General features: G+C 36.1%; 41 protein-coding genes and 2 tRNA genes. 12 read left to right on the top strand and 31 right to left on the bottom strand.

Going from position 1 to position 49,406, the window contains the following annotated elements; genetic code table 11:
* Positions 1-216: 216 nt before the first annotated feature.
* From queG to B0A80_RS07940, 16 genes are all read right to left on the bottom strand, one after another.
* A complete protein-coding gene (gene queG, locus B0A80_RS08015) occupies positions 217-1,143 on the bottom strand; it encodes a tRNA epoxyqueuosine(34) reductase QueG (RefSeq protein ID WP_017498169.1) in 927 nt (308 codons plus the stop codon).
* Entirely contained in the window at positions 1,140-2,486 is a 1,347-nt protein-coding gene (locus B0A80_RS08010; RefSeq protein ID WP_089076945.1) for a cytochrome P450, read from the bottom strand. Before B0A80_RS08010 ends, queG begins: the two co-directional genes overlap by 4 nt.
* Positions 2,487-2,497: 11 nt before the next feature.
* Entirely contained in the window at positions 2,498-3,520 is a 1,023-nt protein-coding gene (gene ruvB / locus B0A80_RS08005) for a Holliday junction branch migration DNA helicase RuvB (RefSeq protein ID WP_017498167.1), read from the bottom strand.
* A gap of 194 nt (positions 3,521-3,714) precedes the next feature.
* A complete protein-coding gene (locus tag B0A80_RS08000; protein ID WP_089076944.1) occupies positions 3,715-4,284 on the bottom strand; it encodes a hypothetical protein in 570 nt (189 codons plus the stop codon).
* Positions 4,271-4,765, bottom strand: a complete 495-nt coding sequence (locus tag B0A80_RS07995; RefSeq protein WP_070905778.1) for an RNA polymerase sigma factor — start codon at positions 4,763-4,765, stop codon at positions 4,271-4,273. The genes B0A80_RS08000 and B0A80_RS07995 overlap by 14 nt, the downstream gene beginning before the upstream one ends.
* A gap of 1 nt (position 4,766) precedes the next feature.
* Positions 4,767-5,603, bottom strand: coding sequence for an alpha/beta fold hydrolase (locus B0A80_RS07990; RefSeq protein ID WP_089076943.1), 837 nt, complete (start codon positions 5,601-5,603; stop codon positions 4,767-4,769).
* Positions 5,604-5,759: 156 nt separating this feature from the next.
* Positions 5,760-7,190, bottom strand: a complete 1,431-nt coding sequence (locus B0A80_RS07985) for an AcvB/VirJ family lysyl-phosphatidylglycerol hydrolase (RefSeq protein ID WP_089076942.1) — start codon at positions 7,188-7,190, stop codon at positions 5,760-5,762.
* 33 nt (positions 7,191-7,223) lie between these two features.
* Positions 7,224-9,851, bottom strand: a complete 2,628-nt coding sequence (gene mprF, locus B0A80_RS07980; protein ID WP_089076941.1) for a bifunctional lysylphosphatidylglycerol flippase/synthetase MprF — start codon at positions 9,849-9,851, stop codon at positions 7,224-7,226.
* A 595-nt stretch (positions 9,852-10,446) separates the two neighbouring features.
* The gene (locus B0A80_RS07975) at positions 10,447-12,249 is read right to left on the bottom strand and encodes a cytochrome c oxidase subunit I (protein ID WP_017498159.1); all 1,803 of its coding nucleotides are present in this window, start codon (positions 12,247-12,249) and stop codon (positions 10,447-10,449) included.
* Between the two features lie 31 nt (positions 12,250-12,280).
* Positions 12,281-13,477 carry a cytochrome c oxidase subunit II gene (locus B0A80_RS07970; RefSeq protein ID WP_089076940.1) on the bottom strand — a complete coding sequence of 399 codons (1,197 nt, stop codon included), beginning with the start codon at positions 13,475-13,477 and terminating at the stop codon, positions 12,281-12,283.
* Between the two features lie 19 nt (positions 13,478-13,496).
* On the bottom strand, positions 13,497-15,017 hold the full coding sequence (locus tag B0A80_RS07965; RefSeq protein WP_026110156.1) for a hypothetical protein: 1,521 nt from the start codon (positions 15,015-15,017) through the stop codon (positions 13,497-13,499).
* Positions 15,018-15,044: 27 nt separating this feature from the next.
* Positions 15,045-15,590, bottom strand: coding sequence for a c-type cytochrome (locus B0A80_RS07960; RefSeq protein WP_026110155.1), 546 nt, complete (start codon positions 15,588-15,590; stop codon positions 15,045-15,047).
* Positions 15,591-15,598: 8 nt separating this feature from the next.
* Positions 15,599-16,123 carry a DUF3341 domain-containing protein gene (locus tag B0A80_RS07955; protein ID WP_017498155.1) on the bottom strand — a complete coding sequence of 175 codons (525 nt, stop codon included), beginning with the start codon at positions 16,121-16,123 and terminating at the stop codon, positions 15,599-15,601.
* Positions 16,116-17,519, bottom strand: coding sequence for an NrfD/PsrC family molybdoenzyme membrane anchor subunit (gene nrfD, locus B0A80_RS07950; protein ID WP_017498154.1), 1,404 nt, complete (start codon positions 17,517-17,519; stop codon positions 16,116-16,118). Before nrfD ends, B0A80_RS07955 begins: the two co-directional genes overlap by 8 nt.
* Before the next feature lie 33 nt (positions 17,520-17,552).
* Entirely contained in the window at positions 17,553-20,612 is a 3,060-nt protein-coding gene (locus B0A80_RS07945; protein ID WP_089076939.1) for a TAT-variant-translocated molybdopterin oxidoreductase, read from the bottom strand.
* 32 nt (positions 20,613-20,644) lie between these two features.
* Complete coding sequence (locus tag B0A80_RS07940) at positions 20,645-21,979, bottom strand: c-type cytochrome (protein WP_070905783.1); 1,335 nt, start codon at positions 21,977-21,979, stop codon at positions 20,645-20,647.
* A gap of 219 nt (positions 21,980-22,198) precedes the next feature.
* On the opposite strand from B0A80_RS07940, the gene B0A80_RS07935 reads away from it, so the two are divergent.
* The gene (locus B0A80_RS07935; RefSeq protein WP_026110154.1) at positions 22,199-22,588 is read left to right on the top strand and encodes an SPOR domain-containing protein; all 390 of its coding nucleotides are present in this window, start codon (positions 22,199-22,201) and stop codon (positions 22,586-22,588) included.
* A 707-nt stretch (positions 22,589-23,295) separates the two neighbouring features.
* On the opposite strand, the gene B0A80_RS07930 is transcribed toward B0A80_RS07935, so the two are convergent.
* The 4 genes from B0A80_RS07930 to rimP form a co-directional block, all read right to left on the bottom strand.
* On the bottom strand, positions 23,296-23,805 hold the full coding sequence (locus tag B0A80_RS07930) for a DUF4920 domain-containing protein (protein WP_089076960.1): 510 nt from the start codon (positions 23,803-23,805) through the stop codon (positions 23,296-23,298).
* 160 nt (positions 23,806-23,965) lie between these two features.
* Positions 23,966-26,845: a translation initiation factor IF-2 gene (infB, locus tag B0A80_RS07925; RefSeq protein WP_070905784.1), complete on the bottom strand. Its 2,880-nt coding sequence runs from the start codon at positions 26,843-26,845 to the stop codon at positions 23,966-23,968.
* Between the two features lie 48 nt (positions 26,846-26,893).
* A complete protein-coding gene (gene nusA / locus B0A80_RS07920) occupies positions 26,894-28,147 on the bottom strand; it encodes a transcription termination factor NusA (RefSeq protein WP_017498147.1) in 1,254 nt (417 codons plus the stop codon).
* Positions 28,148-28,160: 13 nt separating this feature from the next.
* Positions 28,161-28,625 (bottom strand): ribosome assembly cofactor RimP, encoded by a 465-nt coding sequence (gene rimP / locus B0A80_RS07915; RefSeq protein ID WP_165769229.1) that lies wholly within the window; start codon positions 28,623-28,625, stop codon positions 28,161-28,163.
* A 177-nt stretch (positions 28,626-28,802) separates the two neighbouring features.
* Here rimP and B0A80_RS07910 point away from each other — a divergent pair, with 177 nt between their 5' ends.
* The gene (locus tag B0A80_RS07910) at positions 28,803-29,627 is read left to right on the top strand and encodes a universal stress protein (RefSeq protein ID WP_089076937.1); all 825 of its coding nucleotides are present in this window, start codon (positions 28,803-28,805) and stop codon (positions 29,625-29,627) included.
* Between the two features lie 48 nt (positions 29,628-29,675).
* Here B0A80_RS07910 and B0A80_RS07905 read toward each other — a convergent pair.
* The 3 genes from B0A80_RS07905 to B0A80_RS07895 all read right to left on the bottom strand — a co-directional run bounded on the left by B0A80_RS07905 (position 29,676) and on the right by B0A80_RS07895 (position 30,761).
* Positions 29,676-29,746: transfer RNA gene (locus tag B0A80_RS07905), tRNA-Gln, on the bottom strand.
* A gap of 516 nt (positions 29,747-30,262) precedes the next feature.
* On the bottom strand, positions 30,263-30,439 hold the full coding sequence (locus tag B0A80_RS20755) for a hypothetical protein (RefSeq protein WP_017498143.1): 177 nt from the start codon (positions 30,437-30,439) through the stop codon (positions 30,263-30,265).
* A 251-nt stretch (positions 30,440-30,690) separates the two neighbouring features.
* A tRNA-Gln gene (locus B0A80_RS07895) sits at positions 30,691-30,761 on the bottom strand.
* 245 nt (positions 30,762-31,006) lie between these two features.
* Here B0A80_RS07895 and B0A80_RS07890 point away from each other — a divergent pair.
* Both B0A80_RS07890 and B0A80_RS07885 read left to right on the top strand, forming a co-directional pair.
* Positions 31,007-34,285 carry a glycosyltransferase family 117 protein gene (locus tag B0A80_RS07890; protein ID WP_089076935.1) on the top strand — a complete coding sequence of 1,093 codons (3,279 nt, stop codon included), beginning with the start codon at positions 31,007-31,009 and terminating at the stop codon, positions 34,283-34,285.
* Between the two features lie 95 nt (positions 34,286-34,380).
* On the top strand, positions 34,381-35,016 hold the full coding sequence (locus B0A80_RS07885) for a polysaccharide deacetylase family protein (protein WP_017498140.1): 636 nt from the start codon (positions 34,381-34,383) through the stop codon (positions 35,014-35,016).
* A 24-nt stretch (positions 35,017-35,040) separates the two neighbouring features.
* Here B0A80_RS07885 and B0A80_RS07880 read toward each other — a convergent pair whose 3' ends face one another.
* The 7 genes from B0A80_RS07880 to B0A80_RS07850 form a co-directional block, all read right to left on the bottom strand.
* On the bottom strand, positions 35,041-35,343 hold the full coding sequence (locus B0A80_RS07880) for a thioredoxin family protein (protein ID WP_017498139.1): 303 nt from the start codon (positions 35,341-35,343) through the stop codon (positions 35,041-35,043).
* 74 nt (positions 35,344-35,417) lie between these two features.
* Positions 35,418-36,653 carry a metallophosphoesterase gene (locus B0A80_RS07875; protein WP_089076934.1) on the bottom strand — a complete coding sequence of 412 codons (1,236 nt, stop codon included), beginning with the start codon at positions 36,651-36,653 and terminating at the stop codon, positions 35,418-35,420.
* A gap of 178 nt (positions 36,654-36,831) precedes the next feature.
* Positions 36,832-37,017, bottom strand: coding sequence for a hypothetical protein (locus B0A80_RS07870; protein ID WP_026110152.1), 186 nt, complete (start codon positions 37,015-37,017; stop codon positions 36,832-36,834).
* A gap of 106 nt (positions 37,018-37,123) precedes the next feature.
* Complete coding sequence (locus tag B0A80_RS07865; RefSeq protein ID WP_233430726.1) at positions 37,124-38,461, bottom strand: sensor histidine kinase; 1,338 nt, start codon at positions 38,459-38,461, stop codon at positions 37,124-37,126.
* Positions 38,462-38,473: 12 nt separating this feature from the next.
* The gene (locus B0A80_RS07860; protein WP_017498134.1) at positions 38,474-39,148 is read right to left on the bottom strand and encodes a response regulator transcription factor; all 675 of its coding nucleotides are present in this window, start codon (positions 39,146-39,148) and stop codon (positions 38,474-38,476) included.
* Between the two features lie 190 nt (positions 39,149-39,338).
* Positions 39,339-39,530: a hypothetical protein gene (locus B0A80_RS07855; RefSeq protein ID WP_089076932.1), complete on the bottom strand. Its 192-nt coding sequence runs from the start codon at positions 39,528-39,530 to the stop codon at positions 39,339-39,341.
* A 45-nt stretch (positions 39,531-39,575) separates the two neighbouring features.
* The gene (locus B0A80_RS07850) at positions 39,576-39,773 is read right to left on the bottom strand and encodes a hypothetical protein (protein ID WP_089076931.1); all 198 of its coding nucleotides are present in this window, start codon (positions 39,771-39,773) and stop codon (positions 39,576-39,578) included.
* A gap of 322 nt (positions 39,774-40,095) precedes the next feature.
* On the opposite strand from B0A80_RS07850, the gene polA reads away from it, so the two are divergent.
* The gene (gene polA / locus B0A80_RS07845) at positions 40,096-42,939 is read left to right on the top strand and encodes a DNA polymerase I (protein ID WP_089076930.1); all 2,844 of its coding nucleotides are present in this window, start codon (positions 40,096-40,098) and stop codon (positions 42,937-42,939) included.
* 15 nt (positions 42,940-42,954) lie between these two features.
* Positions 42,955-43,332: a hypothetical protein gene (locus B0A80_RS07840; RefSeq protein WP_089076929.1), complete on the top strand. Its 378-nt coding sequence runs from the start codon at positions 42,955-42,957 to the stop codon at positions 43,330-43,332.
* 41 nt (positions 43,333-43,373) lie between these two features.
* On the opposite strand, the gene B0A80_RS07835 is transcribed toward B0A80_RS07840, so the two are convergent.
* Positions 43,374-44,402, bottom strand: coding sequence for a LacI family DNA-binding transcriptional regulator (locus B0A80_RS07835; protein ID WP_017497943.1), 1,029 nt, complete (start codon positions 44,400-44,402; stop codon positions 43,374-43,376).
* Positions 44,403-44,586: 184 nt separating this feature from the next.
* Here B0A80_RS07835 and B0A80_RS07830 point away from each other — a divergent pair, with 184 nt between their 5' ends.
* The 6 genes from B0A80_RS07830 to tsf all read left to right on the top strand — a co-directional run bounded on the left by B0A80_RS07830 (position 44,587) and on the right by tsf (position 49,319).
* Positions 44,587-45,333 carry a ferritin-like domain-containing protein gene (locus B0A80_RS07830; RefSeq protein ID WP_017497944.1) on the top strand — a complete coding sequence of 249 codons (747 nt, stop codon included), beginning with the start codon at positions 44,587-44,589 and terminating at the stop codon, positions 45,331-45,333.
* 26 nt (positions 45,334-45,359) lie between these two features.
* Positions 45,360-46,172, top strand: a complete 813-nt coding sequence (locus tag B0A80_RS07825; protein WP_089076928.1) for a ferritin-like domain-containing protein — start codon at positions 45,360-45,362, stop codon at positions 46,170-46,172.
* 195 nt (positions 46,173-46,367) lie between these two features.
* Complete coding sequence (gene rplM, locus B0A80_RS07820) at positions 46,368-46,823, top strand: 50S ribosomal protein L13 (RefSeq protein WP_017497946.1); 456 nt, start codon at positions 46,368-46,370, stop codon at positions 46,821-46,823.
* Complete coding sequence (gene rpsI / locus B0A80_RS07815) at positions 46,823-47,209, top strand: 30S ribosomal protein S9 (protein ID WP_017497947.1); 387 nt, start codon at positions 46,823-46,825, stop codon at positions 47,207-47,209. Before rplM ends, rpsI begins: the two co-directional genes overlap by 1 nt.
* A gap of 241 nt (positions 47,210-47,450) precedes the next feature.
* Entirely contained in the window at positions 47,451-48,218 is a 768-nt protein-coding gene (rpsB, locus tag B0A80_RS07810) for a 30S ribosomal protein S2 (RefSeq protein ID WP_017497948.1), read from the top strand.
* Positions 48,219-48,356: 138 nt separating this feature from the next.
* Positions 48,357-49,319: a translation elongation factor Ts gene (tsf, locus tag B0A80_RS07805; RefSeq protein WP_017497950.1), complete on the top strand. Its 963-nt coding sequence runs from the start codon at positions 48,357-48,359 to the stop codon at positions 49,317-49,319.
* Positions 49,320-49,406 lie beyond the last annotated feature (87 nt).

Raw genomic sequence — 49,406 nt, 5'->3', positions numbered from 1 at the left:
ACTTAACACAAATTTAATAAAAAAAAGCTTATCAAGTCAATAAATGCGTTGATTATTAAGTAGTTACAAAATAAAAGCAATTAAAAAACACAACTTACTGATTATCAATAAATTACATGCGTTTAAGGATTTTATTTGTATGAAAAAATTAAATTAGAGCTCCTAAAATCATTAAAAAAACAAAAAAACAAGACAAAATACATCCTGTTTTTAGTTTTATTCAAGAAAGAGAATATTGCGTTTTAAGCCATCAAATTTGGTTCTTTTGATAGGGGAATTTTTAAAAACTAACCGAAAAGTTTCCTCGGTAATTTCGATCCAATCCTTTTTAGAAAAGGAAAGTAATTCCGGATTGGGATTGAATAAAGGTTCGGAATGCGGCTTTGAGAATCGATTCCACGGACAAACATCCTGACAGGTATCACAGCCAAACATCCATTCATCAAACTTTCCCTTCATTTCATGAGGTATGTTTTCTTTGAGTTCGATAGTGTAATACGAAATGCATTTGCTGCCGTCGACTACATGAGGGGCCACTATTGCCTGTGTGGGACAGGCATCAATACAAGCAGTACACGACCCACAATGATCTGTTGTAGCGTGATCGTACTCTAAATCTAAATCCAGAATAAGTTCGGCAATGAAATAAAAAGATCCTACTTTTTGAGTCAGCAGGTTACCGCTTTTACCAATCCAGCCCAGTCCGCTTTTTGCTGCCCAGGCTCGATCTAAAACGGGTGCCGAATCTACAAAAGCACGGCCTGATACTTCTCCTATATTTTCCTGAATCGAGTGTAAAAATTCTTTTAATTTTTCTTTAATCACAAAATGATAATCCTGACCGTAGGCATATTTCGAAATTTTAAAGCTTTCGTCGGTCTGGGTTTCTGTTGGGTAGTAATTTAATAAAAGTGACACTACACTCTTGGCATCATCTACTAATAAAGTAGGATCCAGACGTTTGTCAAAATAATTCTCCATATACCCCATCTGCCCATGATGGTTGTTGTTTAACCATTTTTCAAGACGCGGTGCCTCCTCTTCCAGAAATCCCGCTTTGGATATTCCGCAAGAAAGAAAACCGAGCCTTTTGGCTTCAGCTTTTATAAATTTTGAATAGGTCTCTTTAGAATTGATTGTCATCTTTTAGAGAATAAAACTTCTATTCCAACAGGTTTTAAAGTAATTAACGGATTGAATTGAACAATATCAGTCTCCGATTTAATTACGTATTTTTTTACAACATGAGCCACAGTAAGGCACATTTCATAGATCGCAAATCCCGCTCCGATACACATTCTTGGTCCGGCTCCGAAAGGATAAAAATATTGCATCGAGTGTTTCTTTTGTTCCCCAAGAAAACGCTCCGGGATAAACTCTTCGGGATTTTCCCAGTATTTAGGATTTCGATGCAACTCATAAAAAGAAACTCCAATTAAAGTTCCTTTTTTTAAATGATACGGTCCAATAGTATCGTCTTCAACATTTTGCCGGTCTGTAATCCAGGCTGGCGGATACAGGCGCATCGCTTCATTGATAACGGCATTCAAATAGGTCATCTTTTGCAATTGTTCTGTTACATTCTCTGTTTGTGCTTCGATTTCCAGAATTTCATCCAACACTTTCTGCTGTATCTCCGGATTTCTTCCCAAAAGGTATAGTGTAAAAGTTAAGGCGTTGGCACTAGTTTCATGTCCGGCAATAAAAAGAATTTTAATTTCATCGATCAGTTGTTTAACTGACATTCCTTCACCGGTATCTTCGTAACGTGTTTCTAAAAGCAGCTGAAGCAAATCGTTTACGGGCTCTCCAGAAGTGGTTCGCTCGTCGATAATTTCCTGAATGATTCGGTTGTTCTCTTCGGCCAGTTCCAAATGTTTTGCCACCTGACCACTCACCGAAAACCACCATGCTTTATGGGGAAGCCGAATTTCTTTGATCAAAAAATTCTGAACTTCTTCGATGATGTATTTGATCCGATTTAATTTCTCTTCCGAAATCGAAAGATGAAACAGTGACTTCGCCACTACATTAAATGCGAGCTGACTCATAACCGGAAAGAGATCAATTCGCTTTTCTTCCTCCAATTCCTTTAATTCTGAAACGATTGTCTCATTCATATTCTCAACCAGCTGATTCATTTTCTGTTTATGAAACGCGGGCTGAATGAGTCGTCTTTGTTTCAGCCAAAAATCACCGTCAACGGTCAAAAGTCCTTTTCCCAAGTATTTTGAAAGATAAACGGACTGAAATTTAGATTTGTGATAGTTCCTTTGATTTTTCTGCAAAATATGCTGGGCAATCTCATTATCACGCGATAAAATCAAGTGTTTCGAACGTCCTATCTGAAGTGAAAAAGAATCCCCAAACTGATCAAAATATCTTTTATGATAAGGAATAGGGTTTCTGCGCACTCCTTCGGCATCTAAAAAGAACCTTACGATCGAAAGCTTGTTCGGGTACTTGTATTTTTTATTTTCAGACATGTTTAACAGGATTAAAACAATCCGCCCTGAATGTTGGTGTTTATTTTTCCTAAATGTTTGTAGGCCTTATCCGTAACCTCACGTCCGCGTGGTGTACGCATAATAAAACCTTCCTGAATCAAAAAGGGTTCGTAGACTTCTTCAATGGTTTCACTGCTTTCTGATACAGCAGTTGCCAAAGTCGAAAGTCCTACGGGGCCACCTTTGAATTTATTAATAATGGTCAGTAAAATTTTATTATCCATTTCATCCAGTCCATGCGCGTCTACATTTAGTGCTTTTAAGGCATAACGCGCAATTTCGATGTCGATGGTTCCATTTCCTTTTATTTGTGCAAAATCGCGAACTCTTCTCAATAATGCATTGGCAATACGAGGTGTTCCACGGCTTCTACCGGCTATTTCGATAGCGGCATCCAATGAAATTGGCATTTTAAGTATAGAAGAACTTCTTTCTACAATGGTGGTCAAAAGTTCAGTAGTGTAGTATTGCAAACGGGATGAGATTCCAAAACGAGCTCTCATCGGAGCTGTCAGTAATCCGGAACGTGTTGTAGCTCCTATCAGCGTAAAAGGATTCAGATTGATTTGTACCGTTCTGGCATTTGGTCCGGATTCAATCATAATATCGATTTTGAAATCCTCCATAGCCGAGTACAAATATTCTTCGACAATAGGGCTCAAACGGTGAATCTCATCAATGAATAAAACGTCTCTTTCGTCAAGATTGGTCAATAAACCTGCCAAATCTCCCGGTTTATCCAAAACAGGGCCTGAAGTAATTTTGATCCCCACTTCAAGCTCATTGGCCAGAATGTTCGCCAAAGTAGTTTTACCCAATCCCGGAGGCCCGTGAAAAAGAGCGTGATCAAGTGCTTCACCACGCTGATTAGCGGCAGCAACGAAAATCTTTAGGTTCTCTAAAACCTGATCTTGTCCTGCAAAATCATCAAATGACAGTGGACGCAATCTTTTTTCAAGATCTAATTCTTCCGGATTGTACCCTTTTGTAGTGGGATCTAAGTTTTCATTCATTTTACAAAGATAGACAAAGAAATTAGTTTGTAAAACAGTTCTATTTCAAATAACAAATTCCAAGTTTCAAGTTTCAAGTTTCAAGTTTCAGGTTTCAGGTTTCAGGTTTCAAGTTTCAAGTTCTAAATCATTCCTTTGCCGGACTAATGACGAACACCTCTTCGTTATCCGCCATTTGAATTCCGATACTCTTTTTAGGAAATGTTTTTTAAGAAGTCTAAGAGCTTTACTTCCCTCTTAATGATTCTTACCAGCATTACTCCAAAAAACAGTAAAAAACCAAATCCGCTGACAAGGATATATAGATAAAACCCTTTGGAGAAATTTTCTTTAAAAACGGGCAAAAGCAAGATAAATCCGGCGATATAAGTCAGGTAAATTATGGGCGTAAAAATGTAATGTATTTTTTTTCTCCATTGATAAAACCGTTGAGCCTGCTTGCTGTATTCGATTAAGGGAACGTCTGTTTTTAAATTCTCAAATTTTCTTGCGCTACTCCACTCCAGAGCGATACGAACCATCAGCATGGTAATCATAATTCCCAATCCGAAACTGAATACAGTTTGTTTATAGGCTCCTACCCAAATGTAATAGGCGATGAGTATGATTGCCGTCAGACTCAGAATTATTCTGGTCCAAAGATGATTGCGTTTTATTTTTTTAGTATGTGCTTCGGCCTTTTCAATGACATCGTTGGCGGCTGGTTTTATATTAGATGCTGCTTGCTGATCCCAAATGTTTTGTAAATCTTCAAATGTTTTCATTTTGTACACATTGCGTTAAACTTTTTTTAATTCGATGAATTCTAACCCGAAGTGTTTCTTCAGTGATTCCGATTACTTCTGATATTTCGGGATATTCGATACCATCTAAGATCATCAGAATGATCATTTTATTGGTTTCTTCGAGCTTTTGTATGCACTGATACATTTGCTGAAGCTGTTCTTCTTTTTCATCCGAATAAGTTTCCGAAGCAACCTTAGGCAGTATATCAGTTCGAACTTCTTTTCTTGCGGATGATTTTCGCAAATAAAGAAGACAGGTATTAACGGTGATCCTGTAAATCCAGGTACTGATGCTTGATTCATTCCGAAAGGTATCTAAATGCTCCCAAACCTTGATGAAAACTTCCTGAGCTGCATCAGAAGCCAATGCAATATCTCCACAAAAATAACCTTTGCACAAACGAAACACTTTATTATAATGTTTGTTATAGATCTCGTTAAATTGTTCTTTTTTATTCACCTTAACGTATTTCTGATTTTACTTTTTCCATGAACCACTCCGGTTGATCGTACATTACAAAATGTGCCGAATTTGCTGCATAATAAATTTTAACCGACGGCATATTTTCATATTGTGCTTTATAGGTATTTTGTACGGTAGCAAGATCGGGATTTGTGGCCGCTAAAATTACTACCGGGATTTTAATTTTGGCAATTTCTTTACGCAAATCTAAATTAAGCATATCGATATAACCGTACACATAAGTTTTCCTGTCGGCCACACTCATCCATTCGTTGATTGTTTTTTGCTTTTCTTTGTTGAGACACATGTAAGACGTTGCCTGAGAATTCATCGCATTGAAAGCTTTTTGATCCATTCCCAACATCATTTTGCTTTGCGGATTGTCATAAGGAATGACTTCTCCTTTGTAGTTCGGAATCATTAAAGCAGCACTTGCTGGTAAAGCATCAACGATGATTACTTTTTTGAACAGATTAGTTTCTTCGGCAGCCAGCCACAAACTTAGAGTTCCTCCTAAACTGTGCCCCATTAATGTGGCTTTCTTTAGTTTTTTGGTCTTTACATAAGAGACAACCTGATTTTTTATTGTAGACAACCAAGGGCCTTCAATTGGAGGAACATTTCCAAACCCGGCAAAAGTAAAAATGTGGCATTCGTAATTTTTAGAAAGTTCGGCTACAGTTTCGTTCCAAACTTCTCCTGTACAGCCAAAACCCGGAAATAATAAAACAGGTGCTCCTTTTCCTTTTACGTCGACCTTAAAAGCGGTTTGCGAAAAAACAGATTTTGAGATAAGAAGCATTAATGCGATCAGTAAAATTGATTTAGTTTTCATAATGTTATTTTTTAAAGTTTCTCTTTTGATGCAGTGCTATACTATTTGTTACCTCAAAAAATACTTTTTTTTAAAAATAAATTAGAATCCCATAATCTGCGGTACTTCACGCGTGCTTTTGTTGCGTAAAAAAACGGAACAATGCAGCTATTTTAGTTATTTAATCTCTTTCAGAATACTCTCGGCTATTTTATTATAGTCATTGTTGTAATGATGTGACCCGGGCAAAGCAATAGTTTTGATTCCGGCTTCTGAGAAACGATTGCGGGTTGCGGCGTCTTCTTCATCTCCAAAAAAACAAATTGGATTATAGGACTTGATTTTTTTTATTTCGGAAATCACATCAAAAGTGTCCTTCGAACTTTCCATACTCAGCATGTCTGCAATATGAATTTCAAAATCAGCTTTTACATCCGGAGACAACAAATACAATCCTTTTAATTTTTCTTTTAGGGGTGCCGGAAAATTACCTGCTACAAACGGAATTACAGAAGCACCAAATGAATAACCGGCAAGTATGAATGTTTTTCGATTCCATTGCTGTAAATAATGTTCAACTGCTTTAGCAATTGCATTCGAAGTCTCGACAGGAGTTTTTGCATTCCAAAAATATTTCTGCGAATCCAATCCTATTACGGCAATTCCTTTCTCTGCCAAAGTTTCCCCGACAGATTGATCAAAACTGGTCCATCCTCCATCACCTGAAATTAAAAAAGCGACAGGCAAAGATTCCTCTTTACTTTTTGTCGGAATTAAGATTAAAGGCATTTCAAAAGGCAAAGGTGCAAGGTGCTGTTCTTTCAGCAAAAGGTTTTGTTCTGATTTCTGCTGACTATAATTTGGGGTATTCAAAATCTCCCTGAAGGCAGCTGTGAATTGTGGCAGCCAGTTTTTAGTAACCGAAAAACCATGTCCCACTTTGGGCAGTGTGATTAGTTTTCCCTGCTTCATGCCTTCCATGTATTTTTTGGTGTTGGCATAATTACAAACCTGATCGGTGATTCCTTGCAAGACGATAAAAGGAGCCGATAATTTTTCGGTTTTTTCCAGAAAATAAGCTTTTCCTTCTTTCAGGACATGTGAAGTCAGTCCGGAACCATCACATAAAGTCCTGTCAGTTTCTATATCGGGACAAAACCCTAAAGCAATGGCTCCGCTAAAAGTATTCGCGGGAGCCTGAGCCAGCATACCGTAGATCAAGGTTGCTCCCGAAGAATATCCAGCCAATATTGGCTTTAGATATTGCTTCATCTTTATCTTTTTTTGCAACATCAGACTAAGCTCTTCAAAGTCTCCGGCAGGATAATAACATTTGGATTTTTCTTTTTTGATTTCCTTAAAATAATGCTGAATATCAATCCCCGCAACCACAGCTCCCTGGTCAACAATGTTTTTAGCCATATCGACGACACCGCTGTTCCATCCGCCATCACCTGACACAAACAAAACAACCGCTGTTGGTGTTATTTTAGGCTTGTATATCATAATTTTTCCAAATGCTCCAACCCTTAAAGTATCCGTTGTTTCGGCATAAACATTAGTCCCAAAAATAAAAACCGACAGAAGAAGTGTTATAATTTTGTTCATCTTGATTGTTTTTTAACATTACGAAATCTTAAATTATGGTTTTACTACTTTATTTAAAACTAACGGTGCCTGTAGTAAATCGTAATCATGCGTGTACACTAAGTATTTGTTGTACCAAACTGGAGAGAATTTTTCTTTAAAATCACGCAATCCTTTATAATGTGAAAAATACTTAATTCTTTCATACGCAAACTTCATTGACTTTTCCGGAAAGGTGTCCGGGTCTTCAATTCCACTCATAGCAGCTAATCCTAAATTGACTGACGTACAGCCCTGAGTTTTCAAATAAGCAAAAAGTTCCAAAAGGATAAAATCGATGATCCCATTTGGTGCATCATTGGTTTTCCGAATCAAATCGTATGTTCCTTCTCCTTTAGCATAATCCGGAATCACATTTAAAAAAGCCACAATTTTCTCTTCAGCATTTTCAACTGTTATGATGGTTTGCTGCTTGAGTTCTTCCCAATCAAATTTACCTTGCGAAAAAACGATTTCAGTTCTTCCGGTACCTGCAAGCCATTCATCACTTACCGCTTTAACTTTTTGCAGTAATCCATCCTTAACCGGTGCCGTATGAATGGTAGTCTTAAAACCCTTTTCTTTGACTTTGCTTATCGCATTACGCAATGATTTTTTGGCACCTCCTTCCATCGTAAATACCGATAAATCCACAACAGCTTCCTGTCCTATAAACAGATTCTTTTTGTGTAATGAGGCAAAGAGTTCTAAATTTTCTTCAGGAACACGATAATAAATACTTCGCAAGCCATTCTCATAACAATACTCGTCAAACTCGACAATACACTGTTTAAATTCATCCTCCGACGCTGCTACGGGGTTTTCTAAAACCACCGCAAAACTATCCGCTACACGATAAGCTAAAAAAGACTTTTTACTTTTTGCTATAAAAATATTTTTATCGTCATACGTTTTAAAATAGTCTAAAGCAGAAGTTCCATACAGACTCCGAAGATCTTTAGCAGATAAAAAATCATCTTCTATTGCTTCCTTTTTTATGGTATAGGGACGGATTAAGGCAAAAATCAAAAAGCCGATGGATAAAAAACCACTAATGTTGATGGAAAGTAAAAAGCGCCTTGCAAATCTGTCAAGAGGAACCAAATCAGAACTCCCTACCAAAAAGTAATTCTGAAAGCCATATCTAATAGATTGTTGCCAATGAAAATCGATACCAAAATGTTTCTTATCCAAAAAGTAGAATCCCAGAATGCTGTATATTAAAACAGCTGCCATAGTGATTAAAACTGTTTTTAATCCGATACTCTGCAGGTGCGCATTACTCTTAATATAATATTCTTTTCTGGTAATAATTAAACTGATAAAAACAACCAAAGCGATTACTGCTTCTTCATAATCAATCGCCTTTGTAAGGTGTCCAATTACAGAAATACCACTTAAGAAAATGGCAGACCACCACGCATTTCGCAAACCTTTGAGCATAAATGTCGCATTTACTAACATGAATAAACCTGCGGTTATCACAAAATCATTTGATGCTTTAATCGCCGACACGGGAATAATGTTTCTCAGGATGTGCAATCGTTCTGAAATCGCCGGGGTTAGTACAGACACTATATTTATTAACCCCAAAACAAAAAGTAAAAATGAAGGCACAACCCGCATCAATAAGGTATTCGCATTAAACAAAAAGAGGAATGCCCCTGCAACTAATGGAATCCAAAATTCGAAGAAACGATACAAAAAAGTGATGGCGATAGCACTAACATTATCAAACCCGAATTGTATTAATATAAAACTCATTGAGATTTCTATAGCTCCTAACCCCCGCAAAAAAGGAGAAACGATTAAAAAAATAACCGAAACAATATACCCTATTATAGCGGCAGGCAATGACGGCTCAAATCCCAAAGCGATCATCGCAATATACAAATGTGCTATTCCCGCAAACTCGATGAGCACGGAATAAAAAACAACTTGCAGAAAATTCTTTTTTAAGATTCTGTTTTGCTGTAAATCATCCAAAAAGACAACTGCAGAAGGAAGAAGTTTTATAATGAGACGGTACAGAGGCCCTTTTTTTACTATCGAATCATAAATCAGAAAAAGAAATAGAGCCAAGATCACAACCGCTCCCAAGGCATATCCTTCACCAGATCCCGCAGTTCCCTCCAATAAAGAGTAAATTAACGCCGGTATTGCCACAATAATAACCGAGAGTATCCCGACAAAACCATAAACTACGGAAGCAAAATGAATTTGAGTTGGTTTTACACCACTCTTTTCGATGGATTTTGTAAAAAAAGCTAAAGAAGAAATTCCACCCGCCGGCAAAAAAACGCTTACAAAATTTCGTTTGAGAAATAAAATAATGGCCTGTTTAAAAGATATCCCGCTTTGAACAGCTTTAAAAGAGGCAAAATACATTAACGCCTGAAGTGATACATACAAGAAAGCAAGAGCTATTCCACACGAAACCCAAAAAAAGCTGGCATTGGTAATTACAGTATTAACTTCTACTAATTCCGAACGTTCGTGTTTGATAAACCAGATTCCGATTCCGATAAAAAAAATAGTAAATACAAACTGCCTGATAATTTTATCATTCTCACGTAAATAAGAGACTCCCTTTCTGTCTTTAAAAAAACTAAAAATTGTATTGGAAATCACTTGTGTCTTCATATTATCACCGAATAATTTACTTATGAAAAATGAAACCTGTTTCTATATAAATATACAATAATTATCTATCTGTCAATTATTTAATTTGCTGTTTTTCTCACTTTTACAAACCATACTCAACTAAGGGTAATTATAACTACAGCCAATTAACTTTTTCGGATCAGGAACAAAAGTTGGGGAGAAAAAAGCTGAAAGCCAGAAACGCACGATCATAATACAAAGGGCTATAATTTAGATTAAGGTGTAGAATTGCCCTGAATGGGCAAAAGCAATTTTCAACTCCAACAAATCCCGATAAAAAAATGACATTCATAGAGAGTCTCACACAAAATATGCCGGATGCTTTTCTTTGCGATCGGACTTTTGTCATTTCAGGGCATAACCCACAATTGCCATCATCATTCCTAGTCCTACGCGCCATGCTTTTGCCATAGCCCTTCAAAGCAAATCCGGATTTCAATAGTGATCCTGTCACAATTGAATTCCGGATTCAAATATTTTCCTACGCAAATGAAATAATCAGATCCGCACTCTAAACGCATAGCTTATAAAAACAAAAAAGACTGTCTTTGCAGACAGTCTTTTAAAGTATTTTTTAGTGGTGTAAAACTTCTTCACCTTCTTTCATCGGTACATTTTGCGGTACAAAATCTACATCGTGATTCGGGTTACTGTAGTCATACGGCCAACGGTATACGTGAGGAATTTCACCTGGCCAGTTACCGTGGATATGTTCTACAGGAGTAGTCCACTCTAATGTTGTTGATTTCCATGGATTCTGAACCGCTTTCTTACCGTAGAAAATACTAACGAAGAAGTTGTATAAGAATACTAATTGGAACGCACCTCCTACAAGAGCGAATGTTGTAATTAAAACATTCACATTTTGTAAATCATCAAATAATGGGAAGTTTGTGTTTGTATAATAACGTCTTGGTAAACCAGCTAATCCGATAAAGTGCATTGGGAAGAATACTCCGTAAGCACAAACTGCTGTTACCCAAAAGTGAATGTAACCTAAGTTTTTATTTAACATTCTTCCGTACATTTTAGGGAACCAGTGGTAAATACCAGCAAACATTCCGTAAAGTGCAGAGATACCCATTACTAAGTGAAAGTGAGCAATTACGAAATAAGTATCGTGAACGTTAATATCTAAAGTACTGTCTCCTAAAATGATTCCTGTTAAACCTCCAGTGATGAAAGTAGAAACCATTCCGATAGAGAATAACATTGCAGGGTTGAATTGTAAGTTACCTTTCCATAAAGTCGTGATCCAGTTGAACGCTTTTACAGCAGATGGAATTGCAATCAATAAGGTAGTGAAGGTAAATACAGATCCTAAGAAAGGATTCATACCTGAAATAAACATATGGTGCCCCCAAACAATTGTAGATAAGAATGCAATTGCAAGAACTGACATAATCATCGCTCTGTAACCAAAGATTGGTTTACGAGAGTTTGTAGCCATAATTTCAGACACAAGACCCATCGCTGGTAAGATTACGATATAAACCTCAGGGTGTCCTAAAAACCAGAATAAGTGTTCGAACAATACAGGAGAACCACCTTGGTAGTGTAAAACCTCTCCGGCAATATAGATATCAGATAAGAAGAATGAAGTACCAAAACTTCTGTCAAAGATCAATAATAAAGCAGCTGACAATAATACAGGGAACGAAATAACACCAATGATAGCTGTTACGAAAAATGTCCAGATTGTCAATGGAAGTCTTGTCATAGACATTCCTTTTGTTCTAAGGTTGATAACCGTTACAATGTAGTTCAAAGATCCCATTAAAGAAGATGCAATAAAGATAGCCATTGAAACTAACCATAAAGTCATACCTGTTCCTGAACCTGGGATTGCTTGTGGTAAAGCACTTAATGGTGGGTAAATTGTCCAACCTGCAGATGCTGGTCCAGCTTCAACAAATAAGGAACATAACATTACTACAGCAGATAAGAAGAACAACCAGTATGAAATCATATTCATAAATCCGGAAGCCATATCTCGCGCTCCAATTTGAAGTGGAATCAATAAGTTACTAAAGGTTCCGCTCAAACCGGCCGTCAGTACAAAGAATACCATGATGGTACCGTGAATGGTAACCAAAGCCAGATAAATATCATTTGCCATTACACCATCAGGTGCAAATTTATCTCCTAATAAAACATTAAAAATTTTAAAAGACTCTTCTGGCCAAGCCAATTGCATTCTGAAAAGCAACGACATTGCAATACCAATTACTCCCATTACAATACCTGTAAGTAAGTATTGCTTAGCAATCATTTTGTGATCAATACTAAAGATATATTTAGTAATGAACGTGTCTTTATGATGATGTTCGTGCTCGTGATCGTGTCCGTGATCGTGACCGTGCGCTTCTGCTGACATATATGTGTACTTTAAATTTTCTTAATAAATATTATCTCATAGCCACTTTAGCTACAACTGCCTTAACTGTATCGATAACTGCTTTCACACTATCTTTAGCAGTGCTATCTGTGCTCGCTTTTGCTTCTTCACCAGCCTTCTTTTCAGCATCTGCAGCAGCGGCAGCTTTAATATCCTGAGCTAATGTAGTTTTTTCGCTTAACCATTTTTTATAATCTTCCGGAGTGTCAACAACTACTTTCATTTGCATGTTGTAGTGAGAAGCTCCACAAATTTTATTACATAATAATAAATAGTCAAATGTATAAGGATCTAAAGCTGTTCCACCTTTAGCCACTAACTCAACGCTTTTTTCAGCTCTAAGTTTGTTAATGTGTGCAACTTTCTCCACCATAAACGGTAACTCTCTATATTCAGAAGTTGTATAAGTTGGAATAAAAGCAAATTCAGTAACCATTCCAGGAACGCAGTTCATCTGTGCTCTAAAGTGAGGCATGTAAGCTGAGTGTAATACGTCTTGAGAACGCATTTTGAAATGTACTTTTTTACCTTTTGGAATATGCAATTCACTAACTACGATATCATCCTGAGCATTAGGATCAGACATGTCTACTCCTAAAGTATTTACACCTTCAATTAAACGAACGTTTGCTTTTCCTAAAACATTGTCCTGACCAGCATATCTTGCCGTCCATTTAAATTGTTGAGCGTATAATTCAATTTCTATTACGTCTTCGTCTTTATCAACAAACATAATGTTGTTCCAAGCGTACAATCCGTAAAGGATTAAACAAGCTAAAACTACAGATGGAATAATACTCCAAATTGCTTCTAATTTATTACTATCAGCAAAGAATAAAGCTTTTTTATCTTTATGTCCTCTGTTTTTAAAAGAGAACCAGTATAATAATCCTTGTGTAATAACCTGAACTGTGAATATTAATACCCATGTAATGTTCATTAAGTTATCTACTAAAAGCCCGTGCTCTGAAGCCGGTGTATGAAGTGCTAAATTACCCCATTTCAATAAACCGTAAATCGTAAAGATATAAATGAAAGCTAAGAAGCCAAACATGATATACCCCTGAACATTATTATCATTATCGGATGCCACTTGCGAATCGTCCGAAGAAGCGGATCCCACTTGCGTAAGATCGAATATCTTGGTCAATTGCCACAATGCAACTGCTAATAAAACTAAAACTATAATTACCAACAAACTTGTCATCTGTTTACTTCTTTAAATATTAATAATGAAAATGTTTACTTTCTTCAATGAAAGGATTTCTTTTTGCTAACAAAGGAGCTTTAGTTAATGCAGTAAATACAACAAAAATAAATAAACCTAAGAAGAAAAGAATAGATGCAATTTCAGAAACTCCAATAAACCATTTATCTCCAACTGTAGCAGGCATAATCATATTAAAGAAATCAACATAGTGTCCTAACAAGATCACTACACCAGCCATTACAATAACCCAGTTAAGACGTTTGAAGTCTGTATTGATCAATATTAATAATGGGAACAAAAAGTTCATAACTACAGCTCCAAAAAATGGTAAGTTGTATAATTGAATTCTAGTTACGAAATAAGTAACCTCTTCCGGAATGTTTGCGTACCAGATCAACATGAATTGTGAGAACCATAAGTATGTCCAGAATACACTGATACCAAACATAAATTTAGCTAAATCGTGAATGTGACTTGTATTTACATATTCTAAATATCCTTTAGATTTTAAGTAAATAGTAACCAATGCTATTGTAGTAATACCGCTTACAAAGAAAGAAGCAAAAACATACCATGCAAATAAAGTACTGAACCAGTGTGGGTCAAATGACATAATCCAATCCCACGCCATGATAGACTCAGAAACAATAAAGAATACTAAGAATCCCGCAGAGATTTTGAAGTTCTTTTTGTAGTAAAGATCATCATTAGCTTCGTCTTGAGCTAAACAATTCTTTCTGGAATAGTGACGGTAAATGTTCCATCCTAATAAAAAGATTGCTGCTCTAACGATCCAGAAAGGAAAGTTTAAATAACCTGATTTTCCAGCAATGATTGCATCGTAGTTTGCATGTTTTGGATCTGTAACTCCTTCTCCTAACCATACAAATATGTGATTAAAATGCAATCCGCAAAGTACCAGAATAATAAAGAATATTACAGAACCAGCTGGTAAGTAAGCTGTGATTCCCTGCATTACTCTGAATAAAACCGGAGACCATCCTGCCTGAGCCACTTGTTGAATAGCATAAAAAGCTAATACTCCCATAGAAAGCAACAAGAAGAAAATGGAGGCAACATATAATGCTGACCAAGGCTTGTTTTGCAATTGGTGTAATACGTGTTCTAAATGTTTTTCATGTTCACCTGCGGCATCAACTTTCGCATGCTCACCACCTTCGTGTGAATCATGTGAAACTTTTGCAGCTTCATGAGAAACTGCTGGAGTTTCTGCGTGCGCTGCACCTTTAAGTGAATCATGTGAAGCTTCTGCTGTATCATGAGAAGCTGCCGGAGCTTCTGCATGTGCAGCACCTTCATGTGAAGCTTCTGTAGCTTCATGACCTGCAGTTTCATGAGAAGCCTCTGCAGCTTCACCATGTGCAGCTCCATGAGAACCATGAGCATCTGCAGCTAGTATTTTTTCAACTTCTTGAATATCTTTAGGTGCATTTAAAAAACCATACCCAATCCCTAATAGGCCAAGAACCATTAGGACGATAGAAAAAGTTTTTAATTTACTTGAAAATGTATACATATCTATTACGATCAGTTTGTTCAACAATTATAATTGGCTTTTTAGTTTTAGAACATAGTCAGCAACTAACCAACGTTCGTGGGCACTTAATTGATTTGCATGTGAACCCATTGCATTTAAACCATAAGTCTCAACGTGAAAGATACTTCCTTCAGTGATAACTCTGTCTTTATAGCTAGGTACTCCAAGAAATTTTTCTCTTTCAACCAATTTACCTTTACCGTTTCCAGTTGCACCATGGCAGCTGATACAGTAAATTTCGAAAAGTTCTTTTCCTTTTTCAGAACTTTTTTCAGCTTCAGTCAAAGGTGATTTTAAATTTGCTTTCGCTAATTCATAACCAGCCGTTGAATTCTCATACTCATAAGGTTCAAAACCTCTATTGATAGTTCCTTCTACAGGAAGCTGTCCTTCTTTTCCTCCTTTAAATATTTTTGCTTCTGTATATGGCTCGTAAGCAACAGATTCATACATATTTGGGAAATACTGATAGTTTGGTGCCGAATTATTGTGGCAAGATGAAACTAAAATAGTTATACCAACTAAAAGTGTTATTTTATATATCCTTTTCATAGCTACAATTAATTCTTTTCGATTACTTTAACTTCAACAGCTCCTGTTCCTTCGAAAAAAGAAACTAATTCTGCTTCGTTATCATTTACAGCAACTTCCATTAAGAAATGGTCGTCTGTTGTTCTTACATCAGGATTTTCAGCTTGTTTGAATGGCCACAATCTACTTCTCATGTAAAAAGTGATCACCATTAAGTGGGCAGCAAAAAATACAGTCATCTCAAACATAATTGGCACAAAAGAAGGCATATTCTGAATGAAACTAAAACTTGGTTTTCCACCAATATCCTGAGGCCAGTCATGAATCATGATATAACTCATCATGAATGTTGCAACAGAAATACCAACACATCCGTATAAAAATGCACAAATTGCTAATCTTGTTGGTGCTAAGCCCATAGCTTTATCCAATCCGTGAACTGGGAATGGAGTAAAAACCTCTTCAATATGATGATGAGCAGCTCTGGTTTTCTTTACTGCATCCATCAAAATATCATCGTCATTATAAATGGCGTATATTACTTTATTACTCATGGTGTGAATCTTTATTTGCTGCTCTTTCTCTAATATAATTATCTCCTGTTCCTTTCAAAATTGTTTTCACCTCCGCCTGAGCAATTACAGGGAATGTTCTGGAGTATAATAAAAACAATACGAAGAAGAAACCAATTGTTCCGATGAAAATTCCAATATCAACGAATGTTGGTGAGAACATTGTCCAAGAAGATGGAAGGTAATCTCTATGTAAAGAAGTAACAATAATTACGAATCTTTCAAACCACATTCCGATGTTTACTACAATCGAAATAATGAAGGAGAACATGATACTTGTTCTTAGTTTTTTGAACCACATGAACTGTGGAGAGAAAACGTTACAAGTCATCATCGACCAATATGCCCACCAGTAAGGTCCGGTAGCTCTGTTTAAGAACGCATATTGCTCATACTCTACACCTGAATACCAAGCTACGAATAACTCCGTGATGTAAGCAACACCTACGATAGAACCCGTGATCATGATAATGATGTTCATCAACTCGATATGTTGTAGTGTAATGTAAGCTTCAAGGTTAGAAACTTTTCTCATAACGATCAACAAGGTGTTAACCATTGCAAATCCTGAGAATACCGCTCCTGCAACGAAGTAAGGAGGGAAAATCGTGGTATGCCATCCTGGTATTACAGAGGTAGCAAAGTCCATCGATACAATGGTGTGTACAGAAAGTACAAGTGGAGTAGCTAAACCTGCAAGTACTAAAGATACTTCTTCAAAACGCTGCCAGTCTTTTGCTCTACCGCTCCATCCAAAACTTAGGATAGAATATACTCTTTTATTGAAAGGTGTTATTGCTCTATCACGTAGCATTGCAAAGTCAGGCAATAAACCAGTCCACCAGAAAACTAATGATACTGAAAGATACGTTGAAATTGCAAATACGTCCCAAAGTAATGGCGAGTTAAAGTTTACCCATAAAGATCCAAATTGATTTGGAATAGGTAAAACCCAATAAGCCAACCATGGACGACCCATGTGAATAATTGGAAATAAACCTGCCTGAACTACTGAGAAGATAGTCATCGCTTCAGCAGAACGGTTAATAGCCATTCTCCAACGTTGACGGAAAAGTAATAATACCGCAGAAATTAATGTTCCGGCGTGACCAATACCAACCCACCAAACGAAGTTCGTGATATCCCAAGCCCAACCAACTGTTTTATTTAATCCCCATGTTCCGATACCTGTAGATACAGTGTAAATTATACAACCTAATCCCCAAAGGAAGGCTATTAATGCGATTGAAAATACAATCCACCATTGTTTGTTTGCAGGCCCCTCAACAGGTGCAGCTACATCTACTGTTACATCGTGATAAGATTTATCACCTATAACTAAAGGTTTTCTAATGGGTGCTTCGTAGTGAGACGACATAATCCTTTATATTGTTTCTAATTAATAATTTTACTAAGTATTTCTAACTTTTACATGATAGAAAACGTTCGGTTTTGTACCAACATGCTCTAATAAATGATACATTCTTTCGCTTTCTGCTAACTTAGCAACTTCGCTTTCTTTATCATTTACATCTCCAAACACCATAGCTCCAGAAGAACAAGCTGCAGAACAAGCGCAAGCATTGTTGAATTCATCTTTCGCCACAACTCTTCCTTCACGTTTTGCCTGAAGAATAACAGCTTGTGTACTTTGAATACAGAATGAACATTTTTCCATAACTCCACGAGAACGAACGTTTACGTCTGGGTTTAATACCATACGACCTAAATCATCATTCATGTGATAGTCGAATTCACTGTTTTTGTTGTACAAGAACCAGTTGAAACGACGTACTTTGTATGGACAGTTGTTTGCACAGTAACGAGTACCAACACATCTGTTGTATGCCATGTGGTTTTGACCTTGACGACCGTGAGATGTTGCTGCAACCGGACAAACTGTTTCACAAGGAGCGTGGTTACAGTGTTGACACATTACTGGTTGGAATGCAACCTGTGGATTGTCTCCTGGCTTTTCCATTTCATTAAATGTAGATAATGAACTTGATAAACCAGCAATTCCTTCTTTTCTTTCGTTATCACCTTCAAAAGTGCTTTCAGAAGAATAGTATCTGTCGATACGCAACCAGTGCATATCACGGCTTCTTCTTACCTCTGCTTTACCAACAACAGGAACGTTGTTTTCAGCGTGACAAGCAATAACACAAGCTCCACATCCTGTACAAGCATTTAAGTCGATAGAAAGGTTAAAGTGATGTCCTGTAGAACGATCAAATGATTCCCATAAATCTACTGTTGTAGCTTTAACTTCCTGGTGATCTAAAGATACCATTGGTTGTGGATTCCAATGTTCAGCATTTTCTTTGTTAAATACATCAAGGGTAGTTTCTTTAATGATATCTCCTCTACCCATTAATGTTTTTTGTCCCTGAACACAAGCAAACTCATGCTCTCCATTTGCTTTCGCAATAGAAACAGACTGAACACTATTGAAATTTTTATATAAAGCGTAAGCATTTAAACCTACCTGCATTTCTTCTTTTAACGCTGCCTTACGACCGTAACCAACTGCTAAACCAACTGTACCAACAGCTTGTCCTGGCTGAACAATTACCGGTACATTTTCTAATTTAGCTCCGTCAGCAGTAGTAATAGTAGCATAACTTCCGTTCAAACCACCGTTAGCAACGATTTCATTTGACAATCCTAATTTTTTAGCATCAGCATTAGAAACAGTAACATAGTTATCCCATGAAACTCTGGTAATTGGATCCGGGAACTCTTGTAACCAAGGGTTATTAGCATGTTGTCCATCTCCTAATCCCGTTTTAGTATATAATACCAATTCGAAATCACCAGCAGCTTTAGATTTTGCAAGTGCATTTGCAGCGGTAGCAGCATCAACAGCACCTCCAGACAATGCAGAAGATCCAACTACTGCAACACCATCATGTAATACTTTGTTCCAAGAAGATCCTGCAGTAAATGCTGAAGAATTAACTTTTAAATAATCATAAAAAGTACCTGCGGCACCATTTAATGACAATAAAACATCCTGAAATTGTTTGGTATTAAAAATAGGGCGAATCGTTGGTTGCGTTAAGCTATAAGTTCCGCTTGTTATTTCTAAATCTCCCCAAGACTCTAAATAATGAGGAGCCGGAGCAGCAACAGTAACAATTGAAGCAGTTTCATCTTCTTTTAATGAAAAAGCAACAGATGTTTTAACTTTTTTCAATCCTGAAACAAAAGCAGCTGAATCAGCTAAAGTGTAAGCAGGATTAACTCCACTCATAATTAAAGTATGAACACTTCCAGCATTCAGATCTTTAATTAATTGAGAAACAACAGCATTCGATCCTTTTCTAATTTGTCTTGCTCCTGCAGTAGTATAAGCTTCACTCGCTAATATTTGATTGATAGCTAAAACTAATAACTGAGCATTTTTATCTTCAATTCCGGATACCAGAACCCCTTTTGATCCGGCAGCTTTTAATTGCTGAGCAGCTTTCACTACTTCAGCTTTATAAGCAGCATCTAAAGTAACAGGAACAGAAGCACCTGCAATAATGTTATATATTTGAACTAAAGCCTGTTTTTGAACAGCAGTAGTCATTGGAACACGCTTATCAGCAGCTGCTCCGGATAATGTCATATTTGATTCGAATTGGAAATGACGAGACATTTTTCCGTTTTGAGGAATACGTCCTTTTGCATACCCACTATCGTACCCACCACCTTGCCAGTCTCCTAAGAAATCAGCACCAACAGATACAATTAAATTAGATTTTGAAAAATCGTAATCAACTAAAGCTCTTTGACCGTAAACAGCCTGAAAAGCATCTAAAGCCTCAGATGAAGAAACTGCATCATAAACAACATGCTTAGCATTTGGATTTTTAGCAATAAATTCAGCGATTAATTTTTCAGTAGATGGACTTGCAAGTGTATTTGTTAATAATACAACCTGTTGGTTTTTAGCTTTTGCTTCAGCTAAACTTGATTTAATTTTTAAATCAACAGCTGACCAAGTAGTTTGTTTACCATCTACTTTTGGCTCTTTTAAACGAGCGCTATCATACAATCCTAAGATAGATGCGTGAATTCTTGCATTGGCTGCAAATTTAGCACCAGCGATTGCATTGTTTTCAATTTTAATTGGACGACCCTCACGAGTTTTTACCAAAAGATTAGCAAAATCAAAACCATCAAATACAGTAGTTGCATAATAATCTGCAACACCAGGAATGATTTGCTCTGGTTGTAAAACATAAGGGATAGACTTGTGCACAGGACCTTCACATGCAGCAAGTGTAACTGCCGCAGTACTAAATCCTACGTACTTTAAAAAGTCACGACGTGAAGTTCCAGATGAAGCTAAAGCATCTGCATTCCCTAAGAATTCATCTGTAGGAATCTCTTCAACAAACTCGTTATTTCTAAGCGCCTCAACAATAGAACTATTTTCTAGTTCTTCAACACTTTTCCAGTATTTTTTGTTTGATGACATTGTATATAAATATTAAAATCTTAATAATTCGATTAATAGTGGCATTTACCGCATTCTAAACCTCCCATTTGCGCTGCAGTTAATTTCTCTACACCGTATTTTTTAGAAAGTTCAGCATGAATTTTATCATAGTATGCATTTCCTTCCATCTTAACATCAGTTTTTCTATGGCAATCAACACACCATCCCATTGTTAATTTAGAGTATTGCTTCATGATTTCAAATTCTTCCACAGGACCGTGACAAGTTTGACATTCGATACCTCCAACAGTAACGTGTTGAGAGTGGTTGAAGTAAACAAAATCAGGTAAGTTGTGAATACGAACCCATTTTACTGGTTGCGTTTTTCCGGTATAAGCTTGTTTTGCCTTATCCCAACCAACTGCATCATATAATTTTTGGATCTGTGCATCGTAAAATGCCTTGCTGTACTCAGGAGTAGCAGTAGTTTCAGCAACTTCAGAGATGTTTTTATGACAGTTCATACAAACATTCAAAGATGGAATACCAGCAGTCTTACTTACACGAGCAGCAGAGTGACAATATTTACAATTGATTTCGTTATCACCAGCGTGAATTTTATGAGAATAGTGAATTGGCTGAATTGGCTCATAATTTTGATCCACACCAACTTGCATTAAGTATCCGTACACAAAATATCCACTTGCCAATAGCAAGAATATTGCCGTAACTAATACCAAGAACTGGTTTCTAGCGAACGCTTTCCAGATAGGAGTCGTAGCTTCTTTAGGAGCAACTACAATTCCGTTATTACTAGCTACTTTAGTCAATACTTTGTTCACCATGAACAACATCACAACCAGGATAGCCATTACAAGTGCAAGTGCACCTAAAATAATATTGTTTGAAATACCACCACCGTCAACATTAGTTCCCGGAGGAGTTGCAGCCCCACCACCTGCAACAGCTGGCTCAGCTTTTACTTCAGAAGTATACGCGATAATATTATCAATATCTCCTGTTGATAATTGAGGAAAAGAAGTCATTACTGACTTGTTGTTTTCTTCAAAAAGTTTTACTGCTACAGGATCACCTGACTTAATCATGTCAGAACTGTTGTGAACCCATTTGTAGATCCAAGCAATATCATGCTTTCCAGCAACTCCCCTTAAAGCAGGACCTGTTGATTTGGCATCTAATTTGTGACATGCAGCGCAATTTGCATTAAAAAGTTCTTTCCCTTTTACCGGATCACCACCAGCAGTTGCAGCCGGAGCGGCAGCAGCTTCAGTCGCCGCAGGAGCAGCTGGATCTTGAGCAAATGAAGTTAGGGAGAAAATCAGCGTTAGCGATAAGCTAAGCAGCAATTTTCTTGAGATCGAATTATGGTTACCCACCTTTTTCATATAGTATAATAATTATCTACTAATTTTTGGTATGATTTTTTCTGTAGTAAATCAACAAAAAACTAATACCTTCTTTTAAAACTTGCACAAAAATACGACTTATGTGTTATTCTCAAAACCTTAAAATAGTCTTAAATATCAATTTATATCAATTCTAAATAATATCAAATTTTCGCATACAAATTTTAAATAGTATTTTTGCTCAAAAACCACCACATTATGAGAATTTTAACCCCATCTAAAAGAGTTTTCTTCACGCTAACAATGATCACTTTAGCTTACAACATTCAAGCTCAGGATCAAAATTTAACACTAAATCAAGATCCAAAATTTGAGCAATTATTGAATGACAAACGCAAAATTAACACATCAATAAGTACAAACGATACCTATAAAATTCAAATCTTCAGTGGTAAAAGCGAAGAAGCAAAGAAAACGTTATCGGATTTCAAAAGAGAATACAGCAACATCGATGGAACCATAATTTTCAACACACCAAACTACAAGGTTATTGTTGGAAATTTCAAGACCAGAATAGAAGCAGAAAGAAACCTGGCAGACATCAAAAAGAGACACAAAAATGTTTTTCTATTAAAGCCAGGAAAGTAAACTCTTCATTAAAACAGAACAATCAAAAAAAGGGCAGCTTCAAAACGAAGCTGCCCTTTTTTCATAACTTATTCTGATCACAAAATACAATCTTCCACATCCTCTTATCTTTCTTTCCAAACATTACCCCCCCTTATCAGTAGCTAGCCAACACCTAAGATCACACCATACAGACAAGACTCTCAACAACATCAATATGCATACGCATGACGAATTCAAATGATTTCACCCCATGCGGAAAAGATAATCCTCCATCACTTAAAGCTCTCAGAAAGCAAATCCAATCATTCCACTTTAACTACTTTCTGACATATTTCAAATCAAATCTAAAAGCTCGAGATACCGATACAAGCAGACGAGTCAACAACATCAAACGATTTAACACATCCTCATCACACAAATTGCCTTCAATCAATTATCCATACTTTGCAATTTACCCCCCTATACCCTTGTTTCATTTTACGAACTGAAACAAAATATTACCCGGACTCAAAAAACCATCCTCAGACCTGAAACAATTATTAAGCAACTTATTCTTTCAAACAACAAACGACCTTGTCCCCATTCAGTCCGACTCTCTACTCCCACAGACACACTCTTCTTCCAATCACCCAAACAAAACAAACTCTTTTTTACTCCAACAAAAAAGTCCCGGCAAAAGCCAGGACTCTAAAACATAAATATCGAGCAGTAAATCAAAAATGCATTTAATTCACCACCTTAATTCCATCTGCCATAAATCGAATTTCTTCTTTCGGCTTGTTGATCGCATCAATTTCAGCCTTTGATTTTTTAGCATCTTTAGCATAATGTTTCAACTCATCGACAGAGGTGATTTTCTTCTCGGCCGTACCTTCCAAAACAACATTTTTACCTTTTAATGCCGTTGGCACAAAAAAAGCATAGTCCTTCATTTTCACAAAGAAGGAAGATCCATCTTCTGTTTTAACAGTAACCCAGCATCCTTTCTTCGGACAAACATCGGTCACAACTCCTTTCACTGATATATTTTCAGCCTTATTAGTAGTTTTTAAGTCGTTTTTCAACTTCTCAACCGTGATCGCTTTGCTTTCTGAAATTTTCGAAACATCGGCACCGTAATGATCTCCCACTACAGCATTTCCTGCCGGAGGAGCACTCTTTTCAACTGCTTCCTGCGAAAAAGACACTGAAGAAAAACTCACAGAAAGAACGAATGCGTATATAAATTTTCTCATAATTAAATATTTTTTAATCAAAAATAGCATTAAAATTGAAATAAACGAAAATATTAATCACACCTCGTTTTTTTAAACACTCCAAACTTCGTTTATATATTCTCACAAAAAAAGTCCCAACTCTCGTTGGGACTTTTGAATATCAATATTGAATTGACTATTATTTCAATTTCTTTTTGATTGCTACTTCATGGTAAGCCTCAATAACGTCTCTTTCTTCGATATCATTGTAGCCTTTGATCTGAATACCACAATCGTATCCTTTACTAACTTCTTTAACATCGTCTTTGAAACGTTTCAATGCCACAAGTTCACCTGTGTGCACCACTACTCCATCTCTGATCACTCTAATTTTAGAAGATCTCATAATCTTACCGTCCATCACCATACAACCAGCGATTGAACCCACTTTAGAAATTTTGAAAATCTCACGAATTTCAGCAGTTCCTAAAATTTCTTCTTTCATCTCAGGAGCTAACATTCCTTCCATTGCATCTTTTAAGTCATCGATTGCTGCGTAGATAATAGAATAGTAACGGATATCGATTTCTTCTTTATCAGCAAGCTGTCTCGCGTTTCCAGCAGGACGAACGTTAAATCCGATAATAATCGCATCAGATGCAGAAGCCAACATAACATCAGTTTCAGTAATTGCTCCAACACCTTTATGAATGATATTAATTTGAATTTCTTCTGTAGACAATTTAGAGAATGAATCTGATAATGCTTCAACAGATCCATCCACGTCTCCTTTAAGGATTACGTTCAATTCTTTAAACTGACCAAGAGCAATACGACGTCCGATTTCATCCAATGTAATATGACGTTGTGTACGTACTGATTGTTCACGCATTAATTGAGAACGTTTCGAAGCAATTTGTTTCGCTTCTTTTTCGTCTTCAAAAACGTTAAACTTATCACCTGCAGTTGCAGCACCGTCAAGACCTAAAACAGATACCGGAGTTGAAGGCCCTGCTTCTTTAACAATATGTCCGCGTTCGTCATGCATAGCTTTAATTTTACCATGATGCTTACCTGCCAGCATATAATCTCCAATTTTTAAAGTTCCGTGTTGAACTAAAATGGTAGAAACATATCCTTTTCCTTTATCTAAGAACGCCTCAACAACAGTTCCCTGTGCTGCTTTATTTGGGTTTGATTTTAAATCTAAGATTTCAGCTTCCAATAAAACTTTCTCTAACAATTCTTTCACTCCTAATCCTGTTTTAGCAGAGATATCGTGTGATTGAATTTTTCCACCCCAATCTTCAACAAGTAAATTCATCCCTGCCAGTCTTTCTTTAATCTTATCCGGATTAGCATTTGGCTTATCCACTTTATTGATTGCGAAAATAATTGGAACACCCGCAGCTTGTGCGTGAGAGATTGCCTCTTTCGTTTGTGGCATGATATCATCATCCGCCGCAATTACAATGATAGCAATATCGGTAACCTGAGCTCCACGTGCACGCATCGCGGTAAACGCCTCGTGACCCGGAGTATCTAAGAATGCTATTTTCTGACCGTTATCTAAAGTTACTCCATATGCTCCAATGTGCTGTGTAATACCCCCAGACTCTCCGGCAATAACATTTTCTTTACGGATATAATCCAATAAAGAGGTTTTACCGTGATCGACGTGACCCATTACTGTAACAATTGGCGCTCTCACCACCAAGTCTTCTTCTTTATCTTCAACTACCTCAATAGCTTCTTCGATATCAACCGTGATAAACTCTACTTCGTAACCAAACTCATCTGCTACAATTGTTAGAGTTTCAGCATCCAGACGTTGGTTCATGGTAACCATGATACCAAGTGACATACACGTTCCAATTACTTTTGTAATCGGCACATCCATCATGATTGCAATTTCACCTACTGTAACAAACTCCGTAACTTTAATTGTTTTACTTCCTTCGTCAAGTGCTCTTTGCTCATCATCTGATTTCTGACGGTGCGTTTCTCTTTTATCTCTTCTGTATTTAGCAGCTTTAGATTTTCCACCTTTACCCTGAAGTTTTTCAAGAGTCTCTCTAATTTGGTTTTTTACTTCCTCTTCAGTTGGCTCCACTTTTGCTACAATTGCAGGACGGTTTCCTTTAACAAAACCTGGTCTTGCACTTCTGTTTGCATTAAAACCTCCTCCACCAGTATTTGGTGTAATTTTATTAGGGTTTGGAGTTCCCGGCGCATTACCTGTTGCAGGTTTTGGCGCCCCCGGAGTTCCCGGTTTAGGAGCGATTCTTTTACGCTTATTTTTATTAGCGTTATTTCCGGCTCCCGGAGCTCCTGGTTTATTAGGAGTTATCTTTGGATCTTCTTTCTTTTTCTTAGGCTTATTGAATTGAGACAAGTCAATTGTCTGCCCGGTAAGAGTAGTTCCAGATAATTTTTGATATTGTGTAGTAATTATTTCCTCAGCAGTGTTAGGATCAGTTGAAACAACCGGTTCCTGCGCTACTTTTGGAGACTCTACTTTTACTTCTTTCTTCTCTGTAATAATAGGTTTTTCTACCTTTTTCTCTTCAGAAACGACAGGAGCAACTACCGGCTCTGGCTGTACAATTTCTTTTTGAACAGGTTTTTCTGGTTGAGTTGGAGTAACAACTGCTTTTGGCTCTTCGGTTTTAGCCGGTTCCTCAGAAGTAGTAGAAACAATTGCAGGTTTCTTCGGGTTTAAATCAATTTTACCTACTTGAACAGGCCCTGTTACAACTGCTCTCGCTTTTATAACCTCCTGTTGTTTTTGGCGCTCTTCGTCTTGTCTGCGTTTGTCCTCAATTTCTTTCTCACGTTCAACACGTAATGCTTCTTTCTCTTTTCTTTTCTCTTCTCCTACCTCTTTAGAAGCTTCCTTATTCCCCTTATCGCCCGCAAATTGGCTTTGTAGGATATTAAATTCGCTATCAGAAATTTTTGCATTTGGATTTGCATCAATAGCAATTCCCTTATCTTTTAGATAATCAACAGCTCTTTCTAACGAAATATTTAATTCCCTTAAAACCTTGTTTATTCTTATTACTCTCTCTTCAGACATATAACCTTTTTATTATTACCTTTTTCGTTGTGTTGTTAGAGCAGACAACTAACTGTCAAACTCTTCTTTTAGTATTTTCATAACATCAAGAATAGTTTCCTCTTCTAAATCTGTTCTTCTTACTAAATCTTCTACTTCTTGCTTCAGAATACTTTTTGCTGTATCCAAACCAATTTTAGCAAATTCTTCAATTACCCAGCCCTCGATTTCATCTGAGAATTCTGTTAATTCAACATCATCCTCATCTGCCGTTGCTCCTGCAACATCTCCTTCACGAATAACATCTAATTCGTAACCTGTTAACTGGCCTGCTAATTTAATATTGTGACCTCCTCTACCAATTGCTTTAGAAACTTCTTCTAATTTCAAGAAAACTTCAGCTCTTTTGTTTTCTTCGTCGATTTTAATAGACGAAACTTTTGCAGGGCTTAAAGCTCTTGTAATAAACAATTGAATATTGTTTGTATAATTAATTACATCGATATTCTCGTTTCCTAACTCACGAACGATTCCGTGAATACGAGATCCCTTCATCCCTACACAAGCTCCAACAGGATCAATTCTATCATCATAAGAATCTACCGCTACTTTTGCTTTTTCTCCAGGAATACGCACTACATTTTTAACTGTAATCAAACCGTCGAATACCTCAGGAATTTCCTGCTCAAACAATTTCTCCAAAAACTTCTCGGAAGTTCTGGACATAATGATTTGAGGTTTGTTTCCTTTTAATTCAACGCTTTCAATAATTCCGCGCACATTATCTCCTTTACGGAAAAAGTCAGACGGAATTTGTTTTTCTTTTGGAAGCACAATTTCATTCCCTTCATCATCGACCAAAATTACAACTCTTGGGCGTACGTGGTGCACTTCGGCAGTATAAATATCACCAATAATATCTTTAAATTGCTTGTAAAGATTTGTATTATCGTGTTCGTGAATTTTAGATATTAAGTTTTGACGCAAAGCTAAAATAGCTCTTCTTCCTAAATCAATCAATTTTACCTCTTCAGAAACCTCTTCACCGATTTCAAAATCAGCTTCAATCATTCTTGCTTCTGTCAAAGTAATCTCTTCGTTTTCAAAATCCAGATCTTCATCAGCAACAATTACTCTTCTTCTCCAGATCTCCATATCTCCTTTATCAGGATTTATAATGATGTCAAAGTTATCATCAGAACCGTATTTTTTCTTTAATGCATTTCTAAACACGTCCTCTAAAATTGCCATAAGCGTTACACGATCAATAAGTTTATTATCTTTAAACTCTGAGAATGAATCGATTAATGCTAAATTTTCCATGCGAATTCTTTAATTAAAATGTTACTGTAACAATTGCCTCTTTAATTTCTGTATAAGGTATTTGTTGCTCTTTTTGAACTGTTTCTTTTCCTTTTCCTACTTTTTTCGGTTCTCTTGCTTTCCAAGACAAAATTATAAAAACATCGTTAGCTTCCACCAATTCTGCCTCAATTTTTTCAGTATTTGTAGTAACAATCAACGTTCTACCAATATTTTTAATGTATTGTCTTGTCATTTTCAAAGGCGACCCTACTCCAACAGATGCTACTTCAAGCGAAAAATCCTGCTCTTCACGATCCAGATTATTCTCGATTGCACGACTTATGTCAATACAATCCTGCAGCGCCACTCCATTATCACCATCTAAACCAACACTAATCTTAAAAGAGTCTGACACAGCCAGATCAATCAAAAAGACCGATGGCTTCTCCAGAAGAGCTTCTGTAATTAATCCGTTTACTTTTTCTTTAAATGTCATAATTTTATAAAAAGAGGGGACACTTAGTCCCCTCATTATTTAGATTTTAATAAATAACGGTGCAAATATAGTGTTTTTTTTATAAATCAAAATAAATAGATTAACCTAAAAATATTTCTTATCTTTATAATAGCATCAAAACGATCAATTTTTTAACTATTCAAGCCCTAAAACACCATGAAACGAATCCTAGTACCTACCGATTTCTCCGAACATGCAGAGGACGCTTTAAAAGTCGCCTCTCAAATTGCAAAGAAAAACAATTCCGAGATAATCATTTTACACATGCTCGAATTACCCAGCCAAATGAACGATGCTGTCCTAGGAGGCGCAAGCATCCCCGAAACAATGCTTTTCATGAAAAAAGCCAACGAAATGCTGGACCAAGTTTCATCAAGACCCTATCTGGACGGAATTCCGATTACGGAAATTGTAAAAATAGACAAGCCCATTCACGGCATAACTCAGGTAAGCAAAGAATATGAAATCGATTTAATCGTAATGGGATCGCACGGATCATCCGGCGTAGAAGAACTATTAATAGGATCCAATACCGAAAAAGTAGTTCGAAATTCAGAAATCCCGGTTTTAGTGATCAAAAAAGACACTGCAAATTTCAATGCCTCCACTATTGTTTTCGCCTCAGACTTCTCAGAAGAAGCCAAAAAACCCTTCAAAAAATTCCTGAAATTCACGAAGGCTTTTGACTCAAAAATACACCTGGTCACTATCTGCACCCCTAACAGCTTCAAACCAACTCATGAATTACAAAAAACAATAGATGCCTTTGTAACCGAATTTAACCTGACCCATTACTCTGCTCATATTTACAATGACACCAACATCGAAAAAGGAATCATCAACTTCTCCAACAGCATCAATGCCGATATTATAGGAATGTGTACACACGGAAGAACTGGCTTTGCTCATTTTTTCAACGGCAGTATTAGCGAAGGACTTGTAAATCATGCCATCAGACCGGTACTTACTTTTAAAATTTAAAAAAAATAAACGCATAAAAAAAGCCTCTCGATTGAGAGGCTTTTTACGTTGGTCTACTAGGACTCGAACCTAGAAAGACTGCACCAAAAACAGTTGTGTTACCATTACACCATAGACCAGCAGTGCTGTTAAGCGAGTGCAAATTTAAACCTTTTTTTAGTTTACACAAACTTTTTCTCAACAAAAATATCAATATTTCAGAATTAATAAATCGTAACCCCCCAGCCTTCCTATCCTCAAACCGTTTTCCCAACCCTAAAACACCACACAAACCCCACAAAACCAGTTATTAATTCCAAAAAAAACGAAGCCAAATTTTTTGTTTTTTTTTCACACACCTCAGCATTTTTTTTCTCAGCAGAAATGCCATTTCAACAAACATCCATTCATAAAGACCAAAAATCAAGAAAATCACAAATGAAATTTCAGAAACTTCAGCCACATCACCCCCTTTTTCCGATAAGCAAATGCAACACTTGGAACACTAGAAACACCACTAACAAAACAACAAACACCCATTTTAAACATCATAGACATAAAAAAAAGAGAAAGTTTCACAACGCAAAACTTTCTCTTTTTATTTTCAAACATTTTTGAACTTAAAAATTCAACAACGTTTCTTTTTTTTCACAAAACTAGACAAGTACGGCAAGTAATTGCTGAACAGTTACACCTAGAATTCGTGCTACCTCCCATATTGTCTTACCCTCATTCAGCAAAGCTAAAGCATCACTCAAAAGGCCTCCGCCTTTTACTTGTTTCATTTGAGTAGAATCCAACTCTGTAAAATTCATTTCTTTAATAGTTTTCATAATTTTAATTTTTTAGAATTATTAATTAGCTATAACAAAAAAACTTATTCTACCATCAAATATACACAAAAAAACTTACAAATAACAATCAGTATGTACTAAATTTTCTATTTTCAAACCTAAACACACTTAACCAACCACTATCTCGTCAACACAAAAAAACTTAAAATCTATTAAATCCCTAACAAAATCTTATATTAACCGAAACATCAGCGCATAAAAAAAGCCTCTCGATTGAGAGGCTTCTTATGTTGGTCTACTAGGACTCGAACCTAGAAAGACTGCACCAAAAACAGTTGTGTTACCATTACACCATAGACCAGCAGTGCTGTTAAGCGAGTGCAAATTTAGAGCTTTATTTAGTTTGTGCAAACTTTTTGAGCAAAAAAAATCATTTTTTACTGTTTTTTTCTCTTCAAAATCGCTAGCAAATCCACAAGTATTTCACAAACAACACCTTAATACAACCAAATACTTTTATAGATTTTTTTGTTAATGCTCGTTTCTTTAAACAAAAAAACATTTTCTTTGTAGGATATAAAAAATACGAAATTTTAACACCTAAATATGGCACAATTCAATTTCAATAAATGGAATACTATTATTGGTTGGTTTGCATTTGCAATCGCTTTAATTACTTATACATTAACTGTTGAACCTACGATGAGTTTTTGGGACTGTGGAGAATATATAGCTACAGCCGCTAAACTGGAAGTAGGACACCCTCCCGGAGCTCCTTTATTTCAAATGATGGGGGCTTTCTTTGCCATGTTTGCGACAGATGCACAACATGTAGCGGTAATGGTTAATATGATGTCGGTTTTTTCAAGTGCCTTTACCATTCTATTTATGTTTTGGTCTTCTTCTATGATTTTGAAAAAAATTGTAGCACGTTTTGCCGAAATCGACCAAAACAATTCAATTGTTATTTTAGGAAGTTCTTTTGTTGGAGCTCTTGCCTACACTTTCTCAGACAGTTTTTGGTTTAATGCTGTTGAGGCAGAAGTTTACGCCATGGCCTCTCTTTTAATCGCCTTGCTTTTCTGGCTTGGTTTACGCTGGGAACAGGACATGGACAAACCTAAAGGAAACAAATGGTTATTGATCATTTCTCTTGTTATCGGACTATCGTTTGGAGTTCACTTTATGGCTTTGTTAACCATTCCTTCTATTGGTTTTCTGTACTACTTTAAACATTACGAAAAAGTTACCATCAAAAATTTTCTTATTGCCAATGTTGTTGTAATTGGTGTTCTTCTCTTCATCTTCAAATTGCTTTTACCTTTAACAATGGAAGCCTTTGCTGATACTGAAGTTTTTATGGTAAATAGTTTTGGATTACCATTTAACTCGGGAACGATTTTCGTAACGCTGCTTCTAATTGCCTTCTTCTATTTTGGATTAAAATACACCAAACAAAAAGGATTGATTTTTTACAACACTATTATTCTTTGTGTTCTTTTTATATTTATTGGATTCTCTACCTGGATTATGCTGCCTGTACGTGCCAATGCCAACACCGTAATCAACGAAAACAAACCTTCGGATGCCGCAGAAGTACTGGCGTACTACAATCGTGAACAATATGGAGTAAATCCTCTTTTTTACGGACCTCAGTACACGGAGTATTTCGCAGGTCTTGATGCAAAAAATCCTTATTCAGACAAAGCTCCTAACTACGAAAGAGATTACAAAACAGGCAAATACATCATTACCAATAATTTCAAAAACGCTCAGCAAAACTCTGACGATAACCAAAAAACGATTCTTCCTAGAATGTGGAGCACTGAAATGGGACACATTCAAAACTATATCAACTTTACAACTCCGCCTAACTTCAGAATAAACCCTAATTATGACTACGAGCAGGATTTAGGAAAATACGGAATTGACGCCAGTCAGTTAACCGAAGAAGAATACAACAAAGCTACAGCTCAATTGCGAAATGAAGTTGAAAAAACAATTTCAGAATTCAGAAAAGCTTACGCGCAAAAACAAATTGATAACGAAGGTTATGTGAAATTCTTAAAAAGCTATGGTGATTACCTGATTATCGAAAAACCATCTGCTGTAGACAATTTCAGTTTCATGTTTGAATATCAATTCGGATATATGTACTGGAGATATTTAATGTGGAACTTCGTTGGACGCCAGAGTGATGTTCAGGGAAAATACGATAATATTGACGGAAACTGGATTAGCGGAATCAAAGCCCTTGACTCTTTACACCTTGGCTCACAAGACAATTTACCTTCTGATGTTACCAACAATAAAGGAAGAAATGTTTATTACTTCCTGCCATTTATTCTTGGACTTATCGGATTAATGTACCATGCCAACAAGGACTTAAAAAGTTTTTATGTACTATTGGCTCTATTCTTATTTACCGGAATTGCTTTAAAAATATACCTGAACGAAAGACCTTTTGAGCCTCGTGAAAGAGATTATGCATTAGTAGGATCATTTTATGTGTTTGCCATCTGGATTGGTTTTGGTGTTTATTCACTTTACGAAAGCATTCAAAAATATATTGCCCCTAAAATTGCCGGTCCGGTTATTATTGCTGCAAGTTTACTGGCTGCACCGATTTTAATGGCTTCTCAAAACTGGGACGATCATGACAGATCCGGAAGATATACTGCAGTGGCAATGGCAAAAGCATACCTAAATTCGTGCGATAAAGATGCTATTTTATTTACTATTGGAGACAATGACACCTTCCCGCTTTGGTATGCTCAGGAAATTGAAGGCATCAGAACTGATGTTAAAATCGTAAACACCAGCTTATTTATGACCGATTGGTACATTGATCAAATGAAAGCAAAAGCTTACGAATCTGATCCGTTACCAATATCTTTTACCCATGATGAATATGTGGGAGATAAATTGGATTATGTGGCTCACATCCCTAAAATTGAAACACGCTGGAACATCAAAGATTTTATTGATTTTATTAAAAATCCTAAATCAACTGTAGGCTTACAAAACGGACAAACGATCCATTTCTATCCTACGAACAAAATCAGAGTTCCTATTGACAAAAATGTGATTATCAAAAACAAAGTAGTTAATTCGAAATACAATGACTCTATTGTTCCTTATATGGATATCGACATCAAAGGAAGTGCTTTATACAAAAATCGCTTAATGATGCTGGACATTCTAGCCAACAATAACTGGAAAAGACCTATTTATTTTAGCGGAGGAGCTTTTGACGATGAAGATTACTTATGGTTGAAAAACTATTTGCAATTGGACGGAATGGTTTACAAATTAGTCCCTATTAAAAATGTACCTTCAAAAGACGGAGGACCTATGGATATGGGACAAATGGATGCTGATAAATCGTACGATATTGTAATGAAATGGGACTGGGGTAATAGCAATGGTAATATTTATCACGATCCTGAAACCAGAAGAAACAGCATTACCTACCGTACTAATTTATCCCGTTTAATGGATCAGTTAATTGCTGAAGGCAAAACTGATAAAGCCAAAAAAGTGATCGAACTGGCAATGACAAAAATGCCGGTAGACAAATTCGGTTATTACTCTTTAGTAGAACCTTTTGCAGGAGGATATTACAAAGTGGGAGAAACTGCCAAAGCACATGATTTGCTTAACAAACTGGTTCAGAAATACAAAGAAGAACTAAACTATTATGCCACTCTGACTCCTGGTGATCAAACTGACTTAGCGATTGACATCATTACTGACATCGAACGTTACAGAAGTCTATTACAAGTGATGAAAGAAAACAACGATATCACTTTCTACGAAAAGCACAAAGTAACATTTAATACTTATGTAAATGTTTTCGAACGTTTTGGAAGAGAAAAAGAATAATAAGATACGAAAAACATAGCAATTAAAAAAATGCAGCGCCGCTTGATTAGTAGCGCTGCATTTTTTAATTTTACATATCTGTAAACCAAAACAAAATGAGCTTTTATTGGGTAAAAACAAATTCATTCATCAAAAAGGTGTTTTCTAAGTATTGTTGGGACATTCCAAACAACGAAAAGAAAATATACCTCACCTTTGATGATGGCCCAACTCCCGAGATTACAGACTGGGTCCTTTCTGAATTGAAAAAGTTTGATGCAAAAGCCACTTTCTTCTGTATTGGAAAAAACATAAAAGCAAACCTTTCTTTGTTTGAAAAACTAATCAAAGAAGGTCATTCTATTGGCAACCATACCATGAACCACGTTAATGGCTGGAAAAGCCATACCGATGATTATATTAAAAATGTACAAAATTGTGCTGCTGTTCTGGAAGAGGAAAAAACATGTAACCTTATCTTTCGTCCGCCTTATGGAAAGATCAAAAAAGCACAGTCTAAAATTCTTCGAAAATTAGGATACAAAATCATCATGTGGGACGTTTTAAGCGCTGATTTCGACCAGAGTATCACACCTGAAAAATGTCTTGAAAACGTAACAAAAAATGTAAAATCAGGAAGCGTAATTGTATTTCACGACAGCATAAAAGCCTCGCCAAATTTAAAATTTGCCTTGCCTAAAACCTTACACTTTTTAAAAGAAAATGGGTATACATTTGATATTATTCACTAAATAATATCTTTAAGAAGTAGTATTCTATAAATTAAATCGTTCCTGAACAATTCCTATAATTGTATTCGCATCCAGTTCGCCGGATTGTCTCCAAATCATCTGCCCTTCTTTATAAATCATTAAAGTAGGAAGTCCCTTAATACGCAGTGCTTCTGCTAATTCCTGATTTTTATCCACATCAATTTTGATCACCTTGGCTTTATCGCCAAGTGCAGCCGCAACATCCTTAATTACAGGATGCATTGATACAGATGATTCGTTCCAATCGGTGTAAAAATCAATCAACACTGGAACTTGAGCATTTATAAGTTCTCCAAATTTTGACATAAAACCAAAAATTTAATTCTTTTTTAATCTTTTAAAAAGAGGTAATTATATACAAATGTAGCATTTTTAACGAATTAAGCCACATTGTTCCCCTTTTTTAGTTCAATCACGGTTATTTCGGGCATAATCCCTACACGCCCCGGATATGCGTGAAAACCAAATCCACGATTCACATATACATATCGACTTGCATTTTCATATAAGCCTGCCCATTGTTTATAAATATACTGAGCCAGGCTCCATTTAAAATAACCCGGAATTTCTATTCCAAATTGCATGCCATGTGTGTGACCTGACAAGGTTAAATGAAAATTTTTCGGATGATCTTTAATTACGTATTCCCAGTGTGTCGGATCATGACTCATCACCACTTTAAAATCGTCCTGAAACACATTCTGAGAGGCTTTATCTATATCTCCGTACTTCGCAAAATTCTTCCCCCAGTTTTCCACACCAATCAGTGCAATTTTGTCATCTCCTTTTTGAATGTATCGGTGTTCGTTTAACAGAAGCTCGAATCCAATTTGCCCATAAAGGCCCTTAATTTCTTCAAAATTTTCCTTTTTATCCTTTTCGGAAGGCCAGGTTACATATTCGCCATAGTCATGGTTTCCTAAAACAGAAAACTTCCCGTATTTATAGTTTTTTATTCTCTTAAAAGTCTCCAGCCACGGATGCATTTCTTTAGCATGTGTATTGACAATATCTCCTGTAAACAAAATCAAATCAGATTCCTGAGCATTAATCAGATCAATAGCATAGTTTATTTTATCCGGATTGTCAAAACTTCCGCTGTGAACGTCTGATATCTGAGTAACTTTAAAACCATCAAAAGCATCCGGAAGATCCGGAAAAAAGACAGTTTGCTTGATTACCTTAAAATTGTATTTCCCTTCAAATATTCCATAAATCAAGGAAAGAAAAGGAACTGCTGCTAATCCTAAGGCGATCTGACTGATAAATTTTCTCCTCTCGGGCATCATTTCCTTTTTTGGAACATTATACACGAAGTAATTGACGATGCTTACCCCTATTCTAAAAATATCCTCACCAAACATAAAAAGCGTAAGAACAATTTTTGGCACATAAACCAATAGCATTAATCCTGTTGTAAACATAAATTGTTTCGTTTGTCCAACAGACCGGTCAATTTGCGAAAAAGAATAAATGATAAAAATTAGAATTAGTAAACTTATAACCTGATAACTAATTAAAACCCATCTTAACTTGATTAAGGCCCGAAACGCCTGATAAGAATAGTACTCAATAAACAATAGAAGAGCACAAAGAATTAGAAACTTAAGGATCATTATTTTTAGTTTTAAGCAAAGTAACAAAGAATGAAAATCTTATGACTTTTTATTATCAAAAATTTAACGCTGTTAATGACAAAAAGCTGACAGATTACTCTATCAGCTTTTTTTCTACCAAATTTTTAAAACCTTTTAAAATCCACAACATGTGTTTACCGAAGTAAACTATACCTTTTTATTTTTGTGTTTTTGCTGCTTCCGGTTTAGCGGCTGCTTCTTTTTTCGCTTTTTTATCTGCTTTTTTCTCTTTTTTAGGAGCTTTTGCTTCTTTTACAGGGGCTGATTTTGCTGGAGTTGTTTGAGCGTTCACCATAGCAACTGTTCCTAAAACAGCTACTGCTAACATTACTAATTTTCTCATGATTTTAGTTTTTATGATTATTATTATCTTCATTTATTATACCTCAAAGATATTCTCACAAAATGAAGATAAAATGAAGATTAGGCCTGTCTGAAAAAATTAACTTTTAATTATGTTTTTGCTCTCCGGGAAACAATAATGTAAAGGTGGTTCCTTTATCAATCTCAGACGTGACCTTAATTTCAATATGATGAAAAGAAGCAATACTCTCCGCAATAGCAAGCCCTAACCCCTGTCCTTCCTGATCTGAACTAAGTCTGGCAAATCTGTTGAATATCTGTTCTATTTGAAAATCATTCATCCCAACACCGGAATCGGCAATAGAAATAAAATAGTTATGGTCCTGAAAACCATCCGTAACAATTATACTACCCTGAGGTTTATTGTATTTTATGGCATTCGTTACCAAATTATAAATAAGAATATGAATCAGCGTTTTGTTTCCTGTAAAAACATAATGATGGTTCATTTTATTCCAAAACTGAATTTCTCTGTCGTCGATACGATCCTGTAAGTCTTCCTGCAAATCGGTAACCATTTCATGAAAATTTATATTCTCGTTGGCTTCATATTGATTGTTTTCGATTCTGGAAATCAACAATAAATTATTAATGATTTTTTTCAGCATATCTAATGTTTTCAATGCTCCTGCAATTTTATCAATGGCATTATCATCTAAAGATTCATTTTGCAATAAGTTCTCAAATTTACTTTTGAGCAATGCAATTGGCGTTAACAGCTCGTGGGAAACATTTGATATGAACTGTTTTTCCTTTTTAAAAAGCTCCGCAATACGATCCATCATTTGGTTTAAAACAGAATCGAGTTCTCTAAAATCATGAGACCTGACTTTGATTGGAGTATGATCAAAAGCTTCAGGCTCATTGACCCGCCTTATCTTGGTATCAATAATTTTATAAAAAGGCTTTAATAAGTATTCGATATAAAAAGTATCTGCAAAAAAAGTAATCAATAATATTACCACAAAAACGATAATAATAAAAAAGCGAATGATAAAAGTAAGGTCTTTTACTTCTCCCAAACTGCTTCCAATTTCGAGCTGGTATCCCTGATTTCCGAAGGTAAAATGATACTGCAAGATTCTGTATTCGTTTTCTTCTCCTTCAATAATTCGGTAGTCATTACTAAAAACAGGTTTTTTCTGATCGTGTTTTAAAGAAGATTTTGAGAGCACCAAAAACTCGCTGTGAAGCGTTGAAAACTGTGAATAGGTTTCGGTCGAATCACCTGAATTTTCAATAAAGTCATCGATTTCATTCTGATTCAGATGTTCAATAAACTTCTGCTTCTTTTCGAGCAGCCCGTTATTGATATGTCTGTACACCACATTTTCTACCAAAATAGGCAGCATCAGCCATAAAATAAAAATAACCAACAGTCTTGTCAGCGCATTAAAAATAGCCAATTGATGTTTTATCTTCACAACCTGTATTATTTATTCGTTTATACGATACCCTACATTTCTAACGGTTTCAAACCAATCAATTTCTGTATGCTTGTCTAATTTTTTTCGAAGATTTCTAACATGGACATCAATAAAATTAGAGTCGGAATTGACTTCCAGAATGTCTCCCCAAATATGTTCTGTCAATTGCAGTCTCGTAATTACTCTGTTTTTATTAAGGACTAAATACTGAAAAATATCAAATTCCTTTTTGGTCAGATTAATGGGCGTTTCATTATAACTCACCTTATAATCCTGAAGTTGCAATAAAAAACCATGAATGCTTAAATTATTCAAAGTAAAACCGTGCATCCTACGAATAACCGCAAACAATCGTGCACTAAGCTCTGTGAGAGCAAACGGTTTGGTTAGATAATCATCGGCGCCCAGATGTAAGCCATTTACCCTGTCATCCAGTTCTCCACGGGCTGTAAGCACAATAACTGCCATTTTCGATTTCGTTTTGCGAACTGTTTTCAGTACTTCAAATCCATCTCCGTCAGGCAGACCAAGGTCCAGCAGCATAGCATCATAATCATTACTGTTTACCTCCTCCAGAGCATCACTGCAGTTGTGAACTATTTTACAGATGTAGCCTGCATTACACAGAAAATCATAAACTTCTGCCGCAAGTTCTTTCGTATCTTCAACAATCAAAATATTCATAATTCAACTTTTAAACGCAACTAAATTTAAGCAATTATAAAAAGTATTGTTGCGCATTATTAAAAAAATTAACGAATAAAAAAAAGCCAGTAAATTTCTTTACCGGCTCTCTTCAACCGCATTCTCATAATCATTACTTCTGTTTTGCTCACTGTACAATTTTTTGAAAGCAAAACGAAAACAATTTTCCCTACTTCATTTTAGTTGTTTCTGCTTTTGGAGCTTCGCTTTTTAGCGATTTCATTTTTTTATCGGCTTTGTTTTTGTGATGTTTAGTTGCTTTCACTTCTTTTGCAGGAGCTGTCTGTGCAGGAGCTGTTTGCGCGCTAACCATTACACTTGTTCCTAAAACTGCCACGAGTAACATTACTAGATTTTTCATAACTTTTAATTTAAATTGATTTATCTTTTTTTTGCTTTTATAGTATTATTTTTTTGCTTTTGGATCTTCTGTTTTTGGAGCTGCCGTTTTTGCTGATTTTACTTTTTTATCCGCTTTGTGTTTAGGATGTTTGGTTGCTTTTACTTCTTTGACCGGAGTCGTTTTACTATCTTTAGCCGGAAATGCATGTACCATAACACTGGTTCCTAAAACTGCTACTAATAACATCAATAAATTTCTCATGATTTCTACATTTTTATATTAATACCTTTTATTTTACAGATCAAATTTACCCTCGTAATATGAAGACAAAATGAAGAAAGTAGCCAACCCGGACATTTTAACTTCATATTAACTATCAGGGCTTCTTATTTCCTGTGTTGAAAATAAACAACACCTATTAATGTTAGGAACAACAGAAGCATTGCCCCGTATTCTAAAAAATACTGCTATGCTTCTCTGTCACGATCAACCTGCATTTCTTAAACCGTTCAAACAAATTAATTTTCAGATGGAATCGTTTTTAAAACCCAATTGATTATTTTTACAGACTAATATTTTTTTTATGTCAACTCAAAAACGCCTTTTTCTACTTGATGCTTACGCTTTAATATTTCGTGGCTACTACGCCTTCATAAAAAATCCAAGGATTAACTCTAAAGGAATGGATACGTCGGCGATCATGGGATTCATGAATTCGCTTTTGGATGTTATCAAACGTGAAAAACCGGATCATCTGGCTGTAGCTTTTGATAAAGGTGGAAGTGACTTGCGAAACGAATTATTCCCGGAATACAAAGCCAATCGTGATGTAACACCGGAAGCCATAAAAATTGCAGTTCCTTATATATGTGAATTATTAAAAGCCATGCACATTCCGATTATTGAAGAGTCAGGTTTTGAAGCCGATGATTTAATTGGAACTATCGCCAAACAAGCAGAAAAACAGAATTATAAAGTTTTTATGGTAACTCCCGATAAGGATTTTGCCCAATTGGTTTCTGAGAATATCTTCATGTACAAGCCTGCCCGTATGGGGAATGGGATTGAGATTTGGGGAGTTCCTGAAGTTTTGGCCAAATTCGAAATCGAACGCCCCGAACAGGTGATCGATTTTCTTGGTATGATGGGTGATGCTGCCGATAATATTCCGGGACTTCCGGGAGTTGGCGAGGTAACTGCCAAAAAGCTTCTTAAGGAATTTGGAACAATGGAAAACCTATTAGCGAATACAGACAAGCTGAAAGGAAAAATGAAGGAGAATATTGAGGCCAATAAAGAGAAAGGATTGTTATCTAAAAAACTGGCTACCATTTTATTAGACTGTCCGGTAACTTTTGATGAAAACGATTATGAGTTAACACGTCCCGATATTGAAAAAACCGAAGCTATCTTTCAGGAATTGGAATTCAGACGAATGGCGGAACAATTCGATAATTTGTTTAAAACAGGAGGCGAGAATGAAACAACTTCAGCTCCGGTTTCTGACGCTAAATTGTATAAAAAACCACAGCCTAAAAACGAAGATCAGTTTGATCTCTTTGGAGGAGGCTCCAGCGAGGAAAATACAGAAGCAACCCGAACTTCTTTTTACAATACTTTAGAAAATACCCCTCACTCCTATCAGGCGATTCAGGGTGATCTGGGAATAAAATTACTTTTACAGAATCTGCAAAACCAGACTTCTGTTTGTTTTGATACCGAAACTACCGGTTTAGATGCTTTGCACGCCGAATTGGTTGGTATTGCATTCTCTTACGAAAAAGGAAAAGCTTTTTATGTTCCGTTTCCGGAAAGTCAGGAAGAAGCTCAGGTTTTAATTGAAAAATTCAGACCTTTCTTTGAGAATGAAAACATCGAAAAAATAGGTCAGAATTTAAAATACGATTTAAAAATTCTTTCTAATTATGACATAACTGTAAAAGGAAAACTTTTTGATACCATGATTGCGCACTACCTGATCAATCCGGATATGCGTCATAATATGGATATCTTATCGGAAACTTATTTGAAATATGCTCCTAAACCAATTGAGGAATTGATTGGCAAAAAAGGAAAAAATCAAATTTCAATGCGCGATGTAGCCCTTGAAGACATTAAGGAATATGCCGCCGAAGATGCTGATATCACTTTACAGCTGAAAGAAATTTTCACTACAGAACTAGACAAAACCGAGACTAAAAAACTGTTTGACGAAATTGAGATTCCGCTAGTAAGCGTTTTAGCAGCCATGGAAACAGAAGGAATTCGTCTGGATGTTGAGTTTTTAAAGGCGATGTCAAAAGAAATGGATGTTGAAATCAAATCGCTAGAGCAGAAGATATATGAAACTGCCGGAGAAAAATTCAACCTGGCTTCTCCTAAGCAGCTGGGCGACATTTTGTTTGACAAACTTAAAATTGGCGGAGCAAAACAAAAGAAAACCAAAACCGGTCAGTATGCAACCGGCGAGGAAGTTTTAACTTATTTGGCCAACGACAATCCAATTGTAAAAGAAATTCTGGATTGGCGTCAAATGGTGAAATTACAAAGCACTTACATTCTGGCTTTACCGGAACAGGTGGACAAAAAGACACAACGCGTTCATACGGATTATATGCAGACTGTTGCCGCAACAGGACGTTTGAGTTCTAACAATCCGAATTTACAAAACATCCCGATTCGTACCGAAAGAGGGCGTCAGATTCGTAAAGCTTTTGTCGCACGCGATGAAAACTATACTTTAATCTCTGCCGATTACTCGCAGATAGAATTAAGAATTATTGCCGCTTTAAGCGGAGAAGAAAATATGATTGCCGCTTTTAAAAACGGAGAAGACATTCACAAAGCAACCGCAGCCAAAGTTTTTGATGTGCCTTTAGATGAAGTTTCCCGCGAACAAAGAAGCAATGCCAAAACGGTTAACTTTGGAATTATCTATGGAGTTTCTGCTTTTGGACTGAGCAGTCAGACTTCTCTGTCCCGCAGCGAAAGTGCCGCTTTGATCGAAGCGTATTACAAAACCTACCCGAGACTGAGATCTTATATTTCTGAGCAAATTGAATTTGCACGTGAAAAAGGATATGTGCAGACCATTTTAGGCCGTCGTCGTTATTTGAAAGACATTAACTCGGCAAATGCAGTGGTTAGAAGTGCTGCTGAACGAAATGCTGTAAATGCACCCATTCAGGGAAGCGCTGCCGATGTGATCAAAATCGCGATGATCAACATTCATAAAAAACTAAAAGACGAAAACTGGAAATCTAAAATGCTGCTTCAGGTGCATGATGAGCTTGTGTTTGATGTTCACAATGATGAACTCGAAAAAATTCAGCCTATGATCAAACACGAAATGGAAAACGCCTTTACGATGGCAGTTCCTTTGGAAGTTGAACTTGGAATGGGTAAAGACTGGCTCGCTGCACATTAATAATTTTAGATTTACATGACAGACGATTTTAAGCCACCTATTAAAACCAGAACAACGAAAGAATTACTGGCGATAGCAGGAGCTCCAAAAAAGTGGAATCCTCAGGCATACAAATTGGCAATTGACGAACTCTACAACCGAAAAGTCAATTTTAAATTAATAGATCAGGCTAAATATATAGAAAAGAAAAAGGAAAATCTTGAGGCATTAAAAATTTCCAAAGAAAGTTATAGCATTTTTGACTTTATATTTAATTTAGGAGAAACACTTATAGAAATTATATTCGCTTGGGATTTAGAAAAAGAGGGGTATTTGCGTAAAGCAGAACAACAAAAGAAATTCAGAATACTATTATTTTTTCTAATCTTATTTATTCTTTTACTTTTACTTTAAACATAAAAAAAAACATCCGCCATGGCGGATGTTTTTTATGCTTATTTCTTTCTTGTAGACTCTCGTTCTTTCAGTTTTGTTTTGATGACGATTGTTTCATAATCTGATGTTTCTTCTTCAGATTCCTCCTCTAAACGTTTGATTAACTGTCTGGCTGCAACCTCGCCTATTTCTACTCCATGCTGGCTTACCGTTGTTAAACTTGGCGACAAACGTCTTGAAGCTAAAATTCCATCCGCAAAACCTATAATTGAAATATCTTCGGGAACCTTATATCCTTTTTTCAGACTTACGCGTAAAGCGGCCACTGAATCATTTTCATCCAAAGCAAAAATCGCATCAATTTTATGTTCGAAAATGGCGTCAATTTTAGCTTTCATATCTTCTTCAGAATCGGTACGAAGAATTATATTTTCGTTTACCGGAATATTATTGTCTGCTAATGCTTTTAAGTAACCGTCGGCTCTTAATTTTCCAACACTCAAATTATCTACTGATGAAATCAAAGCAATATTTTTACATCCTAAATCAATTAAATGCTGTGTTGAATTTAAAGCAGAATCAAAATCGTCGACTATTACTTTGTCACATTCTACTCCGTCAGCTATTCTGTCAAACATCACAATAGGTGTTCCATCAGCAATGATCGCCGAAAAGTGACCATAATCTTCCAATTTTTGCGCTTCTTCAGATACTGACAATATAAATCCGTCAATTGTTCCGTTGCTTAACATTTCAAGCGTATGAACTTCTTTTTCCAAAGATTCGTTCGAAATACAAGTAATTACATTATATCCTTTTTTATCGGCTACTTTTTCGATACCACTAAAAACCTTTGCAAAAAAGGAGTTAAGTATATTAGGTATAATTACACCTATTGTTTTGGTTTTACGATTCTTTAAATTCAAACCAATAACATTCGGTTTATAATTTTTGAGTTTGGCATACTCCTTAATCTTCACCTTTGTTTGCTCACTGATCTCCGGGCTATCATTTAATGCCTTAGAAACAGTCGATACAGAAACACCGAGTTCCTTCGCAATTTGCTTTAGAGTTGCTTTAGCTTTCATTTAAAAATAAATTTTATGTAATTAATACAAATATAGTAGAATTACCTAAAATAAAACAAAAAACACGTTATCCTATTTAAAATTTCAGAGTGTTTTTTAAAATTAACTTCTTTTTCAAAACCGCAAGCCTTAAAATTTCGTTAATACCTGAATACATGCTTTTAACCTTTTAAAATCCTTGATTATGAAAAACGAAGTTAAAATTCATGAAGTTGACCCTTCATTGAACAACAGAAGGAGCTTTCTTAAGCTCAGCGGCCTTACATTAGTTGGCGCAGGCCTTCTTATGGCTGGGTGCAGCGATAATGACAATGACGATGATATGGAGGACACTACGCTGCCCGGAATCAGAAATGGAGTTTTTGATTTAGGGTCCGGTGATTTTGGAGTACTGACCTATGCGTATGCTCTGGAACAGCTGGAAGCCGATTTTTATACTAAAGTGGTAAACTCAACAAGCTTTAATGTCACTTTTAATCCTATCGAACGTCAGGTATTAACAGATTTGTATCATCATGAAGTTATTCACAGGGATTTTTTCAAGGCCGCTTTAACCGGAGCGCTTCCTGACCCAAGTTCACAACTGCTTCCCTCCTTGGCTTTTAATTATGGTTCTTTAAATTTCAACAGCCGTACTGAGGTTCTTGCTACAGCAAAAGCTCTTGAAGATACCGGAGTTGCTGCTTATAACGGAGCAGGGAAACTAATTAAAAGTGCTGATTATTTACTTTTGGCCGGAAAAATTGTTTCGGTAGAAGCCAGACACGCCTCAGCTATCAGAAGCTTAATCAATCCTAACTCTAAGGATTTTGCCGGCGATGATATTGTAAACGCAAGCACCGGTTTGGATGTTGCTCAGGATCCTTCAAAAATTCTACCAATTGCAGGAGGCTTCATTACTACAAAATTCACAGCCAAATACTTACCTTAATCTTAACAAGCTAAAACATAGAAATTATGAATATTTTAAAATTTATAGAAACGTTTACTGATGATAGCTTGATGAGAAGCACTGGTTCAAGAAGAGACAGTTTTAATCAGTTTGGAAGTATTGGAAAAACATTAGCCTATGCATCGATCCCTTTCGGATTATCTGCAATGGCCAATAAAGCATTAGCAAAAGACATTACCGCAACTCCTGCAACTCCAATTGGAGCACTACAATTTGCCTTAACTTTAGAATATCTGGAAAACGAATTTTATGCTATGGCATTAGATTCTGGTGTAATTCCGGCATCAGAAAATGGAGGAAGAGATCGAAAAGTTTTTGAACAAATAGCTGCGCATGAGTCTGATCACGTTAAGTTTTTGATTGCAGGACTGGGCGGACCAGCAAGTGCAAACTTTGTTGCCAAACCTACTTTTGACTTTACCGTTGGAGGAGCTTTTGACCCGTTTCATGACTACCCAACCTTTTTAGCACTAGCACAAGCCTTTGAAGATACAGGCGTTAGAGCCTACAAAGGTCAGGCAGCAAATTTAATCACTACACCGGATTTATTAACTGCCGCATTACAAATTCACTCAGTAGAAGCCCGTCATGCTTCTGAAGTACGACGCTTAAGAGGATTAAAAGGATGGATTTCTAACAGTGAGAGAGGTGCAGGAATGCCCGCCGCAACACAAGCTGTCTATGATGGCGAAGGCGTTACTGTACAGGCAGGATTCAACACCGCAGCTGCTTTTGGAGCTGCTGCAGGATCAGAAGCTTATGATGAGCCGCTTAGCACACAACAGGTCGTTGATATTGCAAATATATTTATTGTTTAGTACAAAATAATTCTAAATATTGAACCATCTTTACACTACTTGTGAAGGTGGTTTTTTTTTATGGTTTAAAATCGAAAACTGATGTCCTGATTTTCAGCAGATAAAATATTCTTTTCAGGTATTTGGTTTTAAAATAATTAATTGTACTTTTGCATCCCCTTTATTGGGGATGGAATGTTTAATTAAAATAATATTATGGACGCATTAAGCTACAAAACGGTTTCAGCTAACAAAGCCACTGTAACTAAAGAGTGGATTGTTGTTGACGCTGAAGGTCATAACTTAGGACGTCTTGCTTCAAAGGTTGCAATGATCTTAAGAGGTAAGTACAAACCAAGTTACACACCGCACGTTGACTGTGGAGATAACGTAATTGTTATCAACTCAGAAAAAATTAACCTTACAGGTACAAAAATGAATGACAAAATTTACATGCGTCATACAGGTTACCCAGGAGGACAAAGAACTTTAACTGCTAAAGTATTGCAATCTAAGAATCCTGCATTATTAGTAGAAAAAGCTGTAAAAGGAATGTTACCTAAAAACAAATTAGGAGCTGAACTTTTTAGAAATCTAAATGTTGTTGTAGGTGCTGAGCATACTCACGGAGCTCAAAAACCTAGAACTGTTAACCTAAACGATCTTAAGTAATGGGAGTTATTCACAAAATCGGTAGAAGAAAAACCGCTGTTGCACGTGTATATGTTTCTGAAGGAACAGGAAAAATCACTGTAAACAAAAAAGAATTCGCAACTTACTTTCCAACTGCAACTTTACAATACAAAGTTTTACAACCATTATCTATGACAGAAAATGCTAGTAACTTTGATGTAAAAGTAAACGTTTACGGAGGTGGTTCAACTGGTCAGGCAGAAGCTGTAAGAATGGCATTAGCACGTGTAATGTGTGAAGTGAACATCGAAAACAGAGCTATCTTGAAACCAGAAGGTTTATTAACAAGAGATCCAAGAATGGTTGAACGTAAGAAATTCGGTCAGAAGAAAGCTCGTAAGAGATTCCAATTCTCTAAACGTTAATATTACCTGTCTTGTACATTTGGTACAGGACACTATCAATTATTTATTGAAATTAAAAAACACAGTTGTTGTTGCTCTCCTATCGAGGTAGGAAATAGTTTAGCATCTAAATGGGTTAAGCGATTAAAAAGATTGAAAGATTAAAAAGATTAAAAGATTGAAAAATCTAAAAATCTAAAATCTAAAATCTAAAATCCAAAAAGACACATTGCTAATCAACAGAACGTAAACTAGTACAAAAATGGCAAACAAAATAGAAGTAAAAGAATTACTAGAAGCAGGTGTTCACTTCGGACACATGACTAGAAAATGGGATCCAAACATGGCTCCTTACATTTATATGGAGCGTAATGGTATTCACATTATCAATCTATATAAAACTGCAGCTAAAATTGAAGAAGCTAACGAAGCTTTGAAAAAAATCGCTGCATCAGGTAGAAAAATCTTATTCGTAGCTACCAAAAAACAAGCAAAAGACATCGTTGCTGATAAAGCAAAAGCTGCAAACATGCCTTACATCACTGAAAGATGGCCAGGTGGAATGCTAACTAACTTCGTAACTATCAGAAAGGCAGTTAAAAAAATGTCTTCTATCGATAAAATGAAGAAAGATGGTACTTTCATGACGTTATCTAAAAAAGAGCGTTTGCAAGTTGATCGTTTACGTGCTAAATTAGAGAAAAACTTAGGTTCAATCGCTGATATGTCTAGACTACCTGCAGCATTGTTCGTAGTAGATATCAAAGCTGAACATATCGCAATAAAAGAAGCACAAAAATTAAACATTCCAGTTTTCGCAATGGTTGATACGAATTCTGACCCAAGAGAGGTTGATTACGTAATTCCAGCAAATGATGATGCTTCTAAATCAATTGACAAAATTTTATCTTTAGTGACTACTGCAGTAATCGAAGGTCTTTCTGACAGAGGTTCTGAAAAAGAAGTTGAAGTAGCTGAAGAAGCTGCTCCTGCTGCTGAGGCTGAGGCTGCTCCTGCAACTGAAGAATAAATCAAATTTTAAATTCCAAATTTTAAATTCCAAATTCCAAATACAAAATTAAAAACGTTATGTTGATAATTTAATAAAATTGGAGTTTGGGATTTAGAAGATGGAATTTTTACTTTTAACATTAAAATTCAAAATATTATGGCAACAATTACTGCTGCAGACGTAAATAAATTAAGACAATCTACAGGTGCCGGAATGATGGACTGTAAAAAAGCTTTAGTTGAAGCTGAAGGAGATTTCGATAAAGCTATACAAATCCTTAGAGAAAAAGGACAAAAAGTTGCTGCTAACCGTTCTGACCGTGAGTCTTCTGAAGGAGCTGCTGTTTCTTTTATCAATGCAGACAACACTAAAGGAGCTATCATCACTTTAAACTGTGAAACTGACTTCGTAGGTAAAAATGAAGCTTTCGTAACTTTAGCTAAAGATTTAGTTGAAAAAGCGATCAACTTCTCTTCTAAAGAAGAATTTTTAGCTTCAGATTTCAATGGAATTACTGTTGCTGAAAAATTAATTGAGCAAACTGGTGTTATCGGTGAGAAAATCGAAATCGGTGGTTTTGAAATCTTAGAAGGTGCTTTCGTTGGATCTTATGTTCACGTTAACAAAATTGCTGCTTTAACAGCTATTTCTGCTCCAATCGCTAACGCTGAGACTTTAACAAAAGACGTATCTATGCAAGTTGCCTCTATGGGAGCTGACACATTATCTTACAAAGATTTTGATCCTGCTTTCGTTGAATCTGAACTTGCTGCTCGTATTGCTGTAATCGAAAAAGATAATGAAGAAGCAAAACGTTTAGGAAAAACTTTAAAAAATGTTCCTAAATACATCTCTTTCTCTCAATTAACTGAAGAAGTTATCAAACAAGCGGAAGAAGATGCTAAAGCTGAATTAAAAGCTGAAGGTAAACCAGAACAAATTTGGGATAAAATTATTCCTGGAAAAATTCAACGTTTCATTTCTGACAACACTACTTTAGATCAGGAAAAAGCATTACTAGATCAAAACTTCATCAAAGATGACAGTAAAAAAGTTGGTGATTACGTTAAAGGATTCAACGTTGAGATCACAGGTTTCAAAAGAGTTACTTTAGGTTAATATATTATTTCAATATTTAAAAAGCCCGAATATTAATTTATTCGGGCTTTTTTATGTAATGTTTATTTGTGAAATGTTAGATGTAAA

Origin of the sequence: Flavobacterium tructae, assembly GCF_002217475.1 — a bacterium.
GTDB lineage: Bacteria > Bacteroidota > Bacteroidia > Flavobacteriales > Flavobacteriaceae > Flavobacterium > Flavobacterium tructae.
Note: the sequence above shows the minus strand (reverse complement) of the source record. Positions and strands in the feature narration are given on the sequence as shown.

What these genes read in the sequence shown, in the direction of transcription:
- queG (WP_017498169.1), bottom strand. Translation starts at nt 1,143, where the DNA reads ATGACAATCAATTCTAAAGAGACCTATTCAAAATTTATAAAAGCTGAA.
- B0A80_RS08010 (WP_089076945.1), bottom strand. Translation starts at nt 2,486, where the DNA reads ATGTCTGAAAATAAAAAATACAAGTACCCGAACAAGCTTTCGATCGTA.
- ruvB (WP_017498167.1), bottom strand. Translation starts at nt 3,520, where the DNA reads ATGAATGAAAACTTAGATCCCACTACAAAAGGGTACAATCCGGAAGAA.
- B0A80_RS08000 (WP_089076944.1), bottom strand. Translation starts at nt 4,284, where the DNA reads ATGAAAACATTTGAAGATTTACAAAACATTTGGGATCAGCAAGCAGCA.
- B0A80_RS07990 (WP_089076943.1), bottom strand. Translation starts at nt 5,603, where the DNA reads ATGAAAACTAAATCAATTTTACTGATCGCATTAATGCTTCTTATCTCA.
- B0A80_RS07985 (WP_089076942.1), bottom strand. Translation starts at nt 7,190, where the DNA reads ATGAACAAAATTATAACACTTCTTCTGTCGGTTTTTATTTTTGGGACT.
- mprF (WP_089076941.1), bottom strand. Translation starts at nt 9,851, where the DNA reads ATGAAGACACAAGTGATTTCCAATACAATTTTTAGTTTTTTTAAAGAC.
- B0A80_RS07975 (WP_017498159.1), bottom strand. Translation starts at nt 12,249, where the DNA reads ATGTCAGCAGAAGCGCACGGTCACGATCACGGACACGATCACGAGCAC.
- B0A80_RS07970 (WP_089076940.1), bottom strand. Translation starts at nt 13,477, where the DNA reads ATGACAAGTTTGTTGGTAATTATAGTTTTAGTTTTATTAGCAGTTGCA.
- B0A80_RS07965 (WP_026110156.1), bottom strand. Translation starts at nt 15,017, where the DNA reads ATGTATACATTTTCAAGTAAATTAAAAACTTTTTCTATCGTCCTAATG.
- B0A80_RS07960 (WP_026110155.1), bottom strand. Translation starts at nt 15,590, where the DNA reads ATGAAAAGGATATATAAAATAACACTTTTAGTTGGTATAACTATTTTA.
- B0A80_RS07955 (WP_017498155.1), bottom strand. Translation starts at nt 16,123, where the DNA reads ATGAGTAATAAAGTAATATACGCCATTTATAATGACGATGATATTTTG.
- nrfD (WP_017498154.1), bottom strand. Translation starts at nt 17,519, where the DNA reads ATGTCGTCTCACTACGAAGCACCCATTAGAAAACCTTTAGTTATAGGT.
- B0A80_RS07945 (WP_089076939.1), bottom strand. Translation starts at nt 20,612, where the DNA reads ATGTCATCAAACAAAAAATACTGGAAAAGTGTTGAAGAACTAGAAAAT.
- B0A80_RS07940 (WP_070905783.1), bottom strand. Translation starts at nt 21,979, where the DNA reads ATGAAAAAGGTGGGTAACCATAATTCGATCTCAAGAAAATTGCTGCTT.
- B0A80_RS07935 (WP_026110154.1), top strand. Translation starts at nt 22,199, where the DNA reads ATGAGAATTTTAACCCCATCTAAAAGAGTTTTCTTCACGCTAACAATG.
- B0A80_RS07930 (WP_089076960.1), bottom strand. Translation starts at nt 23,805, where the DNA reads ATGAGAAAATTTATATACGCATTCGTTCTTTCTGTGAGTTTTTCTTCA.
- infB (WP_070905784.1), bottom strand. Translation starts at nt 26,845, where the DNA reads ATGTCTGAAGAGAGAGTAATAAGAATAAACAAGGTTTTAAGGGAATTA.
- nusA (WP_017498147.1), bottom strand. Translation starts at nt 28,147, where the DNA reads ATGGAAAATTTAGCATTAATCGATTCATTCTCAGAGTTTAAAGATAAT.
- rimP (WP_165769229.1), bottom strand. Translation starts at nt 28,625, where the DNA reads ATGACATTTAAAGAAAAAGTAAACGGATTAATTACAGAAGCTCTTCTG.
- B0A80_RS07910 (WP_089076937.1), top strand. Translation starts at nt 28,803, where the DNA reads ATGAAACGAATCCTAGTACCTACCGATTTCTCCGAACATGCAGAGGAC.
- B0A80_RS20755 (WP_017498143.1), bottom strand. Translation starts at nt 30,439, where the DNA reads ATGAAAACTATTAAAGAAATGAATTTTACAGAGTTGGATTCTACTCAA.
- B0A80_RS07890 (WP_089076935.1), top strand. Translation starts at nt 31,007, where the DNA reads ATGGCACAATTCAATTTCAATAAATGGAATACTATTATTGGTTGGTTT.
- B0A80_RS07885 (WP_017498140.1), top strand. Translation starts at nt 34,381, where the DNA reads ATGAGCTTTTATTGGGTAAAAACAAATTCATTCATCAAAAAGGTGTTT.
- B0A80_RS07880 (WP_017498139.1), bottom strand. Translation starts at nt 35,343, where the DNA reads ATGTCAAAATTTGGAGAACTTATAAATGCTCAAGTTCCAGTGTTGATT.
- B0A80_RS07875 (WP_089076934.1), bottom strand. Translation starts at nt 36,653, where the DNA reads ATGATCCTTAAGTTTCTAATTCTTTGTGCTCTTCTATTGTTTATTGAG.
- B0A80_RS07870 (WP_026110152.1), bottom strand. Translation starts at nt 37,017, where the DNA reads ATGAGAAAATTAGTAATGTTAGCAGTAGCTGTTTTAGGAACAGTTGCT.
- B0A80_RS07860 (WP_017498134.1), bottom strand. Translation starts at nt 39,148, where the DNA reads ATGAATATTTTGATTGTTGAAGATACGAAAGAACTTGCGGCAGAAGTT.
- B0A80_RS07855 (WP_089076932.1), bottom strand. Translation starts at nt 39,530, where the DNA reads ATGAAAAATCTAGTAATGTTACTCGTGGCAGTTTTAGGAACAAGTGTA.
- B0A80_RS07850 (WP_089076931.1), bottom strand. Translation starts at nt 39,773, where the DNA reads ATGAGAAATTTATTGATGTTATTAGTAGCAGTTTTAGGAACCAGTGTT.
- polA (WP_089076930.1), top strand. Translation starts at nt 40,096, where the DNA reads ATGTCAACTCAAAAACGCCTTTTTCTACTTGATGCTTACGCTTTAATA.
- B0A80_RS07840 (WP_089076929.1), top strand. Translation starts at nt 42,955, where the DNA reads ATGACAGACGATTTTAAGCCACCTATTAAAACCAGAACAACGAAAGAA.
- B0A80_RS07835 (WP_017497943.1), bottom strand. Translation starts at nt 44,402, where the DNA reads ATGAAAGCTAAAGCAACTCTAAAGCAAATTGCGAAGGAACTCGGTGTT.
- B0A80_RS07830 (WP_017497944.1), top strand. Translation starts at nt 44,587, where the DNA reads ATGAAAAACGAAGTTAAAATTCATGAAGTTGACCCTTCATTGAACAAC.
- B0A80_RS07825 (WP_089076928.1), top strand. Translation starts at nt 45,360, where the DNA reads ATGAATATTTTAAAATTTATAGAAACGTTTACTGATGATAGCTTGATG.
- rplM (WP_017497946.1), top strand. Translation starts at nt 46,368, where the DNA reads ATGGACGCATTAAGCTACAAAACGGTTTCAGCTAACAAAGCCACTGTA.
- rpsI (WP_017497947.1), top strand. Translation starts at nt 46,823, where the DNA reads ATGGGAGTTATTCACAAAATCGGTAGAAGAAAAACCGCTGTTGCACGT.
- rpsB (WP_017497948.1), top strand. Translation starts at nt 47,451, where the DNA reads ATGGCAAACAAAATAGAAGTAAAAGAATTACTAGAAGCAGGTGTTCAC.
- tsf (WP_017497950.1), top strand. Translation starts at nt 48,357, where the DNA reads ATGGCAACAATTACTGCTGCAGACGTAAATAAATTAAGACAATCTACA.